The organism is Caballeronia glathei (assembly GCF_000698595.1).
GTDB classification, from domain to species: Bacteria; Pseudomonadota; Gammaproteobacteria; order Burkholderiales; family Burkholderiaceae; genus Caballeronia; species Caballeronia glathei.
The window spans coordinates 1-56,617 of record NZ_JFHC01000051.1 but is presented as its reverse complement, the minus strand read 5'-3'; the positions used below and the strand labels follow the sequence as shown (position 1 = coordinate 56,617).

52 protein-coding genes (1 of these 52 cut by a window edge) are annotated in these 56,617 nt (G+C 65.2%); 27 read left to right on the top strand and 25 right to left on the bottom strand.

The genetic code is table 11. The features are described 5' to 3' along the window. Positions 1 to 196, top strand: partial view of a sensor histidine kinase gene (locus BG61_RS26690; RefSeq protein ID WP_035933844.1) — the final stretch only. 1,328 nt of this gene lie to the left of the window's left edge; 196 of the gene's 1,524 nt are visible here — the last part of the coding sequence; its start codon lies off the left edge, out of view; its stop codon occupies positions 194 to 196. Positions 197 to 282: 86 nt separating this feature from the next. On the opposite strand, the gene BG61_RS26685 is transcribed toward BG61_RS26690, so the two are convergent. From BG61_RS26685 to BG61_RS26645, 9 genes are all read right to left on the bottom strand, one after another. Next, positions 283 to 732, bottom strand: coding sequence for an SET domain-containing protein (locus tag BG61_RS26685; RefSeq protein ID WP_051672800.1), 450 nt, complete (start codon positions 730 to 732; stop codon positions 283 to 285). Positions 733 to 997: 265 nt separating this feature from the next. Then, entirely contained in the window at positions 998 to 2,110 is a 1,113-nt protein-coding gene (locus tag BG61_RS26680; protein WP_035933842.1) for an NADH:flavin oxidoreductase/NADH oxidase, read from the bottom strand. A gap of 98 nt (positions 2,111 to 2,208) precedes the next feature. Continuing rightward, on the bottom strand, positions 2,209 to 2,910 hold the full coding sequence (locus BG61_RS26675) for an MOSC domain-containing protein (protein ID WP_035933840.1): 702 nt from the start codon (positions 2,908 to 2,910) through the stop codon (positions 2,209 to 2,211). Positions 2,911 to 2,934: 24 nt separating this feature from the next. Further along, complete coding sequence (locus tag BG61_RS26670) at positions 2,935 to 3,660, bottom strand: glutamine amidotransferase (RefSeq protein WP_035933837.1); 726 nt, start codon at positions 3,658 to 3,660, stop codon at positions 2,935 to 2,937. Between the two features lie 121 nt (positions 3,661 to 3,781). Further along, positions 3,782 to 4,426, bottom strand: coding sequence for a MarR family winged helix-turn-helix transcriptional regulator (locus tag BG61_RS26665; RefSeq protein WP_035933835.1), 645 nt, complete (start codon positions 4,424 to 4,426; stop codon positions 3,782 to 3,784). A gap of 646 nt (positions 4,427 to 5,072) precedes the next feature. Further along, positions 5,073 to 6,188, bottom strand: coding sequence for a YbdK family carboxylate-amine ligase (locus BG61_RS26660; RefSeq protein WP_035933832.1), 1,116 nt, complete (start codon positions 6,186 to 6,188; stop codon positions 5,073 to 5,075). A gap of 44 nt (positions 6,189 to 6,232) precedes the next feature. After that, on the bottom strand, positions 6,233 to 7,435 hold the full coding sequence (locus BG61_RS26655; RefSeq protein WP_035933830.1) for a cation:proton antiporter: 1,203 nt from the start codon (positions 7,433 to 7,435) through the stop codon (positions 6,233 to 6,235). 822 nt (positions 7,436 to 8,257) lie between these two features. Continuing rightward, positions 8,258 to 10,066, bottom strand: a complete 1,809-nt coding sequence (mnmC1, locus tag BG61_RS26650; protein ID WP_035933828.1) for an FAD-dependent 5-carboxymethylaminomethyl-2-thiouridine(34) oxidoreductase MnmC1 — start codon at positions 10,064 to 10,066, stop codon at positions 8,258 to 8,260. A gap of 106 nt (positions 10,067 to 10,172) precedes the next feature. Further along, entirely contained in the window at positions 10,173 to 11,189 is a 1,017-nt protein-coding gene (locus tag BG61_RS26645; RefSeq protein ID WP_035933825.1) for a DedA family protein/thiosulfate sulfurtransferase GlpE, read from the bottom strand. Positions 11,190 to 11,461: 272 nt separating this feature from the next. Between BG61_RS26645 and BG61_RS26640 the strand changes: the two genes are divergently transcribed. Next, the gene (locus BG61_RS26640; RefSeq protein WP_008352404.1) at positions 11,462 to 11,740 is read left to right on the top strand and encodes an HU family DNA-binding protein; all 279 of its coding nucleotides are present in this window, start codon (positions 11,462 to 11,464) and stop codon (positions 11,738 to 11,740) included. 121 nt (positions 11,741 to 11,861) lie between these two features. Here BG61_RS26640 and BG61_RS26635 read toward each other — a convergent pair whose 3' ends face one another. Both BG61_RS26635 and BG61_RS26630 read right to left on the bottom strand, forming a co-directional pair. Next, entirely contained in the window at positions 11,862 to 13,121 is a 1,260-nt protein-coding gene (locus BG61_RS26635) for a GTP-binding protein (protein ID WP_035933873.1), read from the bottom strand. Positions 13,122 to 13,367: 246 nt separating this feature from the next. Then, a complete protein-coding gene (locus tag BG61_RS26630; protein ID WP_035933824.1) occupies positions 13,368 to 13,811 on the bottom strand; it encodes a lytic transglycosylase domain-containing protein in 444 nt (147 codons plus the stop codon). Between the two features lie 587 nt (positions 13,812 to 14,398). Between BG61_RS26630 and gspD the strand changes: the two genes are divergently transcribed. From gspD to BG61_RS26570, 12 genes are all read left to right on the top strand, one after another. Then, positions 14,399 to 16,768 carry a type II secretion system secretin GspD gene (gspD, locus tag BG61_RS26625; protein ID WP_051672799.1) on the top strand — a complete coding sequence of 790 codons (2,370 nt, stop codon included), beginning with the start codon at positions 14,399 to 14,401 and terminating at the stop codon, positions 16,766 to 16,768. 5 nt (positions 16,769 to 16,773) lie between these two features. After that, the gene (gene gspE, locus BG61_RS26620) at positions 16,774 to 18,288 is read left to right on the top strand and encodes a type II secretion system ATPase GspE (protein WP_051672801.1); all 1,515 of its coding nucleotides are present in this window, start codon (positions 16,774 to 16,776) and stop codon (positions 18,286 to 18,288) included. A 4-nt stretch (positions 18,289 to 18,292) separates the two neighbouring features. Continuing rightward, positions 18,293 to 19,510, top strand: a complete 1,218-nt coding sequence (gspF, locus tag BG61_RS26615; protein WP_035933821.1) for a type II secretion system inner membrane protein GspF — start codon at positions 18,293 to 18,295, stop codon at positions 19,508 to 19,510. Continuing rightward, complete coding sequence (locus tag BG61_RS26610; RefSeq protein WP_035933815.1) at positions 19,510 to 19,923, top strand: hypothetical protein; 414 nt, start codon at positions 19,510 to 19,512, stop codon at positions 19,921 to 19,923. Before gspF ends, BG61_RS26610 begins: the two co-directional genes overlap by 1 nt. A gap of 150 nt (positions 19,924 to 20,073) precedes the next feature. Continuing rightward, positions 20,074 to 20,538, top strand: coding sequence for a type II secretion system major pseudopilin GspG (gspG, locus tag BG61_RS26605; protein WP_035933810.1), 465 nt, complete (start codon positions 20,074 to 20,076; stop codon positions 20,536 to 20,538). A gap of 54 nt (positions 20,539 to 20,592) precedes the next feature. Then, positions 20,593 to 21,078: a GspH/FimT family pseudopilin gene (locus BG61_RS26600; RefSeq protein WP_035933809.1), complete on the top strand. Its 486-nt coding sequence runs from the start codon at positions 20,593 to 20,595 to the stop codon at positions 21,076 to 21,078. Then, entirely contained in the window at positions 21,078 to 21,476 is a 399-nt protein-coding gene (gene gspI / locus BG61_RS26595) for a type II secretion system minor pseudopilin GspI (RefSeq protein WP_035933808.1), read from the top strand. Before BG61_RS26600 ends, gspI begins: the two co-directional genes overlap by 1 nt. Beyond that, positions 21,454 to 22,143, top strand: coding sequence for a prepilin-type N-terminal cleavage/methylation domain-containing protein (locus BG61_RS26590; RefSeq protein WP_075584232.1), 690 nt, complete (start codon positions 21,454 to 21,456; stop codon positions 22,141 to 22,143). The genes gspI and BG61_RS26590 overlap by 23 nt, the downstream gene beginning before the upstream one ends. After that, positions 22,140 to 23,243 (top strand): type II secretion system minor pseudopilin GspK, encoded by a 1,104-nt coding sequence (gene gspK, locus BG61_RS26585; RefSeq protein ID WP_035933807.1) that lies wholly within the window; start codon positions 22,140 to 22,142, stop codon positions 23,241 to 23,243. The genes BG61_RS26590 and gspK overlap by 4 nt, the downstream gene beginning before the upstream one ends. A gap of 26 nt (positions 23,244 to 23,269) precedes the next feature. Further along, positions 23,270 to 24,595 (top strand): type II secretion system protein GspL, encoded by a 1,326-nt coding sequence (gene gspL / locus BG61_RS26580; protein ID WP_035933806.1) that lies wholly within the window; start codon positions 23,270 to 23,272, stop codon positions 24,593 to 24,595. Further along, positions 24,571 to 25,095: a type II secretion system protein GspM gene (gene gspM / locus BG61_RS26575; protein ID WP_370818076.1), complete on the top strand. Its 525-nt coding sequence runs from the start codon at positions 24,571 to 24,573 to the stop codon at positions 25,093 to 25,095. Before gspL ends, gspM begins: the two co-directional genes overlap by 25 nt. Beyond that, positions 25,092 to 25,871 carry a type II secretion system protein N gene (locus BG61_RS26570; protein ID WP_035933803.1) on the top strand — a complete coding sequence of 260 codons (780 nt, stop codon included), beginning with the start codon at positions 25,092 to 25,094 and terminating at the stop codon, positions 25,869 to 25,871. Before gspM ends, BG61_RS26570 begins: the two co-directional genes overlap by 4 nt. 19 nt (positions 25,872 to 25,890) lie before the next feature. Here BG61_RS26570 and BG61_RS26565 read toward each other — a convergent pair whose 3' ends face one another. The 6 genes from BG61_RS26565 to ada form a co-directional block, all read right to left on the bottom strand. Continuing rightward, entirely contained in the window at positions 25,891 to 27,483 is a 1,593-nt protein-coding gene (locus BG61_RS26565; RefSeq protein ID WP_035933802.1) for an efflux transporter outer membrane subunit, read from the bottom strand. Between the two features lie 180 nt (positions 27,484 to 27,663). Further along, entirely contained in the window at positions 27,664 to 27,942 is a 279-nt protein-coding gene (locus BG61_RS26560; protein WP_035933801.1) for a hypothetical protein, read from the bottom strand. 351 nt (positions 27,943 to 28,293) lie between these two features. Further along, the gene (locus tag BG61_RS26555; protein ID WP_035933799.1) at positions 28,294 to 28,866 is read right to left on the bottom strand and encodes a hypothetical protein; all 573 of its coding nucleotides are present in this window, start codon (positions 28,864 to 28,866) and stop codon (positions 28,294 to 28,296) included. Positions 28,867 to 29,058: 192 nt separating this feature from the next. Beyond that, positions 29,059 to 30,678: a glutamate--cysteine ligase gene (gshA, locus tag BG61_RS26550; protein WP_035933797.1), complete on the bottom strand. Its 1,620-nt coding sequence runs from the start codon at positions 30,676 to 30,678 to the stop codon at positions 29,059 to 29,061. Positions 30,679 to 30,962: 284 nt separating this feature from the next. Next, the gene (locus BG61_RS26545; RefSeq protein WP_370818075.1) at positions 30,963 to 31,925 is read right to left on the bottom strand and encodes a DNA-3-methyladenine glycosylase family protein; all 963 of its coding nucleotides are present in this window, start codon (positions 31,923 to 31,925) and stop codon (positions 30,963 to 30,965) included. Between the two features lie 131 nt (positions 31,926 to 32,056). Beyond that, positions 32,057 to 33,163: a bifunctional DNA-binding transcriptional regulator/O6-methylguanine-DNA methyltransferase Ada gene (gene ada / locus BG61_RS26540; protein WP_035933795.1), complete on the bottom strand. Its 1,107-nt coding sequence runs from the start codon at positions 33,161 to 33,163 to the stop codon at positions 32,057 to 32,059. Positions 33,164 to 33,530: 367 nt separating this feature from the next. Between ada and BG61_RS26535 the strand changes: the two genes are divergently transcribed. Then, complete coding sequence (locus tag BG61_RS26535) at positions 33,531 to 33,938, top strand: VOC family protein (protein WP_035933793.1); 408 nt, start codon at positions 33,531 to 33,533, stop codon at positions 33,936 to 33,938. 3 nt (positions 33,939 to 33,941) lie between these two features. Here the strand turns inward: BG61_RS26535 and BG61_RS26530 are convergent, their stop codons facing one another. Next, positions 33,942 to 34,493 (bottom strand): YaeQ family protein, encoded by a 552-nt coding sequence (locus tag BG61_RS26530; protein WP_035933791.1) that lies wholly within the window; start codon positions 34,491 to 34,493, stop codon positions 33,942 to 33,944. 46 nt (positions 34,494 to 34,539) lie between these two features. Next, on the bottom strand, positions 34,540 to 35,514 hold the full coding sequence (locus tag BG61_RS26525; protein ID WP_035933790.1) for a LysR family transcriptional regulator: 975 nt from the start codon (positions 35,512 to 35,514) through the stop codon (positions 34,540 to 34,542). A gap of 140 nt (positions 35,515 to 35,654) precedes the next feature. Between BG61_RS26525 and BG61_RS26520 the strand changes: the two genes are divergently transcribed. The 5 genes from BG61_RS26520 (at position 35,655) to BG61_RS26500 (ending at position 42,568) form a co-directional block, all read left to right on the top strand. Further along, positions 35,655 to 37,109 carry an aldehyde dehydrogenase family protein gene (locus BG61_RS26520; protein ID WP_035933789.1) on the top strand — a complete coding sequence of 485 codons (1,455 nt, stop codon included), beginning with the start codon at positions 35,655 to 35,657 and terminating at the stop codon, positions 37,107 to 37,109. Between the two features lie 80 nt (positions 37,110 to 37,189). After that, positions 37,190 to 38,194 (top strand): arabinose ABC transporter substrate-binding protein, encoded by a 1,005-nt coding sequence (locus BG61_RS26515; protein WP_035933788.1) that lies wholly within the window; start codon positions 37,190 to 37,192, stop codon positions 38,192 to 38,194. A gap of 73 nt (positions 38,195 to 38,267) precedes the next feature. Next, a complete protein-coding gene (araG, locus tag BG61_RS26510) occupies positions 38,268 to 39,776 on the top strand; it encodes an L-arabinose ABC transporter ATP-binding protein AraG (RefSeq protein ID WP_035933786.1) in 1,509 nt (502 codons plus the stop codon). 20 nt (positions 39,777 to 39,796) lie between these two features. After that, entirely contained in the window at positions 39,797 to 40,807 is a 1,011-nt protein-coding gene (araH, locus tag BG61_RS26505) for an L-arabinose ABC transporter permease AraH (RefSeq protein WP_035933783.1), read from the top strand. Positions 40,808 to 40,840: 33 nt separating this feature from the next. Next, positions 40,841 to 42,568 (top strand): IlvD/Edd family dehydratase, encoded by a 1,728-nt coding sequence (locus tag BG61_RS26500; RefSeq protein WP_035933782.1) that lies wholly within the window; start codon positions 40,841 to 40,843, stop codon positions 42,566 to 42,568. 100 nt (positions 42,569 to 42,668) lie between these two features. Here BG61_RS26500 and sap1 read toward each other — a convergent pair whose 3' ends face one another. Next, on the bottom strand, positions 42,669 to 43,010 hold the full coding sequence (gene sap1, locus BG61_RS26495) for a surface attachment protein Sap1 (RefSeq protein ID WP_035933781.1): 342 nt from the start codon (positions 43,008 to 43,010) through the stop codon (positions 42,669 to 42,671). Positions 43,011 to 43,484: 474 nt separating this feature from the next. Here sap1 and BG61_RS26490 point away from each other — a divergent pair, with 474 nt between their 5' ends. Both BG61_RS26490 and BG61_RS26485 read left to right on the top strand, forming a co-directional pair. Then, the gene (locus BG61_RS26490; RefSeq protein ID WP_035933778.1) at positions 43,485 to 44,111 is read left to right on the top strand and encodes a LysE family translocator; all 627 of its coding nucleotides are present in this window, start codon (positions 43,485 to 43,487) and stop codon (positions 44,109 to 44,111) included. Beyond that, positions 44,108 to 44,578 carry an SgcJ/EcaC family oxidoreductase gene (locus BG61_RS26485; RefSeq protein WP_035933776.1) on the top strand — a complete coding sequence of 157 codons (471 nt, stop codon included), beginning with the start codon at positions 44,108 to 44,110 and terminating at the stop codon, positions 44,576 to 44,578. Before BG61_RS26490 ends, BG61_RS26485 begins: the two co-directional genes overlap by 4 nt. Before the next feature lie 57 nt (positions 44,579 to 44,635). On the opposite strand, the gene mnmE is transcribed toward BG61_RS26485, so the two are convergent. Then, the gene (gene mnmE / locus BG61_RS26480; protein ID WP_035933774.1) at positions 44,636 to 46,027 is read right to left on the bottom strand and encodes a tRNA uridine-5-carboxymethylaminomethyl(34) synthesis GTPase MnmE; all 1,392 of its coding nucleotides are present in this window, start codon (positions 46,025 to 46,027) and stop codon (positions 44,636 to 44,638) included. Between the two features lie 315 nt (positions 46,028 to 46,342). Here mnmE and BG61_RS26475 point away from each other — a divergent pair, with 315 nt between their 5' ends. Both BG61_RS26475 and BG61_RS26470 read left to right on the top strand, forming a co-directional pair. After that, the gene (locus BG61_RS26475) at positions 46,343 to 46,759 is read left to right on the top strand and encodes a transcriptional regulator (RefSeq protein WP_035933771.1); all 417 of its coding nucleotides are present in this window, start codon (positions 46,343 to 46,345) and stop codon (positions 46,757 to 46,759) included. 369 nt (positions 46,760 to 47,128) lie between these two features. Next, positions 47,129 to 47,485, top strand: a complete 357-nt coding sequence (locus BG61_RS26470; RefSeq protein WP_129572168.1) for a hypothetical protein — start codon at positions 47,129 to 47,131, stop codon at positions 47,483 to 47,485. Positions 47,486 to 47,522: 37 nt separating this feature from the next. Here BG61_RS26470 and yidC read toward each other — a convergent pair whose 3' ends face one another. The 4 genes from yidC to rpmH are packed head-to-tail and all read right to left on the bottom strand — an operon-like array spanning position 47,523 to position 50,274. Next, complete coding sequence (gene yidC / locus BG61_RS26465; protein ID WP_035933769.1) at positions 47,523 to 49,184, bottom strand: membrane protein insertase YidC; 1,662 nt, start codon at positions 49,182 to 49,184, stop codon at positions 47,523 to 47,525. A gap of 30 nt (positions 49,185 to 49,214) precedes the next feature. Continuing rightward, on the bottom strand, positions 49,215 to 49,529 hold the full coding sequence (gene yidD / locus BG61_RS40385; protein ID WP_075584231.1) for a membrane protein insertion efficiency factor YidD: 315 nt from the start codon (positions 49,527 to 49,529) through the stop codon (positions 49,215 to 49,217). A gap of 56 nt (positions 49,530 to 49,585) precedes the next feature. Then, positions 49,586 to 50,086, bottom strand: coding sequence for a ribonuclease P protein component (rnpA, locus tag BG61_RS26460; RefSeq protein ID WP_035933768.1), 501 nt, complete (start codon positions 50,084 to 50,086; stop codon positions 49,586 to 49,588). 53 nt (positions 50,087 to 50,139) lie between these two features. Next, complete coding sequence (gene rpmH / locus BG61_RS26455; protein WP_006998755.1) at positions 50,140 to 50,274, bottom strand: 50S ribosomal protein L34; 135 nt, start codon at positions 50,272 to 50,274, stop codon at positions 50,140 to 50,142. A gap of 407 nt (positions 50,275 to 50,681) precedes the next feature. Between rpmH and dnaA the strand changes: the two genes are divergently transcribed. The 3 genes from dnaA (at position 50,682) to gyrB (ending at position 56,183) form a co-directional block, all read left to right on the top strand. After that, entirely contained in the window at positions 50,682 to 52,247 is a 1,566-nt protein-coding gene (gene dnaA / locus BG61_RS26450; protein ID WP_035933766.1) for a chromosomal replication initiator protein DnaA, read from the top strand. A gap of 248 nt (positions 52,248 to 52,495) precedes the next feature. Continuing rightward, a complete protein-coding gene (gene dnaN, locus BG61_RS26445; protein WP_035933753.1) occupies positions 52,496 to 53,599 on the top strand; it encodes a DNA polymerase III subunit beta in 1,104 nt (367 codons plus the stop codon). Positions 53,600 to 53,711: 112 nt separating this feature from the next. Continuing rightward, positions 53,712 to 56,183 carry a DNA topoisomerase (ATP-hydrolyzing) subunit B gene (gene gyrB, locus BG61_RS26440; RefSeq protein ID WP_035933748.1) on the top strand — a complete coding sequence of 824 codons (2,472 nt, stop codon included), beginning with the start codon at positions 53,712 to 53,714 and terminating at the stop codon, positions 56,181 to 56,183. Positions 56,184 to 56,617: the final 434 nt, after the last annotated feature.

Genomic DNA, 56,617 nt, shown 5'->3' with positions numbered 1-56,617 from the left:
TCTCTTCAAGCGCTTCTTCCGCGGCGACGGGCAGAACGTGGAGGGCGGCGCGGGGCTCGGCCTTGCGATCGTCCACGACATCATGGTGCTGCACGGCGGCAGTGTGCATTACGAAGACGCGCCGGAAGGCGGCGCACGCTTCATCGTGCGGATTCCGCTGAAGCCACAGGACCCGGGACCGCCCCCTCCGGCATGAAAAAAACGCCACGGCAGCAGCGCTCGCCGTGGCGTTTCTTTCGCGTGGCGCCTGCAAGGCAGGGCCCCTCGCTTTTTGCAGCCGGCCTACTTCTTCAACGCGAGCATGGTGCCCCGGCACTTCTTCGAGCCGCAGCGGCACTCGTATTCCTTCTTGAGCTTCTTCGTGATGCGCCCGTCGATCACGAGACCGTAGTCGTAGTTCAGTTCCTCGTCCGGCTCGATATCGCGGAGTGCGTGGATGAACACGCGGCCTTCCACTTCCTCGGCTTCGCAGTTCGGCGCGCACGAGTGGTTGATGTACTTCGCGCTGTTGCCGTCGATCTTGCCGTCGATCACGTGGCCGTCGTCGAGTGCGAAGTAGAACGTGTGATTCGGTTCTTCCGGATTGTGCGGATGACGGCGCAACGCCTCCTTCCACGTAATGCGTTCGCCCTTGTATTCCATCACCTGCTCGCCCGCCGCAATCCGCCTCGCGGCAAACACGCCCTTGCCATGCACGCCCGAGCGGCGAACGGTGACCCTGCGTGAACTCATCGAATGAATCCTTAAATATCGAACGGTGGGGATGGTTGTCTCGTGCCCGCTTCGATGCGCCGCGCGCGCGTCTAGTCCCGCGAAAAAAGCAGCTGAACGAATCGGAATTAAAAAAACGCGGCGGCCTCGGAGGCGCCGCGTTCTCGTCCTGAACGCATGGCGGCAGGACATCCGGCATCGTACACGTTAGGCGCAGACGAATTCAACCGTCGCAATCAATCCGAAGCACCCTGCGCAACATCCGGTACGCACCGTCGTTCGCGCGCTAGCGCTGGCCGAACGAGATGTCGCCGAACAGCGTCTTCAGCTCGCGCGGCTGCGAACGCCAGTACTGCGGCGGCGCATCGACGCTCGCACCAAGCACGGCCGCGGCGTGCCAGGGCCAGCGGGGATCGTAGAGCATCGCGCGCGCCATCGCGACGAAATCGGCCGTGCCGCTCGCGACGATCTCTTCGGCATGTACAGGGTCGGTAATCAGTCCGACGGCAACGGTGTTCACGCCGGTCGCTTCCTTCACGGCCTTCGCGAAGGGCACCTGATAGCCGGGTTCGAGCGGAATCTTCTGCAGCGGCGACACGCCGCCCGACGACACGTCGACCCAGTCCACGCCACGCTTTTTCAGCTCGTTCGCGAACGCGATGGTGTCTTCGATACCCCAGCCGCCCTCCACCCAGTCCGTCGCCGACACACGCACGCCGACCGGCTTGTCGGCGGGAAACGCCGCGCGCACCGCGTCGAAGATTTCGAGCGGATAGCGCATGCGGTTCTCGAGCGAGCCGCCGTATTCGTCGGTGCGATGGTTGGCGATCGGAGAAAGGAACTGATGCAGCAGGTAGCCGTGCGCGGCGTGCACTTCGATGCCGTCGATGCCGAGCCGCGCCGCCCGCTTCGCCGACGCGACGAACGCCTCGCGAACACGGATGAGACCGGCGGTGTCGAGCGCAAGAGGCGGCGTTTCGTCCGCTTTCTGCGGAACCGCGGAGGGCGCATGCGGCAGCCAGCCGCCTTCGGACACCGGAATCAGCTGACCACCGTCCCAAGGCGCATGACTCGACGCCTTGCGGCCCGCATGGGCAAGCTGCATCGTCACGGCGATCTTCGAATGCTTGCGGATGGCCGCGAGCACTGGCTTGAGCGCGGCTTCGGTGACGTCGTCCCACAGGCCGAGGTCGCCGGGCGTGATGCGGCCCTCGGGCTCCACCGCCGTCGCCTCGATGCACAGCATGGCCGCACCCGAAAGCGCGAGGTGGCCGAGATGGATCATGTGCCATTCGTTGGCTTCGCCACGCTCGGCGGAGTACTGGCACATCGGCGATACGACGATACGATTGGCAAGCTTGACGCTACGCAGCGTGTGCGGTGAAAACAGCGCGCTCATGACGGATTTCCGGTGAGGAAAAGGAGCGGACCAGAATATCACTTCGCTTTTTTTCCTGCAGATCGCGCACGGCTCGCGCGTGATTCGATTCTTCGCGTCTAGCCCGCGGGCATGTCGAGGCGGCCCGTCCACGACTCCACCTGGCCGCTTTCAAGGCGCTTCGCCGCGGTCTTGCGCCATCCCGGACTGAGCGCGTCGAGCGCGGCCATGCCTTCGAGCGATGCGCGATCGTCGCGATCCACGTAGAGCACGCGCAGGAGACGCGCGACGCTCCATTCGGGATGCGGCCGCGCGAGACGCTCGACGCTGTCCCCCGCACCGATCTCGCCCGGCTCCAGCACGCGGTAGTACCAGCCGGTGCGGCGCGTATCCTGGACGCGGCGCGACATGTCATCGCGGGAGAAGCGCAGGTTGAGCTTCCAGCATGGCTGACGCGGCTGCGAAACCTGCACGATCGCCGTGCCGATGCGAAACACGTCGCCCACGCACACATCGTGTTCGCCGACACCGCGCGACGACAGGTTCTCGCCGAACGCGCCGGGCTTCTCGAAACGCGCAAGACCGGCCGTGCCGGCGGGCCATTCCTCGCGCCAGCTCGCGTAGTGATCGAACGAATAGTGAAGAAGCGCCTTTTCCGGGCCGCCGTGGTGCTTGCGCTCGAACTGCTCGTCGCCTTCGAGACCGGTTTCGCCCACCGCCACCCGCTCGGACACGGGCGTCTTGTGGATGGCGCTTTTCTTGCCCAGCGTGCCGAGCGGCGCGACCTTGCCGATCAGTACGGCATCGAGTATGGTCTGCATGAATCTGAACCTCGTGTCGGACGTTTACCGGGCGAGCCCGAACGCGAACCGGTCGAGCCATTCGCCGAACATCGCGCGGGCGGCACGCTCGAGCACCGGGCCGTGGCGCGCGGTGTCCTCGCGCAGCGACCTCACGTCGGTGGCGCTCTGCGCGATATCGCCCGGATACGCGACGAGCCAGCTTTCGAAGCGATCGGCAAGGACTTCCGGATGACATTGCAGCGCGAGCACGTGCTCGCCCCAGGTGAACGCCTGATTGGCGCAAGCGGGCGTCGACGCGAGATGCGTGGCGCCGGCGGGAAGATCGAACGTATCGCCGTGCCAGTGAAAGACGGGTATCGGCTGGCCGTCGGCTTCGAGATGACGAAGCGCCGACGCGCGGCCAGCTTCGGTGAGCGTCAGCGGATGCCAGCCGAGCTCCTTTTGCGCGGCCGGATAGACGCGGGCGCCGAGCGCGCGGGCGATCAGCTGCGAGCCGAGACAGATGCCGATGGTCGGCAGCCCCGCTGCGATGCGCTTTTCCAGCATTGCAAGGAGCGGCGCGAGGTGCGGGTAGCTGGCTTCCTCGTAGGCGCCGATCGGCCCGCCGAGCACGACCATCAGCGACGGATCGAGCGGATTCGGGGCGTCGATGCGGGCGCGGCCGACATCGAGATAGCGCACGAGGTGGCCGCGGTCGCCGAGTACCAGTTCGAGATTGCCCAGATCTTCGAAATAGACGTGGCGGATCGCCAGGACTTCATGTTTCATCGGCAGGATTTCCGTGGCTGCAGACTGCGAATAGATGACGGGCCGCGCCGCCTCAATGGGGGCACGACCCGAAACAGTCTAACCGACTCGCCGCAAGCTCACATCCCGCCGAATGGCGCCTTCAGGCCACCTGGGCGAAAACCTTCCAGCTCTTCTTCTGCGTCGAGACGTCGGCTTCTTCGTATACCGAACAATCGAGCCGCAGATCGGTGTCGGCCATCGAAATCTGCAGCAGCGCGCAGTGATGCGGCGAGCGCTTCGGATTCTTGCTGACCTCGAAGTGCGCACACGAAAGACACATGCGGTGCGCCGGAATCTGTTCCTGCGCTTCCAGCTGACGGATCGTTTTCAGCAGCGTCCGATAGAACGCCGCCTGCTCGTCGTCGCGCAGCGTGCCGACCGCCTTCGCCAGGAAGTCCGGCCATTGCAGCGCGCGCTTCGCCGCCGTGCGGCCCCGCGCCGTCAGACGTACCGCGAGCGCGCGGCCATCGTCGATCGCGCGGCGCTTTTCCACCAGCCCCTTGCCTTCCAGCGTGCTGACGGCATCGCTCGTCGTCGCGGCGGTCAGCGCGGTTTCCCGCGCGATTTCGCCGAGCCGCATCGGACCCTTGCGCTGCATCAGCAAAACGAGAATTTCGCCCTGGGTCGGCGTAAGCCCCGCGCCTTCCGCCCATTCCCAAGCCTGGCTGCGCATCGCCGTGCTCAGCCGCAGCAGGCCGTGCGTTACCCGCCCGGTGGCCTGCTCACCATAAACGCCTTCGCTCATAGTCTTTCGCTTCTTGTTCCGCTCATGTGTTTTGACAGCGGACACCCGCAGACGACACGCGCTTTGCGCCATCGTGCCGCAGGCCTCTTCGCGTTCCTTCCCTGCCCGCGAATTCCGCCATCTCAAAATTCAGGCATTCCAATACACGATCGTCACGCCTGAAGGGACATTGCAACTCTTCGCGCTTGTATGCTGAAGCCAGCGCTTTCTTCCTTTCCCGCCGTGCCTCGCCATTCAGCGCAGCCGGCAAAAACGACATTCTAAGCGACACGGAAGAAACGTACACCTTAGTTATCCCCGCGAATCTGTGGATAACCCGCGGGACAACCTGTCTTTTCGATGTGCGCGGATTCTGGACAACTCTGCGTGCCACGCCGGGTGCTTCCGGGTTGTCCTCGGCTCCGGCGAGCGACGCACGCCAATCGAGTGCACTTATCTCGACGCTAGTCCTTTGACTTTGCTTGGCTTTTTGCAGTTGTCCACAGAATCTTCCAGTCCTTGTTAACTACTATTACGTATGTATACGACTCTATTCAGGTAAACCTTAGAAACATCCTGTCGGAACGCATAGGCGCTGACAAACAAAAAAAATCCAAAAAAAAGCCCGCTCGAAAGCGGGCCGATTCAATCGCGGCGCAATAAGCGATCATTGACGCCATTGCAGACATTGCTGCCGCACCGCTTCGTGCAGCGACTTTTCCTTGGCGAAGACGCCGCGCAGCCACGTCGCATCGTTCACGCCACCGCGCGCGATTTCGCCGACCTGACGAAGCGCTTCCGTCGAGCCGAGCGCCTCGGCATGCGGGGCGATGACATCGAGCGTTTCGAGAATGTCTTCCGCGATGGTCCGCCGCTCGCCCGTCTGCGGATTGACGCAGCTTCCTTCCATGCCGAAGCGGCAAGCTTCGAAACGATTGAAGGTATAGACGAGGTAGTCGTCTTCCTTCAGCGTGAGCGGCTTGTCGAGCAGCAGATAACGCGACAGCGTCTGGATGTAGCAGGCGATCGCCGCCGCCCGGTCCACCGAGAGCGGCGTGTCCATCACCCGCACTTCGATCGTGCCGAAGCCGGGCTTCGGGCGGATGTCCCAGTAGAAGTCCTTCATGCTGTTCACGACGCCCGTGCTCACCATCTTCGAGAAATATTCCTCGAAGCTGTCCCACGTGAGCGCGAACGGCGCGCGGCCCGAGAGCGGAAAGGCGAATACCGAATTCAGCCGGGCCGAGTGAAAGCCGGTGTCGACGCCCTGGATGTAAGGCGAGGAAGCCGAAAGCGCAATGAAATGCGGAATGAACCGCGACATGGAATGCAGCAGAAAGAGCGCGCTGTTCGGATCCGGGCAGCCGATGTGAACGTGCTGCCCGAACACCGTGAACTGCTTCGCAAGATAGCCGTACAGTTCGGAAATGTACTGAAAGCGCGGCGTATCGAAGATCTGCCGCTCGCTCCATTGCTGAAACGCGTGCGTGCCGCCGCCGCACAGGCCGACGTTCAACTGGTCCGCCGCGGAGACAAGCGTGTCGCGGATCGCGCGCAGGTCGGTGACGGCCTGTTCGTGCGTCGTGCAAATGCCGGTCGACAGCTCGATCATGCTTTCCGTGATTTCCGGCGTGATGTTGCCCGGAATCTTTTCGTCCTTGATGAGACGCATCAGATCGGACGCGGCCTTGGTCAGATCGTAGTCGTGCGTGTTGACGACCTGGATTTCCAGTTCGACGCCGAACGTGAACGGTTCAGAGTTGATGAAGGGTTCGAGTGACATGGCGCCTCTTGATTAATCGATGCTTCCGGTTGACTTCAGTGCCCTTACTCGCGCCGCTCGCCGACCGCCGACAGGCTGCGGTACACGAGAAACGGCGCCACGATCTGCAGCACGACGATCGAGCACATGACGATCGCGCGCAGCGTCGGGTCGTAGTCGGGATACAGGACATACATATCGTCCACGAGCAGGTACGCGAGCGCCGACATGGGCGACAACGCGACGCCGAGCGCCGCGCCCTGCTTCCAGTTCAGGCCGCTCGGCTTCGCGAACATCAGCACGCCGACGAGCTTGCCGACAAAGCGCGCCGCGATCAGCGCGAGCGCCGCCACGCCGCCGAGCACGATGTCGCGCCATTCGAACGACGTGAGCGTGAGCGCGAACAGGATCACCGTGAGCAGCCACCCCGCCGAGCCGAAGTGCGTCGGCCAGAGTTGCGGGCGCTCGTCGGCGTTCTTCACGATGATGCCAGCGGCCAGCAGCGCGAGGATCGTCGAAAGCTTGAACACATGCGCAATCGCGATCGCGAGCAGCACGAGCCCGAAGAGCGCGACGAACGAATGCTCGTCGTTCGCGTTGAGCCGCCGGTACAGCAGGTTGCAGGCGCGCGCGAGCAGGAACGCGAGCACGAGCGAGCCGAGCAGCAGATAGAGCGGCTGCACGATCGTCGCGAACGCGTTGCCGTAGATTTCCTGATGCAGTACGCCCGCTGCGAGCTTTTCGATCACCACCGCGTACATGCTGTTCAGCGCGGTCAGCGTCATCAGGCGCTGCGTGACCTGCCCTTCGGCGCGCAGTTCGGTTTTCAGCTGGATGACCATGGCGGGCGACGTCGCCATCGCGATCGCGGCGATCACGATCGACGGCATCGTCTGCACATTGCACATCATGAGTGCGATCAGGACGAGAACGAAGGTCAGCGTCGACTCGGCGATGCTCGACAGAATCAGGTACGGATTGCGGCGAATCCAGCGCAAATCGAGCCGGCTGCCGAGTTCGAACAGGAGCAGGCCGAGCGCGACGTCGAGCAGCGGCCGCGACAGCCCGGCTGCGCTCACGTCGATCACGCCGAAGCCCGCATTGCCCGCGATCAGGCCGATCACCGCGTAGCCGGTGATGCGCGGCAGGCGCCAGGCCCGCCATAGCAATTCGCCGCAGAGCCCCGCGGCGACGAGCGCGAGACCGGCCCAGAAAATGGCGTCGGGTTCGAGCGGCCAGGCGGGTAGAAACGAAAATGCCGAATTCATCGTGATGGCTTCTCCTTCGCAGCGTTCAGCAGATGATGCACGTGAACTGTTACGTGACTCGCGCGTGTACAGCGAAACACCCGCGGACGATTGACCCCGTCCGGCATTTCGATCGTTGGTTCACTCAGGCGAAACGAATTTCGGAACCGAACACGGCGTCACGGACAGGCCGTGCCTTGATTAGACGAAGCGCCGGCCGCGCCACACGGCCGCACGTGCCGCGTCTTGTCGACAGCGGGAACACACGACAACCTGGCTCAATCGCGAGACCGGACACAGCAAACGATGGTTGTCGGCTTTGGTGATTCAGATTCTGACCGCACGACCATCGTTCCGTTGAAAGCGGACGCCGTTTTCAACGGCGTGACGCGGGAAGAAGGGCGATTGTGCCATAGCTCAAAACACAACACAGTCTTTGGCTAACACAATGATTCAATGAGGTAAAAGCAACCGGAAACACTTGGAATAACAGGAAAAAACGACCTCCTTATGATCCGATTTTTGTCGGGAACCTGGCGAATGGCGCTTCCGATGGAGGCCGGTTCAGGTGTTTACAGGTCTACCGTATGTATACGTAGTAGCAGTTAACAAGCCCGCCTCATTTCTGTGGATAACCCGCTTTTCACGTTTGGATTCAGCGGCTTGAAGAGAGTAAAAGCGGCAGGTGAACGTGTGCGCCGAGCGAAGGCAACTCGGAACAACTTTTGCGCGCAACGCGCGGACGCCGAGTTGTCCCGTTTACGCCCACAACGAGTGCACAAGTCTTCAGCCCGCTCTTCGACGCGTTATCCACAGGTCGCGGTGGATAACGCGTCGGCTGTGTCAGGAGAATGCGCCGTGACGCAAGGCGCGCAGGAGGAATCGCGCCGGGTCGACGGCCTCGGCCAGTTCGCGCTCGATCGGCCACGGCTCGCCTTCGATCTGCGACGCGATCAACTCTGCGCCCAGTGCCGACCAGACGAGCCCCCGCGAGCCGAATGCGAACGCGCCGAAAAGCCCCGGCGCGCGCGGAAGATCGAGCGGCCACGCGCCCGAAAGGCGTGCGGCGCTGGCGCGCGAGGCGGCTTCGTCGGCGAGCTGGCCGATCATCGGCATGCGGTCGCTCGTCACGCATCGGAACGCGACGCGGCCTTCGGGCGCGCTGGCTGTCCATCCGTTCAGCGACGGTAGCATGCCGGCAACGCGTTTAACGTTTTCCTCATGGCTCGCGGGACGAATGTCGCGACCCGTGTCGTCGATGTCGTAGGTGGCGCCCGTCAGCGTGCGATGCGTGTGAAGCGGCACCGCATAGCCGTCACCGACGACCGGCACCCGCAGCGCGTCGAGCGGCGTGTTCTCGAGCACGGTCAACTGGCCGCGCACGGAGCGCGTCGGCTGGCCGTACAGTCCGGCGAGCCGTTCCGCGTCGTGCGCGTTCGCCAGCACGACGACCGGTGCCCGGGCGATTTCTTCGCCGTTCGAATCGAATGCGCGCCAGATGCGGCCATCGTGTTCGATACGCGCAACGTGCGTATCGAAGCGGCGCGTGAGCGCGTCGCCGGCCGCCGCGCACTGCGCGGCGCAGACCGCCGCAGGCGAGATCGCTCCGCCATGCTTGAAGAACCAGCCGCCGCGCGCCACCTCGATTCCGGCAATGCGCGACGCTTCGTCTTGCGTCGCCGCGACCGCGTACGATTCCGGAAAGCCGAAGTGCGCGATGGCGTCGGCGAGTGCGCGGGCGTCTGCGGGCGTATCGGCGATCTGGAGCAGGCCGCGGCTGCTGCGCTGCAAATCGTGCCCGGCCTGTTCCAGTTCGGTCCAGTGGCACAGCGCATGGAGAAAGCCCGCGCGCGTGAGGCGGGCGGCGACGCTATCGTCGCGCCAGACGATCGGATGAAACACCCCGGCGGGATTGCCCGATGCGTCGCGGGCGACTTCCGCGTGGCGGTCGATCAGCGTCACGTGCCAGCCGCGCGACGCAAGGCGCGACATCACGGCGCAGCCTGCAAGACCCGCGCCGATCACAATCGCTTCGCGTTCCGAAGCGGATGTGGCAAGCGGCGGTTCGTGACGGCGCACGCGCCAGCGCGGCGCGAAGCGCGCGGTAATCGGCATGTTCAACGTTTGCGATGCCTGATCGACGGCGAAACCAGCCGCTTCGAGCGAGCGCGCGAGTTGCGGATGCGGCCCGGCGTGGACGACGGCACCGTCACCCGCGATGCGCGCGAGCGACTTGCACGTGGCGAGCGCATCGTCGTCGGGATCGATGCGCAGACGAATCGCATCGGCACGCAGCCACAGCTTTTGCAGCACGTGCGGGCCGTCGCCGATGGCGAGTGTGAGCACGACACGCCCCGACTCGAATTCCAGCCGATGCACGCCTGCCACCCGCATCGGCCACACGCGCGCGAGTTGCCGCACGAAGTGCGGGTCGTCCGTGGCGGGCGCGTGTGAAAGCGTGTCGAGCGTTCCCGTCGATACGTAGTGCAGCCGTTCGCAGCGCGCGGGATCGTCGCGCCACGCGGCCCATGCGGCGAGGAAACGGCGGCCGTCGTCGAAATGCGTATCGACGGCCGTAAAGATGCGGCGCTGCGGCCAGTGCGCGGCCCAGGATTCGCCGTCGAAGCGAGCGGGAGATAGCGGATCGGTCATTCGGTCAGTGCAATGCCGTCCGGTTCAACGAACCGCTTCAACGAACCGCGAAAGTCAGTTGAAAGACCGGACGACGGTTCAAATCGGATCGCGCGCGGGCAGGCATTCACGACGATGCCGACTTCGCGACCGCACGCTTCATGTCCTTCGCCGCGGCATCGAGCAAGATGGGTTCGAGCGTGTAGCCGGCTGCGCGCCACGCGTCGAGACCGCCCAGAAGCGGCGCGACGTCCGTGAAGCCATGCTCCTTCATTTGCTGCGCGACGAGTGCCGCCGACACCTCGTTCGGACAGTCGCAGTACAGCACGAGCTTGCGGTCGCGAGGCAGGTCCGCGAGTTGCGGCACGGGGTCGCCGTCGCGCAGCGTGAGCGCACCAGGGATCACGTAAGGGTCGATCATGCGGCCCTGCTCGCGCCGCACGTCGACGACGAGCGGCGGCGGCTCGCCCGCAAGAAGCGCGCGCAATTGCTCGATGTTGATGCGTGTCATGCGCAGGCGCCGCACGAGCGACATGCGATGCCACCAGCGCGCCGCCATGTACAGCACGAGTGCCGCGGCAACGATCACGAGCGCGCCGCGCCCGAGCCAGTCGAGCCAGACGAGCACCGTATCGACCGCGGTCGCGAACAGGCTGCCGATCGCGACGCCGGCCGTTGCCCACAGCGCCGCGCCGATCGCGTCGTAGATCAGGAAGCTGCCGAGCGACACGCCCGTCGCACCGGCCACCGGAATCGCGAGTGTCGAGAGCCCGGGAATGAACTTGGAGATGGTCAGCACGCGCACGCCGAAGCGTCCGAAGAAACCTTCGCTGCGCGAGACGCACGAATCGCGCGACATCGACAGCTTGCACATGAACCTCAGCACGCGGCTGCCGTAGCGCCGCCCGAGCCAGAACCAGACGAGATCGCCGATCAGCGCGGCGGCAATCGCGACACCCGCGATCGCCAGCAAGGTGGATTGGGGAAGCCACGCATCCGGGCTCGAACCGAGGGTCGCGGCGGATGCGATCGCACCCGTGAGAACCAATGTGGGCAAGGCTGGAAGGGGTAAACCGAGCGACTCCAGCAGAACGTTGGCAAAAACCAACGGCAACCCGTATTCGACGATCAGCTCTCGTAGCATGGATCGGACCCAAGGATTGAACGGCCGCAAAATACCACGTGTGCCCAAAATTTAAGGGTAATTCTTTGAAACCCTTATCCTGATTGGGTTTGCGCTGCGTTATGATACCAAGCGCCGCATAGAAAGGCGGCAGGACGGCCATGATGTGGACAGACGCCAGATCACCGGCCGGGGGCGCCGGAATGCCGCCACCACTCGACTGCACGGCCCGCGCACGTATAATCGGCGCGTTCGCGCTGTTCGTGTCAACCTAAACTGATAAAGGAACCTTAATGAACAAACAGGAACTGATCGACGCCGTAGCCGCTCAGACCGGCGCCAGCAAGGCTCAAACCGGCGAAACGCTGGACACGCTGCTCGAGGTGATCAAGAAGGCTGTATCGAAGGGTGACGCAGTGCAGTTGATCGGCTTCGGCAGCTTCGGCTCGGGCAAGCGCGCAGCGCGCACCGGCCGTAACCCGAAGACCGGCGAATCCATCAAGATTCCGGCCGCCAAGACCGTCAAGTTTACGGCTGGCAAGGCATTCAAGGACGCAGTGAACAAGCGGTAAGTTTTTTGCCGATTGTCAGGCTACCCCGGTAGCACGCTGGACACGACCCGCCCGCTGGCGGGTTTTTTTTCGGCCTTGCGAGATGCGTGATCGATGCGTCATCGATGCGTCCGGCACGCGCTCAATGCGCGTGATGTCCGCAATCGCAGTCGTCTCCGTGATCGTGGTCGTGGTCATGCTCGTGGTCATGTTCCTCGATGTCCCACGGCGGAAACGGATCGTTCATCTGGTTCCATGCTTCCGGTCCGGCGGCCCATTCTTCGTCGCTCAGAAGGCACGCGTCGAACTTGCGTTGCCACTCGTTCGCGTCCAGATCGACGCCGATCAGCACCAGTTCCTGACGGCGGTCGCCGATGCTCGTATCGTCCGGGTCGCCATACCAGTCCGCGACAATTTCCGCTTCCAGTTCCGCGTCGCCCGTCGGCCACTCGCTGCGATCCTGCGCCGCCCACCACACGCCGGCCGGCCCGTGTCGGCAGGCGCCGCCCGCCTGCGACAGCGATCCGCCGACATCGCTGCGCGTCGCGAGCCAGAAAAAGCCCTTGCTGCGCAGCACGCCAGGCCACTCCTGATGCAGCAGCGTCCACAGACGCTCCGGATGAAACGGCCGCCGCGCCCGGTAGACGAAATGGCCGACGCCGAATTCATCAGGCGTGCCGTCGGGTTCTTCATCGGCGTTGAGCGTCGCGAGCCAGCCGGGCGCGCTTGCCGTCGCGTCGAAATCGAAGCGGCCCGTGTTCAGCACGTCGGCGGGCGGCACTGCGCCGAAGCGCGCGTCGATCAGCTCCGCACGCGGATTGATGGCGTGCAGGATGCGCCTCAACTGCCCGACCTCCTCCGCGCTCACGAGATCCGTCTTGCTCACGACCATCACGTCGCAGTACTCGATCTGCTCGACGAGTACTTCGACGACCGTACGATCGTCCTCCTCGCTGCCCGCGCTGCCCGCGCTGTCCGCGATTCCGCGCCCGGCAAGCGCCTCTGCCGACGCATAGTCGCGCATGAAGTTCGACGCGTCGACCACGGTCACCATCGTATCGAGGCGCGCGATCTCGGATAGCGACGCGCCTTCGTCGTCGGCGAACGTCAGGGTTTCGGCGATCTGCATCGGGTCGGCCGCGCCCGTCGATTCGATCACGATCACGTCGAAGCGCTGTTGCGCCGCGATACGCTCGATCAGCGCGGACGGATCGCCGGAAAGCGCGAAGCGCGCGCAGCCGTTCGGCATTTCGACGCATTCCTTGCCCGCGTTCGCCTCGGTGCCGGCGATCCCGGCGATCCGGAGGCCATCGCCGTGCGTCAGCAGATGATCGAGGAGCGTGGTCTTGCCCGCGCCCGAGAAGCCCGAAAGCACGGTGACTGGCAGTGGCGGCTGGTTCATCGGCATGGCGCGCATGGCGCGGTGAGAGGTGGCGCAGTGGACGGTCGAGGCGGCCGGCAAAATGCGGCCACGGGCGGCAAAACGCGACGCGATGCGACGAACGCTCCGCTCACGCCCGTCCGACGCGTGAATGAAGTCTGCTGGAGGATGAATTGTGCATCAAAACGCGGCTGCGCCGCCGCGCGATGCCTGGATGCCGAAAGGGCCAGAGCTTGAGGCGGCCGGAGCTTGAGGTGGCCGGAGCCTTCAGCGCGAAGCCTGGAGCAGCTTCCAGCGGCTCAGGATATCGATGATCTGCCGTGAATACTTGTCGCGCAGCGCAGGCGTTTCCGAGTGATAGGCGCCGACCGCCTGCCAGGTATTGCCATACTTGTTCATCTTCTGACGCAGATGCCAGGCCGCGACGTACACGCTCTTGCACGGCTCCATCAGCGTGCCGCTGGAAATGCCGTACTGCGAAAGCGTGTTCAAATGAATGGAGTTGATCTGCATCAGCCCGTAATCGGTGGAGCCGTTGGCATTCTTGTTGATGGCGTCGGGCTTGTTATGAGATTCCTGCCAGGCGATCGCACGCAGGATCAGCGGATTGACCTTCTGGTATTTCGCGGCCTCGTCGAAACAGTCGGCATGTGCCGACGCGGCCGCTATCGAGGCGCAAACGCCGATGTAAACTCGCAGGAATCGCTTCATCTATCTCTACCCACCCGCCCGCATGGAGCGCAACGCCAATCGGACCGCACTGGCGAGCGCCGAAAACGTCGGCTTGCCTGTGCCTCATCGGGAAAACCCGCCCTGGATGCCGGCGTCCCGGAATCCAGAACCGCCCGTATCATACCGGCAGACTATTGCCTCCAGAAGTCGGCCATCGGACATAGGCAAGGAATTCCGCGCCAAACCTGTACCGCCGTGAGCGCCAGCGCACACAAGGCGAAGCGGCATGCCGGAGGATGGTAGATCCGGGGCGCACACGGAGTTTCGCCTTCTGTCGCTAAAAAAATGCGCCGATACGCAACCTTTCATCCGTTTTACGTCCGTATTCCGGAATGCTTTAGACATCATCGCAAAATAGGCCGAAGGAAAAAAGGAAACGCGAATCCTTGTGACAAATCGGTCATTAAAAGCTGGTATGGTTCACGTTTTTAAGATAATTGGCAGTGCCCGTAGAACAGCCTGAGATCGTTGTGGGCAGGCGTTTTCAGCGGGTTTGAATGGCACGACGCAGCCGGTCGCGGGCGGAATGCCCCGGCCTTGAAATGACACTCATGAGAAGAAAATGTATGGCACTGCGTCGCACGGCGACGGCGCTGCTGGTCGCGGGGCTTTTCGCCGCCCAGGTCGCACAGGCACAAGTGACGCTGAATTTCGTCAATGCGGATATCGATCAGGTCGCCCGCGCCATCGGCGCTGCAACCGGCAAGACGATCATCGTCGACCCGCGCGTGAAGGGGCAATTGAATCTCGTGTCGGAGAATTCCGTTCCTGAAGAGCAGGCGCTGAAGATTCTGCAATCCGCGCTGCGGACCCAGGGCTTCGCGCTCGTGCAGGACCACGGCGTGCTGAAGGTCGTACCGGAAGCCGACGCCAAGCTCCAGGGCGTCCCTATTTATGTAGGCAACGAGCCGGTTGCGCGCGGCGATCAGGTGATCACGCAGGTGTTCGTGCTGAAGAACGAGTCGGCGAACAACCTGCTGCCCGTGCTTCGCCCGCTCATTTCACCGAACAACACGATCGCCGCGTACCCGGCCAACAACACGCTCGTCGTGACGGACTACGCGGACAACGTGCGCCGCATCGCGGGCATCATCGCGGGCGTCGATACGGCCGCCGGCCGCCAGGTCGACGTCGTGCAGTTGAAAAACGCCAACGCCATCGACGTCGCCGAGCAGATGAACAAGCTGCTCGACCCGGGCACGATCGGCAGCACCGACGCGACGCTCAAGGTGACCGTCACGCCCGACCCGCGCACCAATTCGCTGATGCTGCGGGCATCGAGCGGCTCGCGGCTCGCCGCGGCCAAGACGCTCGCGCAGAAGCTGGATGCGCCGACGTCGCAGCCGGGCAACATGCACGTGGTCGCGCTGCGCAACGCCGATGCCGTGCGGCTCGCGAAGACGCTGCGCGGCATGCTGGGCAAGGGCGGTGGCGGCGGAGGAGGCGACAGCTCGTCGAGCAGTCAGGGCAACTCGAACCAGTCGGGCGGCTTCGGCCAGAACTACGGCTCGTCCACCTCGACCGGCACGGCCGGCATGCCGCCGCTGCCGGGCGGCTACGGCGGCGGCGGGGGCTCGGGCAGCAATCCGATGGCGGGCGGCTCGCAGAACAAGGACAGCGGCTTTTCCAGCAACAAGGACAGCGACAGCGGCGGCGACCAGCAGGGCGGCATGATCCAGGCCGATGCCGCCACGAATTCGCTCATCATCACCGCGGCGGAGCCGGTCTACCGGAATCTGCGCTCGGTCATCGACCAGCTCGACGCGCGCCGCGCGCAGGTGTACATCGAGGCGCTGATCGTCGAACTCTCGGCGACGACGGGCGCGAACCTCGGCATCCAGTGGCAGGGGCTTTTGCTGTCCAACGGCGGCAACAACGCGATTTACGGCAGTTCCAGCTTCGGGACGGGAAACCAGAACATCGTCGACCTGACGCTCGCCGGCAACGCGGCCGCGCAGAATCCGTCGGCGCTCGCGGGCGCGACGGGCCTTCTCGCGCCGGGCCTGAATGTCGGCCTGCTGCACAAGTTCGGCAACTTTTTCGGGCTGGGCGGCCTGCTCCAGGCGCTTTCGACGTCGTCAGACGCCAACGTTCTCTCCACGCCTAACCTGATCACGCTCGACAACGAGGAAGCGAAGATCATCGTCGGCCAGAACGTGCCGGTGGTGACGGGCTCGTACGCCACGCCGACCGCGAACACGGCGACTTCGGTCACCGCGTTCAACACGTTCGACCGGCGCGATGTCGGCGTGACGCTGCACGTGAAGCCGCAGATCACCGACGGCGGCATCCTCAAGCTTCAGCTGTACCAGGAAGATTCGAGCGTCGATCCGACCACGACGAACAACCCCGGCGGCGTGACGATCAACACGCGCTCGATCCAGTCGACCATCCTCGCCGACGACGGCGAAATCGTCGTGCTGGGCGGCCTGATGCAGGACAAGTACAACGCCGGCAACAGCAAGATTCCGCTGCTCGGCGACATTCCGCTGATCGGCAGCCTCTTTCGCAGCGAGAACAAGACGCGCGAAAAGACCAATCTGATGGTGTTCCTGCGCCCGGTGATCGTGCGCGACCAGGCGACCAGCACGCAGCTCGCGAACGCGCGCTACGACTATCTGCGCCAGCAGCAGTACGGCTCGCAGTCGGACAACCGCCTCATCAAGGACAAGGACGTGCCAGTCCTGCCGCCCGCGCCGATCGGGCCGAGCCAGGGCGGCGTGCCCGCGCAGAATCTCTTCGACTGGAACAACATGACGCGCGGCACGGTGCCGCCCGGCAGCACGACGCTGCCACAGGCGCCGAACGCGCCGCCCGCGCCGTCGGGACCCGTTCCTCCGGGACAGCCGGCCAATAACGGAGCGGTGAACTACGCGGTACCGAACAACGCGCCGCCCGCCGCGCCGCTCATGAGCGACCCGGGAGCGCGGCCGTGAACGCCCTGAGCGCCGTCAACGCGCCGGCCGGCACCGGCGGCACCGCTGGCACCGGCGGCACAGCGAGCGGCGGCGCGCCCTCGCCGCTCGCCGCCCGGCTCGTGCCCTACGGCTTCGCGCGCACCGGGCAGATTCTCGTCGCGCATCAGTACGCGGACAGCATCGAGGTCTGGATCAGCGAGAAGACGAGCGATGCCGCCCTCGCCGAAGTCGCGCGCAACTTCGGCGCGCTGACGGTGGTGCGCATGCCCGCCGCCGAGCTTTCCGCCGCGATCAATTCCGCGTACGCGCGCAACGACGGCAGCGCGGCGCAGGTGGTCGGCGAGGTGGAGGGCGAAGTCGACCTGTCGCGGCTGATGCAGGACATTCCTGAAGTGGAGGACCTGCTCGAATCGGAAGACGACGCGCCGATCATCCGCATGATCAACGCGCTCCTCACGCAGGCGGCGCGCGAGCAGGCGTCGGACATTCACATCGAGCCGTTCGAGAATGCGTCCGTGGTGCGGTTTCGCGTCGACGGCACGCTGCGCGACGTCGTGCGCCCGAAAAAGGCGCTGCACGGCGCGCTGATCTCGCGCATCAAGATCATGGCGCAGCTCGATATCGCGGAAAAGCGGCTGCCGCAGGACGGGCGCATCACGCTGCGCGTGGGCGGCCGGCCGGTGGACGTGCGCGTCTCCACGCTGCCGACCGGGCACGGCGAGCGCGCCGTGCTGCGTCTTCTGGAAAAGGACGCGCAGCGCCTGAATCTCGAAAGGCTCGGCATGGCGAGCGACACGCTCGTGCATTTCGACAAGCTGATCGGCCGCCCGCACGGCATCGTGCTCGTGACCGGCCCGACCGGCTCGGGCAAGACGACCACGCTCTACGCCGCCATGTCGCGGCTCGAAACGACGACCACCAACATCATGACGGTGGAAGATCCGATCGAATACGACCTGTCGGGCATCGGCCAGACGCAGGTGAACGAGCGCATCGGCATGACGTTCGCGCGGGCGCTGCGCTCGATCCTGCGCCAGGACCCGGACATCATCATGATCGGTGAAATCCGCGACCTGGAAACCGCGCAGATCGCGGTGCAGGCGTCGCTCACCGGCCACCTCGTGCTCGCGACGCTGCACACCAACGACGCCGCGTCCGCCGTCACGCGTCTCACCGACATGGGCGTCGAGCCGTATCTGCTCGCCTCGTCGCTGCTCGGCGTGCTCGCGCAGCGGCTCGTGCGCCAGCTGTGCCAGGCGTGCAAGGAAGAGCGCGTCGAGGACGGCGTGAAACACTGGCATCCGGTGGGCTGCGAGCGCTGCGGGCAGTCGGGCTACGCGGGCCGCCGCGGCGTGTACGAGCTGCTTCTCATCGACGACGAGATCCGCCCGCTCATTCACCGCAACGCCGCCGACGCCGAAATTCTCGCCGCCGGCCGCGCGCAGGGCATGCGCACGCTGCGCGAGGACGGCAACCGGTGGCTCGCGACGGGCGTGACGTCGCTCGAGGAAGTGCTGCGCGTGACGGGCGGAGAGTAAGGCGATGCCGGCGTTCCGTTTCGAAGCAATTGACCACGCGGGCAAGACGCAAAAAGGCGTGCTCGATGCCGACAGCGCCCGTGCCGCGCGCAGCCAGCTGCGCACGCAGGGGCTGACGCCGCTCGTCGTCGAGGCGGCGGGCAGCCGCACGCGCGGCGAGCGCCAGCAGCGGCTTTCGCTCGGGCGGCGGCTGTCGCAGCGCGAGCAGGCGATTCTCACGCGCCAGCTTGCGAGCCTCTTGATCGCGGGGCTGCCGCTCGGCGAAACGCTTGCAGTGCTGACCGAGCAGTCGGAGCGCGACTACATCCGCGAACTGATGGCCGCGATCCGCGCCGAAGTGCTCGGCGGCCATTCTTTCGCGAACGCGCTCGCGCAGCATCCGAAGGACTTCCCGGAAATCTACCGCGCGCTGGTCGCGGCGGGCGAGCACACCGGCAAGCTCGGGCTCGTGCTCTCGCGGCTCGCCGACTACATCGAGCAGCGCAACGCGCTCAAGCAGAAAATCGTCCTCGCGTTCACCTATCCGGCGATCGTCACGCTGATCGCGTTCGGCATCGTCACCTTCCTGCTGAGCTACGTCGTGCCGCAGGTCGTGAACGTGTTCGCGAGCACGAAGCAGGCGCTGCCGGTCCTCACCGTGATGATGATGGCGCTCTCCGGCTTCGTGCGCAGCTACTGGTGGGCGGTGCTGGCCGGCGTCGTGATCGTGAGCTGGCTCGTGAAGCGGATTCTCGCGCGGCCCGGCCCGCGCATGGCGTTCGACCGGTGGCTGCTCACCGCGCCGCTCGTCGGCAAGCTCGTGCGCGGCTACAACACGGTGCGCTTCGCGAGCACGCTCGCGATCCTCACGGCCGCGGGCGTGCCGATCCTGCGCGCACTGCAGGCCGCGGGCGAGACGCTCAGCAACACGGCAATGCGCGAGAACGTCGACGACGCGATCGTGCGCGTGCGCGAAGGCACGTCGCTCTCGCGCGCGCTCGGCAACACGAAGACGTTTCCGCCGGTGCTCGTGCACCTGATCCGCTCGGGCGAAGCGACGGGCGACGTCACCACGATGCTCGACCGTGCATCCGAAGGCGAGGCGCGCGAACTCGAGCGCCGCACGATGTTCCTGACGAGCCTGCTCGAACCGCTGCTCATTCTCGCGATGGGCGGCGTCGTGCTGGTGATCGTGCTGGCCGTGATGCTGCCGATCATTGAACTGAACAATCTGGTGCAGTAATGAATGCCCTGCAAACCCGACTTCTGTCGCTCGCCGCGCTCGCGCTCTTCTGCGTCACGCTTACGTACTGGATCGTGACGCTGACCTCGCGCCAGACCGCGCCGCTGCCCGCCGCGGCTGCGATGCGCACGCCCTCGGTCGAACAGGCCGCGACGATCTTCGGCGGGCAGCTGCAGCGGCAGGTGAACCAGGACGTGCATCTGTTCGGCATCCTCGCGCTCTCGCACGGGGCCGCCGCGATCGTCAGCTACGGCGGCGAGCCGGCGCGCGCGATTTCGCTCGGCGGGCCGCTTGCCGAAGGCGTCAGGATTTCCGAAGTGCGCGCCCGCTCGATCATCATCGACCGCAATGGCGTGAAGTCGGAGGTGTTCCTGCCGCAGAACGCGCCCGGGCCGACGATCTATGTGCGCTGAGCCGGCCGCGCATCGGGGCGGTTCCGCAAGGTCTGCGCCGCCGCCCTATAGAATGCATGCCTGCCCGCGCGCGAGCTGTAATCCGCGCGTCGCAAGACGCTTCGGGCACGGCTCGAACAACAACATCTTTATCGAAACGAGGTAGTAGTCATGCAAATGTGGACGAAACGCCGCATGGAACTTTCGACGGCGCAGGCACGCCGCCAACGCGGGTTCACGTTGATCGAAATCATGGTGGTGATCGCGATTCTCGGCATTCTCGCCGCGCTGATCGTGCCGAAGATCATGAGCCGCCCGGACGAGGCGCGCCGCGTCGCGGCCCGGCAGGACATCGGCACGATCATGCAGGCAATGAAGCTGTATCGCCTCGACAACGGCCGCTATCCGACGCAGGAGCAGGGCCTGCGCGCGCTGATCGAAAAGCCCACGACCGAGCCGGTCCCGAACAACTGGAAGGACGGCGGCTATCTGGAACGCCTGCCGAACGACCCGTGGGGCAGCCAGTATCAGTACCTGAATCCGGGCGTGCACGGCGAAATCGACGTGTTCAGCTACGGCGCCGACAACAAGGCGGGCGGCGAAGGCAACGACGCCGACGTCGGCTCCTGGCAGTAAGGCGGACACGCAATTTAGCGAGCGAATGTGAGTGAGCGGCGCAGATTCCACCCCATGACCGTACCCGCGCTCCGGCACGCCGGGGCGCGGACGCAGGCCGGCTTCACGCTGCTGGAAATGCTCGTCGTGCTGGTGATCGCCGGGCTGCTCGTGTCGCTTGCTTCGCTGCAGCTCACGCGCAATCCGCGCACCGACCTCAACGAGGAAGCAGAGCGGCTTGCGCTCCTTTTCGAATCCGCCGGCGACGAAGCGCAGGTGCGTGCGCGGCCGATCGCGTGGCAGCCGCTCGACGGCGGTTTCCGCTTCGACGTCCGCACGTCCGACGGCTGGCGGCCGCTACGCGACGATCTCTTGCGCGCGCGCCGTTGGGAAGGCGGCGTGACCGGCGTGACAATCCGCTTCGCCGGCACGGACAAGAGCGCCGCGCGGCTCGTGTTCGGCACCGAAGCCATCGACAGCGCGATGGAAGTCACCCTGACCTCGCCTGCCGGCAGCGCGACTATCGTCGGCACCGGCAACGGCCGCTATCAGGTGCGCTGATGCGAGCGAGCACCCTTCGCCCCCGCCCGTCCCGCGGCTTCACGATGATCGAAGTGCTCGTCGCGCTCGCGATCATCGCGGTGGCGCTCGCGGCGTCGCTGCGCGCGGTCGGCTCCCTCGCGACAGGCGAAGCGGACCTGCATCGCCGGCTGCTCGCGGGCTGGAGCGCCGACAACGAACTCGCGCAGCTGCGCCTGTCGCATGCGTGGCCCGCCATCGGCGCGCGCACGTTCGATTGCTCGCAGGGCAACGTGCGCCTCGTCTGCACGCAGCGCGTGAGCTCGACGCCGAATCCGATCTTTCGCCGCGTCGAGATGGACGTCTCGATGCCGGGCCGCGCCGGCAATCTCGCGCAAATGGTTACGGTGGTGGCGAATGAAACCAATCGTTCGCTCTGAGCGGCGCGGCATGTTCATGGGGCGCGCACGCGGCTTCACGCTGATCGAGATGCTGATCGCGATCGCGATTCTCGCGGTGATCGCCGTGCTGTCCTGGCGCGGGCTCGACCAGGTGATCCGCGGGCGCACCACCATCACGAACGCGATGGAGGACGAGCGCGTCGTCGCGCAACTTTTCGACCAGATGCGCATCGACGCGCGCCAGGCCACCACCGACGACCAGGCCGGCCAGCCCGCGATCTCGATCGGCGGCAACGGGCTGCAGATCGTGCGTGGCGTCTTCACGCCGGGCGCGGCGCCGCGTCTGCAGGTGGTGCGCTACCGGCTCGTGGACGGGCGCATCGTGCGCTTTGCCTCGCCGCCGCTCGCGAACGTCGGCGAGGTGCGCCGCGCGCTCGCGGGAAGCGGCAGCGGCGACGACGGCTGGAGCGCGCTGCCGCTGATGGGCGGCGTGCGCTCGCTCGTGGCGCGCGTCTACATTCCGGCGTCGGGCTGGACGACGCAGATGCGCGACGTGGCGTCGAAGATCACGGAAAACGACAACAACCTGAAAGTGCCGCAGCTCGGCAATGCGCCGCTGCCGCGCGCCGTCACCGGCATTCAGGTCGCGGTCGGCGCGCCGAATCTGGCCGCGCCGATCACGCGCGTGTTCCTGGTCGGAGAATGACGATGCGCACCCGTCGGTCCTTCGGAAAGCAGCGCGGCGTCGCCATCATCAGCGCGCTCCTCGTGGTCGCGCTCTCGGCGATTCTGGTCTCGGGCATGCTGTGGCGGCAGCAGGTGCAGATCCGCCGCATCGAGAACCAGCGGCTGCTCGCGCAGGCGCAATGGATTTCGCGCAGCGCACTCGACTGGACGCGGCTCATCCTGCGCTCGGAAGCCGACACGTCGCCGAACGTCACGTATCTCGGCGGCGTTTGGGGGGTGCCGATCGCGAAGACGCGGCTCTCGGACTTCCTCGGCCAGATCGGCGAAGTGCGCGCGGAGCAGGGCGCGCAGACGTATCTGTCGGGGTCGATAGAAGACGCGCAGGCCAAGTTCAACCTGCGCAATCTCGTCTCGACGCCGGCGCCCGGCGTGCTCACCATCAACGTCGAGCAGATCGCGTCGTTTCAGCGGCTGCTCGCGCTCCTCGGGCTGAACGGCTCGCTTGCGAAGACCACGGCGCTGCAGATGCGCGCGGGCCTTGCGCAATCGGCCACGCGATTTCAGACGCAGTCGTCGCCGGCGGGCGCCACGCCGCAATCGACGATCGCCGCCATCGCGCAGGGCGGCGGCACGGGCGGCGGCTCGTTCACCGACGACCCGGGCCTGAAGGACGCCGACAGCGACGCGCCGGTCGCGCCGCTGCAGATGATCACCGTCGATTCGCTGCTCGACGTGCCCGGCTTCACGCCGGAGGCGGTCGAGCGCCTGCGCCCGTTCGTCACCGTGCTGCCGACCACGACGCCCGTCAACATGAACACGGCGCCCGCCGAGGTCGTCGCGGCGATCGTGCAGGGCATGAATTTGTCGCAGGCGCAGGCGTTCGTCGCGCGCCGCGAAACGGTGTTCTTCCACGACGCGGGCAACGTGCAGCTCGCGCTCAACGGCGCGGGCGTGAAGGCGGCCTCGGTCGATCCGAACCTGCTCGACGTCACGACACGCTATTTTGTGATTCGCGGAAGCGTGGAGCACGAGCGCGCGCAAGTGGAGCGCACCACCCTGATCTACCGCGATCCGACGACGCATACGACGCGCATCGTCTATGTTCGCGACCAGTTTTGAATGCTTAACGTGAGAGAGAGTGGCCTTTGAGCACCCTGATCGTCCTACTGCCGCCGCGCGATCCGGCGGTGCGCTCCGAGGAGTGGCACCTTCCCGAACTGCCGTTCCTGCTTCTCGACAAGCGCGGCGAGCCGCAGCGCGCCGGCCGCGCCGCGCTCGGCCTGCTGCCGCGGGCGAGCGCGACGGTGCTGATCGTCGCCGCGCGCGACCTGCTCCTGCTCGCCGCGGCTCTGCCGCCGCTCAAGGGGCCGAAGCTCAGGCAGGCGCTGCCTAACGTCGTCGAGGATCAGCTGATCCAGGACCCGCAGACATGCCATATCGCCGTCGATCCGGCCTCGCTCGACGACGGCCGCCGCGTGGTCGCGGTGATCGATCGCGGCTGGTTCCGCTTCGTGCTCGGCGCGTTCGCCGGCGCGGGGCATCGCAACGTCAAGGCCGTGCCGGCGATGCGCTGCCTGCCGGTGAGCGAAGCCGCCCCGCCCGCCGAGGGCGAAGCCGAGGCGCCGGCGCCGTTTATCGCCGCCGTGCTCGGGGAAGTCGTTTCGACGGCGCCCGCGCTGATCGGCGAGGCCGCCGCGCCGCTCACCCCCGCGACGCCTGCTGCGCCGCGCGTCGAGATCGCGATTGCGCGCGGCCAACACGCGGCGCTCGGCGAAGGGCTCGCGCTGCCCGCTGACGCTGTCGCGACGACGCTCGCCGCCCTCTCGGGCGACCACCCGTTCACGCTCTGGTCGCTCGCCGACGTCCCCGGCGACGAGCCGCGCCTTGCCGCCACCCGCAGCCGGTTCGCGGGTGCGCAGCCGCTCGCGTTCGAGGCGCTCGCGCGCAATGCGCTCGCGAGCCGCTTCGACTTGTGCCAGTTCGAGTTCGCCGCGCAGCCGTGGCGCCTCGACCGCGCGACGATGCGCCGCCTGCGCGTGCCGATCGCGCTCGTGGCGGTTTCGGTCGTGGTGTCGATTGTCGGCGTCAACGTGCAGTGGCTGCAGCTCGCCCGCCAGCGCGACGCCATCAACACGCAGATGACCGAACTGCTGCTCAACGCTTTCCCGAAAACGACCGTCGTGCTCGATGCGCCCGATCAGATGGCGCGTCAGCTCGAGCGTCTGCGGGTGGCCTCGGGCGAGCTTTCGCCGTCCGATTTCCTGTCGCTTGCCGACGGCCTCGCGCGCTCGCTCGGGCCCGTGCCGGTGAACGGCATCGCGGGCCTCGACTATCGCGACCGGCGGCTGGAAGTCACCTTCAAGCCTGAAACGAAGGTCGATCCCGACCTGCAGAAGCGCCTGGCGGCCAATGGCCTGAACGGCGCAATCGACAGCAACACCGGCAAATGGACCGTCAGGAGCAGCCAGTGAAAAAACAGCTTGGCGAAACCTGGGCCGAACTCTGGGACGGCCGCACGCAGCGCGAAAAGACGCTCCTGATGTGGGGCGGGCTGGTGGCGGGACTCGCGATCGTGTATCTGCTGCTGTGGGCGCCGGCCTACGACGGCCGCGCGCGCCTTCGGGAGAGCCTGCCGGCCATGCAGCGGCAACTCGCGCAGATGACGGCGCAGGCCAACGAAGCGCGCTCGCTCGCGGGCAGCGCGCAGGGCGTGACGCCGACGGGCGGCGCGCTCAAGGACGCGCTCGCAAAGTCGCTTGCCGACAACGGCATGCAGGCCGCGCAGGTGCAGGTGATCGGTGCAGCCGTGCAGATCCAGATGAAGAATGCGTCGTTTCCGCTCTGGACGATGTGGCTCGACGACGTGCGCAAGCAGTTCAAGGTGCAGGTGTCCGAGGCGCACATTCAGGCGCTCAAGCCTGACGGCCAGGTCGACCTGACGGCGTCGCTGCAACCGGCCGGCGCGAAATGAGCTACTGGACGCGCCGCGCGCGCGCGGCGTTGCCGCCGATCATGGTGGCGGCGGTGTCGGTGGCGGCCACGCTGCTCGTGATGTTCCCCGCCGCGTGGATCGTGCCGCAATTCACGAAGGCGACCGGCGGCCACGTGAATCTCGTCGATCCTTCGGGGTCGCTCTGGCGCGGCTCGGCGACGCTCATGCTCGCCGCCGGCTCCGATGGCGGCGGCGCGACGCTGCTGCCGGGGCGCATCGAATGGAGCACGGCATTCTGGCCGCTTTTCACCGGACGCGTGCGCATGACCATGCGCCAGTCCGACGCGATGCCCGACGCGGTGACGCTCGACGCAGGCGCAGGCGGCGCGACGATGACGTCCGGCGCGATCACGGTGCCGGCGACGCTGCTCGCGGGGCTCGGCGCGCCGTTCAACACGCTCGACCTGGAAGGCAACGTGCGGCTCACGTGGACCGAGTGGCGCGTGCTCGGACGCAACGCGTACGGCCAGCTGATCGTAACGCTCGACGACATGTCGTCGCGGGTGTCGCGGGTGAAGCCGCTCGGGTCGTACCGGGTGGTGTTTCAGGCGCAGGGGGCATCGGGCGCGATCGAGCTTTCAACGTCCCGCGGGCCGTTGCTGATCGAGGGGCACGGAACCGTGTCGCCGCGCTCGACGTCCTTTCAGGGAACCGCGAGCGCCGCGCCCGAGGCCCGGGAGAATCTGGCGGGATTGCTGAACCTGCTCGGCCGGCATACCGGGCCGGACACGGTCGTCCTCGCGTTCTCGCGATGAGGATGAGCGGCGTGGGCCGTTACGAACCCGCCGCCGTGGTTCTGGCGGCGGAGGCGTCCTTCGTCGCCGGCCTCGACGCGGGCGCCGGCGAAACGTCCGCCCCCGACGCCGCTCGCGGCGCTTCCATCGAACCCGTTTCCTGGTTCATCTGCGCGATATCCCAGCCGCCGCCGAGCGCCTTCACGAGCCCCACCGACGACACCATCCGCTGCCCCGCGATGCTCGCGAGCTTCTGCTCGGCGGTGAACGCCGTGGTCTGCGCGATCAGCACGGCCACGTAGGCGGCGGTTCCCGCCTTGTACTGGTTGTTCACGATCGCCAGCGCCTGCTTCGCGGATTCGACCGCCTGCTGCTGAACCACGACCTCCTTTTCGAGAATGCGCAGCGACGCCAGATTGTCCTCGACGTCCTGAAACGCCGTCAGCACCGACAGCCGGTACGCCGCGACGCTCTGGTCGTACGCGGCGCGCGCGGCCTCGGTCTGGGCGCGGCGCAGTCCGCCGTCGAAGATCGTCGCCGCGATGTCCGGCCCGAGCGTCCAGAAGCGCGACGGCGCGCGCAGCAATTGCGACAGCACCGAGCTTTCGAACCCGCCGGTGGCCGAGAGCGTCAGCGTCGGGAAATACGCGGCGATCGCAACGCCGATCTGCTCGTTTGCCGCCGCCGCCTTGCGCTCGGCGGACGCGACGTCCGGACGCCGCTCGAGAATCGACGACGGCATTTCGGCCGGCACCGTTGGCGGCGTGGCGTCGAGCGGCGCCGCGGCCAGCGAGAACGTCGAGGCGGGCTCGCCGATCAGCACGGCGATCGCATGCTCGAACTGCGCGCGCGCGACGCCGTTGTCGATCTGCGCCGCCTGCGCCGATTGCAGCTGCGTCTGCGCCTGGATCACGTCCGAGCGCGCGACGATGCCCTGCGCATACTGGTTCTGCGTGAGTTGCAGCGACTTCTGGAAGGCGACGACGGTGTCGTCGAGCAACTGCTGCTGCGCGTCGAGCGAGCGCAACTGGAAATAGTTCTGCGCGAGCGATGCCTGCGCGGAAAGGCGCGCGTTGGCGAGATCGGCCGCGGCGCCCTGCTCGCCCGCTTTCTGCGCATTCACGGTGCGGCTCACGGTGCCCCAGAGGTCGGGTTCCCACGAGGCATCGAGCGCGGCGCTGAAGTTGTTGCTGATCGCGCTCGATGAGCGGTTTTCCGTGGACGTGCTCCGCGCGCCCGTGCCGAACCCCTGGCGCGTCGCCGACGCCGTGAGCCCCACGACCGGAAAGTACGCCGCGCGTGCCTCGCTCACGAGCGCGCGCGACTGCCGGTACGCCGCAGCGAACTGCGCGATGGTCTGGTTCGACGCGTTCAGGCGGTTTTCCAGCTCGGTCAGCTGCGGATCGTCGTAGATGGTCCACCAGTTGCCCCGGTCGAGCTGGTCGGCGGGCTGCGCGACCTTCCAGCCCTCCGGCGCCTCCTTGTACGACGCTGGAACCGCCGTGGACGGGCGCTGGTAGTCGGGGCCGACCGCGCAGCCGGCGACCAACATCGCGAGCGACGCGGCGAGCGCCATGGCGGTAAAGCGGGGCGTGACGGAACGAATCCGGGAATGAATCGGGCTGAACGGCATCTGCTTTGAAAAATCCTGTCGGAGCCGGCTGGCTTCTTGGCGCACGAGCGCGGTGATCCGGGATGGTAACGGAACGCCCGCAGTAAGCGGACGTCAGGCAGACGTTAGGGTAACGGTTCGACGGGGCAACCGGTGTTACCCGGAACCGTGAATCGGTTACGGGTCGTTACGCGCGGTGCGTCAGCACTTGCCGTGCGTGCAGGGCGTGGGACCGGGAAGGACCTTCGCGGCCGGCGCCTTGGAGGGCTTGGGCGCCCGCGCCGACTTGCGCCGCTGACGGTTCTCGAACCACCCCATGCCGATGACGATGATCGACCCCCCCGGCAGCAGGAAGACGATCAGGTAGAGCGCGATTTTCCACGAGTTCAGGTTCGGGGGAACGATGTGGCGGGAAGCGCTGGCGATCGTGCTGCTGACATCGCCGAAACGTCGGCGGGCGGTGCGGGTGAAGCGGGTCATCGGAATCCTTCGGGGCGTCGTCGCGGGGACGCGTTCAAGCTGTCAAAACATGGTCTCGGGCGGCGCGAATGCGCGTAACTCGTTGTCTAAAATAATATTGACTGTGCAACTAGTTTTCAAGATGCGTGCCAGAACATTTTTGAGACCGTTGGTTTTCGGCACGGCGTGGACGGGCGTCAGTGGCAACGCCGAAATGGATGCGCTCGAGGAGGCGCGAGATTTCCACGCTCAAAGGCAGCGCCGAACGATGCGTGACAACATTTGCGCGCGCTTTGCAGGCAGCCGCCGGGCTTGCCGCTCGCAAAAGGCCGCAACTGCTGCGCCGTATCGCCTGAAAGCGTCCGCTGGCGCCTACTGCGGCGTCAGCGCCTGCCCCGACTGACCCGGCTGGGTTTCGAGGATCGGCGGCATCGGCTGGGCCGGTGGTTTCGACTGCACGCCAGGCGTTGCCGGCGGCGCCGGTGACACCGGCGACACCGCATTGCCGCTCGCTCCCCCGCCCGCTCCCGGCTGCGGCGCCGCGCCGCCGCGCACGAACTGCTTGAAATCCGCGCCCGCCTTCCACGGGTTCGGCTCGCAGCCGAGCATGTTGTCGCAATGCGCGGCGAAGCCGATCGTCGCGGTGCCTTCGTTGCTGGGGGTCTTCGTGATCTGGTAGGCGAGCGCGCGCTTGCCGCCGGACGGCCCGGCCGTCTGGATGATCGAATCGGTGACGGTCTGCAGCTTGTATTCCGAATGATTGGTCACCCAGACCTGGGCGCGGCCCCACCACGCGTCGCATTCAGCCTTGTTCATGCAGGTGAGCGGCGCGGTGGCCTGCTCCATCGTTTCGGCGCTGATCTGCCCCTGCGTCGAGCAGCCCGTGAAAAGTGCGACCGACGCCGCGGCAGCCAGCATCGACGCCGACAACAGCCTCTTTTTCATTTTTATCCTCTCCTCGAAGCGTATCGCGATAGGTCGCTAATTTTTCGACTTGGCCGATAGGCGCGTGTTTCGGCGCGTTGCGCTCTGTTGCAAAAGGAGTAAGCCTTGCCGCTGCATCGATGCGGCGGCAAGGCAAAAGAGGCTGTTTTACCGGTGAAGCGCTATCTCGGACCCGCGCATTGGAGCTGTCTATCAGACGCTCACGCGGTTCAGCGTGTACGCGCGATAGGCGGCGACGAAGGCATCGAAGGAACCCGCCTCGTCGCGCTCGATTGCGGCCTGATCCGCAAGCGACTTGGCGGCGAGTTCCTCCATTTCGCGCGCGCGTGCTTCGTCGAGCGGACGGCTGCGGAAATACTCCGCGTGCTGCCTGCTGATGTCGAGCGCGAAGGCGTCGAAGCCCTGGTTCTTCTCGCGCATGGTCCGGAGCACGCGCGCCGACGGCGTCAGCGATACATCCGCGAGCCGCGCGCGTTGAACCGACAGCGCGCGCATGTGCTCACCGGTGCCGTTGAGGGCATCGAGCGTCTTCGCTACCGGCTCGATCCGGTCGAGCAGTTCCACGCCCCAATCGGCCATCGGCACGTCGCGCCCTTCACGCGCGAGCGTCAGGCCCGGCCTGCGGCCTTCCTTCGAAACGCGGCTGAAGTTGTCGTTCGCTTCGGCGTTCGCGTCGTGCGGCAGGAGCGGGCTGTCTTCCAGCGCGCAATAGAGCAGATACGCGTCGAGAAAGCGCGCCGTTTCGAGCGAAATGCCGGCCGGCTCGAACGGATCGATGTCGAGGCAGCGCACCTCGATGTACTGCACGCCGCGCGAGGCGAGCGCGTGAAGCGGCCGCTCGCCGGAATGCGTGATGCGCTTCGGGCGGATCGTCGAGTAAAACTCGTTTTCGATCTGCAGCACGTTGGTGTTGATCTGGACCCATTCGCCGTTGCGCTGCGTGCCGATCGCCTCGTACGGCGGATACGGCTGGCTGACGGCTTTCGCGAGGACGTCGAGATAGGCGTCGAGGTTGTCGTAGCTCGGCAGCAGCGCGGATTGCGCCGGATTGTTCGTGTAGCCGAGGTCGCTCATGCGCAGGCTCGTGGCGTACGGCAGGTAGAACGTGTCGCTGTCGAACGTTTCGAGCGTGTGCTGCTTGCCGCGCACGAAACGCGCGTCGAGCGCGGGCGACGCGCCGAACAGGTACATCAGGAGCCAGCTCGTGCGGCGGAAGTTGCGGATCAGCGCGAGATAGCGCTCCGACTGGAAATCGACGGGGGAAAGCGAGTGGTCCGCGTCGAGCGCCTGCCAGGCGCGCCAAACGTCCTCGTGCAGCGAGTAGTTGTAGTGAATGCCCGCGATGCACTGCATCGTGCGGCCGTAACGCAGCGCGAGCCCGCGCCGGTACACGTGCTTCAGCATGCCGATATTCGAGGTGCCGTACCAGCCGATCGGGATCTGGTCGTCGGGCGGCAGCTCGCAGGGCATCGAATCGTTCCACAGCAGTTCGTCGCCGAGATGCGCGTAGACGAAGCGATGCAGCACGTCGAGCGCTTCGAGCGTGCGCGCGGCATCGGTTTCGGCGGGCGTGATGAGTTCGACGAGCGCTTCCGAATAGTCGGTCGTGATGAGCGAGTGCGCGAGCGCCGAGCCGAGTGCACGCGGATGCGGCGTCATGGCGAGCTTGCCCGCGCGCGTGACGCGCAGGCTTTCCCTTTCGATGCCGCGCAGGCCCTGGCGCAGCGCGTCGGCATGCCGGCCGGCGCTTAACGCGGAAAGACGGTGCCGAAAGGCATCGGTATTGACGTGAGCGGGATTCGTGTTTGCCATCTAAGCGACAGGTGCGTCGAGCGCCGCCGAAGCGCGCTCAATCTGATTTTTTGGGTAGCGGGCACTTTAACATCTCGGTGTCGGACGTGCTTGAGGCCAATGCTGGTAAGGGTTTGCGGCGTTTTCGGGGGTGTCTTGCCAGGCTCCGGCGGGGTGGTTCGGTGACGCGTTTCGGGCTGAGGAATCGCGGCGTGGCATGCGGAACCGGCTGGCAGGCATCGGGGCGTTCGGCGCGCCTTCGGTTCGCCCGGCGCAACGATACGGCATAAGCGCCCTGTCCGCCCTCATCCACCCTTCGCCCCGCCCGCCCGGTCCGCGATTTCGTTCCACAGATGCAGCGCAGCATACGCGCGATACGGCCGCCACGCTTCGGCCCTCGCGCGCAACGCGGCGGCCTTCGCCATCGACGGATCGCGCGCCGCGAGCGCCTGCATCAGGACGAGATCGGTGCCGGGCCACGCGTCGGCGTCGCGCAGCGCGCGCATCGCGACATACTCGACCGTCCACGGGCCGATGCCCGGCATGGCGAGCAGTGCCGCGCGCAGTTCGGCGCGGTCGGCGTGCGGGTCGTCGAGGGGCAGCGCGCCCGACGCCACCTCGCGCGCAAACCCCTGCAACGCGGCGACGCGCTTGCCCGGCATGCCGATCTTCTCCATGTCGGCGGCGGCGAGCGCGGCGGGCGTCGGAAAGCGCCAGGCCGTGTCGGCGTGCGGATGATCGGTGAGCTGCGTGCCCGCGCGCTCGACGAGCCGCCCGACGATCGTCGAAGCCGCCTTCACGCTGACCTGCTGCCCGACGATCGCCCGCACGACGAGTTCGAAGCCGGACCACGTGCCCGGCACGCGCAGGCCGGGCGCGGCAGCGACGAGCGGCGCGAACCACGGGTCGCGCCCGAGGTGGGCGCGAATCGCGGGTGCGTCGGCGCGAAGGTCGAACATGCGCGCGAGATGCGTGCCGATCGCGCGCGCGTGGCGGCTCACCGCGCCTTCGAGCGTCGCGACGAGGCACGCCTTTTTCGGATGTCGCGCGACGCTCAGCGTGCCCGCGACGTGGATGCCGCCGCCGTCGGGCCACTCGATCGCGCGCCGGTACGCGCCCGCCTCGACCGTTTCGACGCCGCGCGTCGCACGGCCCGCGAAGAAACGCAGCACGCGCGGCCAGTCATAAGGCTCGACGAACGGAAGTTCGATCGTGACGACGTCGGGTGCGGCGCCGTCCGGTTGCGCCGACAGGCGCGGCGGTGCCACACGTGGTTTTGCAGCCGAATCGGGGTTCGATCGCGGCGTCCGGCTCGCTCGCTTCGCACGGGCCGGCGGCGTTTCCGGGGCCTCGACGCCCGGTCTGTCCGCGACCCCGGCCGCCTCGCGACGCCGCCCGCTCATGCGACCTCGTCCGCTACGGCACTGCCCGCTTCGCCGTGTTCGCGCTCGGTCCTGAGCAGCGCGGCTTTGCGCGGCGCGCCCCAGCGGTAGCCCGACAGCGCCCCGCCCTTGTGGACGACGCGATGGCACGGAATCGCGAGTGCCACCGGGTTCGACGCGCACGCGTTCGCCACCGCCCGCGCGGCGCGCGGCGCGCCGAGCGCGTCGGCGATCTCGCTGTAGCTGCGCGTCTCGCCGTACGGGATGCGTTGCAACGCATCCCACACGCGCTGCTGAAATGCCGTCGCGCCGATGTCGAGCGGCAGGTCGAACCGTTCGCGCGTTCCGTTCAGGTAGGCGCGGATCTGCGCGACGAACGGCGCGAGCCGCCCGCTGTCCTCGATGCGCCCGGCCTGAGAAAGCTCCGCCGCCAGTTCGCTTTCGAGGGCGCGCGGATCGTCGCCGAACGCGATCTTGCAGATGCCCCGCTCCGTGGCCGCGACGAGCACGACGCCGAGCGGCGTGTCGGCGCACGCGTAGCGCACCGTGAGCCCGGCGCCCTTTTTCCTGTACACGGACGGCGTCATCCCGAGCTCGGCGGGCGCCGCGTCGTACAGCCGGGACGGCGAGCCGAAACCGGCGTCGTGGGCCGCGCGGGTCACGTTCTCGCCGCGCTGCAGGGCATCGCGCAGCGCCCCGGCGCGGCGCGCGGCCTGATACTGCCGCGGCGACACGCCGACCACCCGCGAAAAGAGCCGCTGCAGATGAAACGGACTGACATGCACGGCTTCGCTCAGCTGCGCGAGCGTGATGCGCTGCTGCGGATCGGCGTCGAGCACCTTGCAGGCGCGCTCGACGATGGCGAGTTCGCGCGGCAGGCTAGTCGGCTGGCAGCGCTTGCATGGGCGATAGCCCGCGCGTTCGGCTGCGTCGGCGGCGGAAAAGAACTCGACGTTCTCCCGGCGCGGCGGCCGCGACGCGCACGACGGACGGCAAAACACGCCGGTCGTGCGCACGGCGAAGAAAAAGGCGCCGTCGGCGTCCTTGTTGCGCTCGACGACCGCCTGCCAGCGGCTTTCGTCAGAGGAAAACACGGTTTCAGGGATCTGGAGTGCGGTGTTCATGACAACCTCGGTGGCTTGGGTACGTGACCACTGTAGTCCGCTGCCATCCAGCGTACGCGCCGCTTCTTGCGCTGTCATTTCCCTATCTGCACGACGAAAGCACCCGGGAAAGTGTGGCCCAGATGCGACATTTTGGCGCCATAGGGGTTTTTACTAAAATTTCTATTGCGTCGCACCAACGTGCTGTGTATTATCGGAACTGTCTCCTCCATGTCTCCTCCTGATATGGATTCAGCCCGCTCCGCAACGAGCGGGCTTTTTTTCGTCTGTGCATCCTGCATCGGTTCTGCAGCGCCGCTGTCGCGCCTGAACGGTCGTCCGCGCCGCAGTACACTCGCTCATGTCGTCTGACTCGCGAGGAAGCACGATGCATTTCACCATCCGCGAAATCGATCATGTCGTGATCCGCTGCGCCGATCTCGACAACATGGTGCGCTTCTACGGCGCCGCGCTGGGATGCCCGGTGGAGAAGGAACAGCGCGATCTCGGCCTCGTGCAATTGCGCGCCGGGCGCTCGCTGATCGATTTGCTGGCCATCGGCGGAAAAATCGACCGTCCCGACAGCGGCGCGCCCGGCGCGGGCCGCAACATGGATCATCTGTGCCTGCGCGTCGAGCCCTTCGATCCGGCCGCCCTGCGCAAGCATCTCGCCGAACATGGCGCGCGTCTCGGCGAGGAAGCCAACCGGTACGGCGCGGAAGGCTTCGGCCCTTCGCTGTACCTGTTCGATCCGGAAGGCAACCTGGTCGAACTCAAAGGCCCGCCCGACGCCTAGACGCTACCTCGCGGCCGCCTTCAGCACGGTCCATTCGATCGCCACCGGATCGGCCGTCGCGCTGCCGAGCGATGCCTCGCCGTCCTGCATCGTCAGTTGCAGGCGCATCGTGCGCTCGGCGAGCGTGCCGAGCGCCTCGGCCACGCCGTCCGCAAGCGACCACACGGTCACGTTCTGCATCCGTTCGACCTTTCCCTTCACGCCCTGCCACCAGATATCGGCGGTTCTTCCCGCGTACGCGATCACGAACACGCGCCCCGCGCGCCCGCTCGCCTTGGCGATGCGCCGCTCGTCGGGCTGGCCGACCTCGATCCACGTCTCGATCTGCCCGGTGAGGTCCTTCTGCCAGAGATCCGGCTCGTCCGTGTCCGACAGCCCCTTGCAGAATTCGAGCCGCTCGCTTGCGAACATCGCGAACGCGGCGACGCGCACCATCATCCGCTCGTCGGTTTCGGATGGATGGCGCGCGATGGTCAGCGAGTGGTCGCCGTAGTAATGCCGATCCATGTCGGCAATCTGGAGTTCCGCTTTGTAAATCGTCGATTTGAGGGCCATGCAACACCGAAATACCGGCCGTCGCGGGCCGGCGTGAGTAAGGGTTCTACGTGATCGAAGTATCGAAGGAGGTGCCGTACACCTCGACGGCCGCGTCGCGCAGAGCGCCGAGCACGACCGTCGCTGCCGGCGACAGCAGTTGCGTTTGCCGCGTGATGATACCGAAAGCGTCCATGCGGCACGGCAATTCGATTGCCAGCCGCTTCAGCACGCCGAATTCCTCGTATTGCCGCGCGACTTCGTCGGGCATCACGGCGAGCATGTCGCTTTGCAGGAGCAGGCTCGAAATTGCCAGGAAATTGTTCGTATTGACGACGTTTTGCGGCGGATTGAGCCCGATCTGCGAAAAAGTCATGTCGAACCGGTGGCGCAGCACGCTGCCCGGCGGATGCAGCACCCAGCTCGAATTCACGATGCCGCGCAGCGTGAGCCCGGTCGCGTTTTCGAGCGGATGGCCGAAACGCGCGACGACGCACAGCGGCTCGTCGGCGAGCGGCTCGTAGCGCACGGCGTCCTTGAACTGGCCCTGCCGCTCGAGCACCCGGCCGATCATGATGTCGAGCTCGCCCTGCGCGACGCGCGGCAGCATGACGTCCGACGTTTCCACCTGCAGCCAGATCTGCAGTTGTGGATAGCGCGCCTTCACCCGCGCAATCGCGACGGGCACCATCGTCGCGGCCGCGGCGGCGATCGCGCCGATCTGCACCTGGCCGACGAGCCCCGAGCGCAGCGCCGAGATCTCGTCGTGCGCCTGGCTCAGGTTCGAGAGCACCATGCGCGCGTGGCGGATCATCACTTCGCCGTAGAGCGTCGCGTGCATGCCGTGCGGCGTGCGGTCGAAGAGGCGCACGTCGAGCACGTCCTCCAGTTCCTTCAAGAGGCGCGATGCCGCCGGCTGCGTCATGCCGAGCACATCGGCGGCGCGGCGCACGTTGCCTTCTTCTTCCATTGCCGCCAGCAGCAGCAACTGGCGCGTCTTGAGCCGCGCCCGCACGAACCAGTTCGAATAGCTTTGCGCCATCTCGTCGACCCGAAGCCTCAGGAAGCGCCCATGATGCCATACCAATCCTGATATCGGTACGGCCCAAAAACTGATTGGAAAGTTATCGGAAGCGTACTTAACATTCGTGGACCGCAACGCTTGGCGCCTGAGCCAGACCGATGAAACGCGAACCCCACGTTCCCACGCTTTTCAAGCACTACCTGAACGGTGGCTGGGAGACGAGCGCGACCGTCGGGCTGTCGGAAAACCCGTCGGACCTCGACGAGCCCGTCGGCGAATACGTGCGCGCCGACGCGCGCCAGACCGACTCCGCCATCGAAGCCGCGAGCGCCGCGTTTCGCGAAGGGTCGCAGTTCAACGTGGCGCGCCGTGCGGAGGCGCTCGACGCGATCGGCAGCGAGATTCTCGCGCGCAAGACCGAACTCGGCCGGTTGCTCGCCCGCGAGGAAGGCAAGGCGCTGCCCGAGGCGATCGCCGAGGCCGCGCGCGCCGGCCAGATCTTCAGGTTCTTTGCGGGCGAGGCGCTGCGCATTCCGGGCGAGCATCGCAGTTCGGTGCGCTCCAATATCGATATCGATATCACGCGCGAGCCGGTCGGCGTGATCGGCGTCGTGACGCCGTGGAATTTTCCGCTCGCGATTCCCGCGTGGAAGATCGCCCCGGCGCTGGCTTACGGCAATTGCGTGGTGTTCAAGCCGGCGGAACTCGTGCCGGGCTGCGCGTGGGCGCTCGCCGACATCATCAGCCGCTCGGGCCTGCCCGCCGGCGCGTTCAACCTCGTGCTCGGCAGCGGCCGCCAGGCGGGCGCGCGGATCGTCGGAAGCCCGCTGGTGCAGGCGGTGAGCTTCACGGGTTCGGTCGCGACCGGAAGCGGCGTGCTGCAGGCGGCCGTGTCGCGCCAGGCGAAGGTGCAGCTTGAGATGGGCGGCAAGAACCCGCTCGTCGTGCTGAACGACGCCGACCTGAATACCGCCGTCGATGCCGCGATCAACGGCGCGTATTTTTCGACCGGCCAGCGCTGTACGGCGTCGTCGCGGCTGATCGTGGAGGCGGGCATCTACGAGCGCTTCGTCGAGGCGATGATGGCGCGGCTCGCGAGTCTCACCGTCGATCACGCGCTGAAAAAGGGCGTGGATATCGGGCCGGTCGTGGACGAGCGGCAGTTGAAGCAGAACCTGGACTACATCGCGATCGGCAGGAAGGAAGGCGCCGAGCTGCTCTGCGGCGGCCGCGGGCTGGAACGCGCGACGCGCGGCCACTTCATGGAACCGGCGCTCTTCGCCGGCGCGCCGGACATGCGCATCGCGCGGGAAGAGATCTTCGGCCCGGTCGCGGTCGTCATGCCCGCCGACGACTACGCGCACGCGCTCCATCTCGCGAACGACACGCCCTTCGGCCTGTGCGCGGGCATCTGCACGCAGTCGCTCAAGCACGCGCGGCATTTCAAGCGCCACAGCCAGACCGGCATGGTGATGGTGAACCTGCCGACGGCGGGCGTCGATTTTCATGTGCCGTTCGGCGGCACGAAGGCATCGAGTTACGGCGCGCGCGAGCAGGGCGCGTATGCCGCGGATTTTTACACCACGATAAAGACCGCCTACGTAGCGAGCTAGAACTTGAGAAAAACAGCGTGCGAACGGGCCGAGCCGCCCGCGCCCGCCACAACAGACTCATTCAACCCGGAGACAAACCCATGAACCGCAAGCTTCGCCGTCTGACCCTGTCCGCGATCGCGGCCGCCGCAATCGCCGCGCCGTTCGCCACGCAAATGCCCGCCCACGCCGACGAGCCGCTCAAGGTCGGCTTTCTCGTGAAGATGCCGGAGCAGGCGTGGTTCATCAACGAACAGAAGGCGGCGACCGCGCTCGGCCAGAAGGAGAGCTTCTCGGTCGTGAACATCGGCACGCCGGACGGCGAGAAAGTGCTCGCCGCCATCGACAACCTCGGCGCGCAAGGCGCGCAGGGCTTCGTGATCTGCGCGCCCGACGTGCGGCTCGGACCGGCCATCCAGCAGCGCGCGAAGCGCTACAACATGAAGTTCGTGACGGTTGACGACCAGCTCGTCGATTCGACCGGCAAGCCGCTCGCGAACGTGCCGCACCTCGGCATGTCCGCGTTCAAGATCGGCAACCAGGTCGGCACGGCGATCTCCGAGGAGATGAAGCGGCGCGGCTGGAAGCCGGAAGAGGTCGGCGCGCTGCGCGTCACGAACTACGAACTGCCCACCGCGAAGCTGCGCACCGACGGCGCGACCGAGTCGCTCCTCGCCGGCGGCTTCAAGAAGGAGAACATCTTCGACGCCCCGCAGAAGACCACGGACGACGAAGGCGGCTTCAACGCGGCGTCGCCGGTGCTGTCGCAGCATCCGAATATCAAGAAGTGGGTGATCTACGCGATCAACGAGGAAACCGTGCTCGGCGCCGTGCGCGCGACCGAGCAACTGAAGATTCCGGGCAAGGACGTGATCGGCGTGGGCATCAACGGCGCGGGCGAAGCCTTCGCCGAATTCCAGAAGAAGGAGCCGACGGGCTTCTACGGCACGATCGCCGTCAGCTCGACGCTGCATGGCAAGGACAGCACGCAGAACCTCGTCGACTGGATCAAGAGCGGCAAGCAGCCGCCCGCCGACACGCAGACCACCGGCAAGCTGATGGTGCGCAGCAACTGGCAGGACGTGCGCAAGGAACTCGGCATCTGAGGCTTTGTTCGCGGGCGTCGCCTGAAGGCGGCGGCGCCCGGCTCCATGTTTGCCGCAACAGAGGTTGTTTCCCATGACGCAAACCGCAGTAGCCACGGCGGATTCCTACCTGGCGCTCGAAGGCATCACCGTGCGCTTTCCCGGCGTGCTCGCGCTCGACTCGGTGTCGCTCGGCGTGCGCACGGGCGAAGTCCACGGCCTGATGGGCGAGAACGGCGCGGGCAAATCGACGCTGCTCAAGGTGCTTTCGGGCGTAAACCAGCCGGCGGGCGGCCATCTGTCGCTCGGCGGTGTCGACCAGCATTTCACGTCGACCAAAGCCGCCATCGACGCCGGCATCGCGATCATCTATCAGGAACTGCATCTCGTGCCGGAACTGACGGTCGCGGAAAACCTGATGCTCGGCGCGATGCCGAACCGCTTCGGCGTGCTCGACGAGAAAGGGCTGGTGAGGCGCGCGATCAGCGAACTCGACCGGCTCGGCGAGAAGATCGATCCGAACATGCAGGTGAAGCATCTGTCGATCGGCCAGCGGCAGATGATCGAAATCGGCAAGGCGCTGATGCGCAACGCGCGCGTGATCGCGTTCGACGAACCGACGAGCTCGCTGTCGTCGCGCGAGACGGAGCAGCTCTTCAAGATCATCCGCACGCTGCGCGCCGAAGGCCGCGCGATCATCTACGTCACGCACCGGATGGACGAGGTCTATGCGCTGTGCGACCGCGTGACGGTGTTTCGCGACGGGCGGCGCATCGAGACCTTCGAGGAAGTCGACGGGCTCGATCGCGACAGGCTGATCAGCTGCATGGTCGGCCGCTCGATTCGCGACGTGTACGGCTACCGCGCGCGCGACATCGGCGACGTTCAGCTTGGCGTGAAAGGGCTGATGGGGCCGGGGCTCGCGGAACCGGCGTCGTTCGACGCGAAGAAGGGCGAGATCGTCGGCTTCTTCGGGCTCGTCGGCGCGGGGCGCTCGGAACTGATGAAGCTCATCTACGGCGCGGTGAAGCCGGCTGCCGGCGAAATCGTGCTGAAGGGCAGGGCGCAGCGGTTCAACACGCCGCGCGACGCGGTGCGCGCGGGCGTCGCGCTCTGCCCCGAGGACCGCAAGCAGGAAGGCATCGTCGCGATCGCGTCGGTGTCGGACAACCTGAACATCAGTTGCCGGCGCCATCACAGCGCGCTGCATATCCTCGACGCCCGCAAGGAAGCCGCCACCACGTCCGATTTCATCGCGAAGCTCGCGATCAAGACGCGCAACGGCAATACGCCGATCGGCACGCTTTCCGGCGGCAACCAGCAGAAGGTGATCCTGTCGCGCTGGCTCGCGGAGGAGATCGACGTGTTCCTGATGGATGAGCCGACACGCGGCATCGACGTCGGCGCGCGCAGCGAAATCTACGGCCTGCTGTACGGACTTGCGGAAGCGGGGCGCACGGTGATCGTCGTATCGAGCGACCTGGCCGAGGTGATCGGCGTCGCGGACCGCGTGATCGTGATGCGCGAAGGCAGGATCGTCGGCAATTTGCCGAAGGCGCAGGCAACGCCGGATCAACTGATCAAGCTCGCGCTCCCCAGCTGAACGAACGGACAAGACACACCATGCAGACCACCAATACACAGCTCTCCAATCAGCCCAATCCGAAGGAAAGCGTCGGCACCCGCGCGCGCGCCGCGCGCACGTGGGATCTCATCAACAAGTCGGGCATCGTGATGGTGTTCGTGATCTTGTTCGTCGCGCTTTCGCTGACGGTGCCGGGCTTTCTCAGCTCGCGCAACATGCAGGGCCTCCTGCTGTCGGTCACGCTGATCGGCTCGATATCGGTCACGATGATGTTCGTGCTCGCGCTCGGCGAAGTGGACCTGTCGGTGGCGTCGATCGTCGCGTTCGCGGGCGTCACGGCGTCCACGCTGATCACCGCGACGCACAGCGTCACGCTCGGCATCGCGGGCGGCGTGCTCGCGGGCGGCGCAGTCGGGCTCGTGAACGGCGTGCTGATCGCGCGCTTCAGGATCAATTCGCTGATCGTCACGCTCGCGATGATGGAGGTCGTGCGCGGACTCGCCTACATCACCTCGCACGGCGACGCCGTGATGATCTCCGAGGAATCGTTCTTCGAACTGGGCGGCGGCTCGTTCCTCGGCATTTCGTATCCGATCTGGTCGAACATCATCGGCTTCCTGTTGTTCGGCTTCCTGCTCAAGAAAACCGTGTTCGGCAAGAACGTGCTCGCGGTCGGCGGTAACGGCGAGGCGGCGCTGCTCGCCGGACTGCCCGTCACGCGCATCAAGATCACCGTGTTCGTGCTGCAGGGGCTCGTCACCGGCTTTGCCGGCGTGATGCTCGCCTCGCGCATGAGCCTCGGCGACCCGAAGACGTCCGTCGGCCTGGAGCTTGGCGTGATTTCCGCGTGCGTGCTCGGCGGCGTGTCGCTGACGGGCGGCGTCGCGACGATATCCGGCGTGCTCGTCGGCGTGCTGATCATGGGTTCCGTGCAGGACGCGATGAGCCTCATGAACGTGCCGACGTTCTACCAATACCTGATCCGCGGCGGCATCCTGCTGCTCGCGGTGCTGTTCGACCAGTTCCGCCGCAGCAAGCGCGTGGCCTGAGCCGGACGCACGAGAACACCTGAAGGAGAAAAGATGACCGATTCGAACAAGAAGCCGCTGCGCAGCCAGGCGTGGTTCGGCTTGCAGGACCGCGACGGGTTCCTCCACCGCTCGTGGATGAAGAACCAGGGCATTCCGCACGACAATTTCGATGGCCGTCCGGTGATCGGGATCTGCAACACGTGGTCGGAACTCACGCCCTGCAACGCGCATTTTCGCGAGCTCGCGGAGTACGTGAAGAAGGGCGTGCGCGAGGCGGGCGGGCTGCCGCTCGAGTTTCCGGTGATGTCGCTCGGCGAGACGAACCTGCGCCCCACCGCAATGCTGTTTCGCAACCTGGCGTCGATGGACGTGGAGGAATCGATTCGCGGCAACCCGATGGACGGCGTGATCCTGCTCGTCGGCTGCGACAAGACGACGCCCGCGCTCCTGATGGGCGCGGCGTCGTGCAATCTGCCGGCGCTCGCCGTCTCGGGCGGGCCGATGCTCAACGGCAAGTTCCGCGGCAAGAACATCGGCTCGGGCACGGGCGTGTGGCAGATGTCGGAGGAAGTGCGCGCCGGCACGATGACGCAGGAGGAATTCACCGAAGCCGAATCGTGCATGAACCGCTCGCGTGGACACTGCATGACGATGGGCACCGCGTCGACGATGGCGTCGATGGTCGAATCGCTCGGCATGGGCCTGCCGCACAACGCGGCGATCCCGGCCGTCGACGCGCGGCGCCAGGTGCTCGCGCACATGGCGGGGCGGCGCATCGTCGACATGGTTCGCGAAGACCTCACGATGGACAAGATCCTCACGCGCGAAGCGTTCGAGAACGCGATCCGCACGAACGCGGCGATCGGCGGCTCGACCAATGCCGTGATCCACCTGATCGCGCTGGCGAAGCGCATTGGCGTCGAGCTCAATCTCGAGGACTGGGAACTGGGGTCGGACGTGCCGTGCCTCGTGAACCTGCAGCCGTCGGGCGAGTATCTGATGGAGGATTTCTACTACGCAGGCGGCCTGCCCGCCGTGCTGAAGCAACTCGGCGAGCAGGGCCTGTTGCACAAAGACGCGCTGACGGTGAATGGCAAGACGATCTGGGACAACGTCAGCCGCGCGCCGAACTACGACGAGAAGGTCATCACGACGTTCGAGGCGCCGTTCAAGCCGAAGGCGGGCATTGCGGTGCTGAAGGGCAATCTTGCGCCGAACGGCGCGGTCATCAAGCCGTCTGCCGCGACGGCGAAGCTGCTGAAGCACCGAGGCCGTGCGGTGGTGTTCGAGAACATCGAGGAACTGCACGAGAAGGTCGACGACGAGTCACTCGATATCGACGAAAACTGCGTGATGGTGCTCAAGGGCGCGGGGCCGAAGGGCTATCCGGGCTTCGCGGAAGTGGGCAACATGCCGCTGCCGAAGAAAGTGCTGCAAAAGGGCATCACCGACATGGTCCGCATCTCGGACGGCCGCATGAGCGGCACGGCCTACGGCGCGGTGGTGCTGCACGTGTCGCCGGAAGCGGCGGCGGGCGGGCCGCTCGCGTTCGTGAAAACGGGCGACATGATCGAACTCGACGTCGAGGCGCGCCGGCTGCATCTCGAAGTATCGGACGACGAGCTCGAGCGGCGGCGCGCGCAATGGCAAAAACCCGAAACGCCGACGCGCGGCTATTACAAGCTTTATGTGGATCACGTGCTGCAGGCGGATCAGGGCGCCGATCTCGACTTTCTGGTCGGATCGAGCGGCGCACCGGTGCCGCGCGATTCACACTGAATACATTTCTGACCGAATGCAGGCGAGGGTGTTTGACCGATGCGATTAATCATCGCATCGGTTTTTTTAATTGCCGGTCGGCAAAACGGTAAAGCGCGCCTTATTGCTCGATAAAGCGAGCCGAGGTCCACAATCCCTGTTTGTCGTTATTGGCCGCATTGACGAATTCCACGTCATGACCCACGACGCGCAGCACGCGGAAATTCGAATCCACGGGGGTCGAAACGCATTCGAAGCCCTCGAAATACTGCTGCATCTTTTGCTGCTCGCCCGCTTGCGCATGCTGGTCGGCGGAATCGAATTTGTCCTTCGACAGGCAGCCGTACGAATTGGGCCTGAATTTGAATGTCTGCTGGGGCTGGATCACATTGTCTGCTTGCGCCGCCGAAATAACGGCGAACAGACCGACCATCGCAACAAAAGCACTGGCGCGTTTCTTCATGTATTGCCTCCATGCGGATCTGTCTCGGGAATTAGCTATGTATTTAATATGGTTAATCCGCAGCATTAATCGTAGACGAGAAAATGCAAGTTACAAGCACAAGCTGTGTGCGCTCGCAACAAGACAGATTGTCGCAGGTGAATTATTAAGAAACATGCGAATAAACGGCGAATGAGAGCGAGTCCGCTGAGCCTGATCGCTGTCGTGCAATCTGCATGGTTTGCGGCTTGTGAACACTGTGCAGCCTGAATGACGCGATGCAACCAAATGCATGGTCTGAAGGCGCACAAATATGCGCGAAAAGGGCGTGAGTCAGGGTGTAAATCGCGCGAAAAGGGCTCGATTCAGCCCTGCATAAAATATGCCGAATCGAATCGCAGCGGCTTTTTGCCGGAAGCGAATCTTGATGCGCGAAGGGCTTGCAGACGCCGCGTCTTCGTGGATAAATCAAAGGATCAATTCCGGAGACTTTCGATGACCCTCGCTCAATGGCTGCCTTTCGCGCTTGCGTCGGCGGTGCTGCTGGCCATTCCCGGGCCGACCGTATTGCTGGTCGTCTCCTACGCGCTCGGACACGGGCGCAAGTACGCGTTCGCGACCACCGCAGGCGTGGCGCTGGGCGACCTGACCGCGATGACGGCGTCGATGCTCGGCCTGGGTGTGCTGCTCGCAGCGTCGGCGGAGTTGTTCATGATGCTCAAGTGGGCGGGCGCCGCCTATCTCGTCTATCTCGGCCTGAAGCTGTGGCGCGCGCCGGTTGCGGACGCGGACGCGATGAAGACGCCCGCCGAGGCGCGCACCGGGCGCATCTTCACGCATGCCTACGCGGTCACGACGCTCAATCCCAAGAGCATCATTTTCTTTGTCGCGTTCCTGCCGCAGTTCATCGACCCGCATGCGGCGAGCGTGACCCAGATCGCCATCTTCGAGGCGACCTTCGTCGGTCTCGGGGCGGCTAACGCGCTTGCGTACGCGCTGCTCGCGTCGAGCGCGCGGCGGGCGATCCGGAAGGCTTCGGTGCAGCGCGCAGTGAACCGCACGGGCGGCGCGCTGCTGATGGGCGCGGGCGTTTTCGCGGCAGCGTGGAAGAAGGCGACATGAACGGACTTGAGGACTGGACAGCGAGCGCGCGTCAGGTGTATTTCGCGCTACTCGACGACTGGAACCGGCAGGACGCGCAGGCGATGGCCGCGCGCTTTGCCGAGCGCGGCAGCATCGTGGGATTCGACGGAAGCGCAGTGGACGGGCGCACGGCCATCGAGGCGCATCTCTTGCCGATTTTCGAGCAGCATCCGACGCCGCTCTTCGCCGCGAAAGTGCGCGAGGTGCGGCGCATGGCGGGCGGGCAGACGCTCCTCTTGCGCGGCGTGGCGGGGATGTGGCCGCGTGACGGCACGGACCTGAATCCCGACCTGAACGCGGTGCAGACGATGGTGCTTTCGCTCTGCGACGGCGTGTACCGGATCGAGATGTTCCAGAACACGCCGGCGGCGTTTCATGGCCGCACGGACGAGCGGGACAGGCTGAGCGCGGAGTTGCGCGAACTGGGGCGGCCGGTGGCGAAGTGAGGCGGCGCGGGGCTCATTTACCGGTCAGTTGCCGGTCACTTGCCGCTTACTTGCCGCTTACTTGCCGATGCAGAACCGGCTGAAGATCACGCCCAGCAGATCATCCGACGTGAATTCGCCGGTGATCGAACTGAGCGCGTCCTGCCCGAGCCGCAACTCTTCCGCGAAGAGATCGAGCGCCTGGGCGTTCTGGTCGGCGTGATCGGCCGCGAGCCCGAGATGTTCGCGCGCCGCGCGCAACGCGATCAAATGCCGCTCGCGCGCCAGATACACGCTTTCCGAGCCCGCCTGCCAGCCGGCGATCTTCAGCAGTTCGTCGCGTAGCAGCGCGATGCCGTCGCCGGTTTTCGCGGACAGAAGAACTTCGCGCACGCTCGCGCCGTCGATTTCCTTCACCGACGCTCCCACGCCCGCCAGATCCGCCTTGTTCAGCACCCGCACGACCGGGACGCGCGGGGGAAAACGTGCCGAAATCGCTTCGTCCCCGGGCGTCACGCCCTCGCGCGCGTCGAGCAGGTGCAGCACCACGTCCGCGCGCCCGATCTCGCCCCAGGTCCGCTCGATGCCGATCCGCTCGACTTCGTCCTCGGTTTCGCGAAGGCCGGCCGTATCGATCACGTGCAGCGGAATGCCTTCCACCTGAATCGTCTGGCTGACCTTGTCGCGCGTCGTGCCGGCGATGGGCGTGACGATCGCCAGTTCCGCGCCGGCGAGCGCGTTCAGGAGCGACGACTTCCCGACGTTCGGCTGCCCCGCCAGCACCACCGACAGCCCCTCGCGCAAGAGCGCGCCCTGACGCGCGTCGGCGAGCACGGCGTCGAGCCGCTCGCGGATGCGCGCGAGCTTGCCGCGGGCATCGGCTGCTTCGAGGAAATCGATCTCCTCCTCGGGGAAGTCGAGCGTCGCCTCGACGAGCATGCGCAACGTGATCACGTCCTCGACCAGCGCGTGGATCTCGCGGGAAAACGCGCCGTCGAGCGACCGCCCGGCCGAACGCGCGGCGGCCTCGGTGCTCGCCTCGATCAGGTCGGCGACGGCTTCCGCCTGTGCCAGATCGAGCTTGTCGTTCAGAAACGCGCGTCGGGTGAATTCGCCGGGCTCGGCGAGCCGCAAGCCGAATTCGCGACCCACCTCGACGGCACGCTGCAACACGAGTTGCAGCACGATCGGGCCGCCGTGGCCCTGCAGTTCGAGCACGTGCTCGCCGGTGTAGGAGTGCGGCGCGGGAAAGTACAGCGCGATGCCGCGATCGAGCGCTTCGCCGGTCGCATCGATGAACGGCACGTAGCTCGCGTGACGCGCATGCAGCAGCTGGCCGCAAAGCGCGTGCATCGCGTGCGAGGCCGCCGCCTCGCCCGCGCGCCCGAACGACAGCCGCACCACGCCGATCCCGCCGCGCCCCGGTGCGGTGGCGATGGCGACGATGGGATCGGAGTCGTTGTTTGACATGGTCGGCGTTTGGTCTGAGGTGACGTTGACAGTGCCCGCATTGTATCCCGGGGGGCTGGCGCCTCCTTTCGGCACCGAGGGCATAAGATGATTCTCGTTTTATCTTATTCGAGATAGCATGGGAATTGAGACTTCCGGCTAATGGTCCAGGTACGGCAAGAGGAGAGGGCTGCAATTGTTGATCAAAAGCCGCTGTTGGCATTCCGTTTATTTATACGAAGAATTTCCCGGCCACGATAAAGAACTTCCGGCGGCCGCCAAATATAGCGAGGATGGTTGACTGGCGGTCAGCGTTTGCCTCGCACAATCGCGACCATGCCAACGCCAAAAGAAAAGGCCGACTTCTCCGAGCGGCTCAAATTCTCAATGACCCGCGCACCCGAAAAAATGCGCGGCGCGACCGATCTCGCCTTGCACTTCAATCTGCGTTATCACGGCGAGCCGGTGTCGCCCCAGACGACGCACAAGTGGCTCACCGGGCGGTCCATTCCCACTGTCGACAAGTTGCAGACCCTGGCCGAATGGTTCAAGGTCGATCAGCACTGGCTGCACTACGGACCGCCGCCGAGCGGAAGCCCGCCGGGCACGCCCAAGCCGCTCGCACGCGACGAACACTATCCGGCTTCGGAGGAGACGCTCGAACTGGCGTCGAAGATCGAGGCGCTTTCGCCGCATCACCGGTATCTGCTCGAAGAACTCGTCGATCAGTTTTATGGGGCGGGGAAGCGGTGAAACGAGAGCGGGGTCTAGCCTGATTGGACAAAATATTACCCAACCAGGATAGTTTGGACTGAGCGCCACTTAGTTACACGAGCGAACGGCACGAACGCACCGTCCACAAGGCCTCGCTTGGATCGCGTTTCTGTTCATGGCGTACGGCAAGCGGGAGGATGCATTCTTCCCAACTTTGCGTGAGGAAAATCGCGGGATCGGTTGGCCTATCGCTTTTGAAGATGCTGCACAATTTTCTTCATGAGCACACACGAAGAAAGAAAGTCGTTCAGCGCGGCTTTACTCACATTGATGGCCGAGAGGGCCCACTTTTTTACTGGTCGCAAAGCGCGTGTTCCGAGGCCTTATAGGTACGGGAGCCCAAGTCACTTGGCAGACGCTTTACGAGAGTTTCGGCCCGACATCTCGTTCAATGACGAGACAATTCGCAAGTGGCTTAAAGAAATGGCAATACCCGAAGGGCCTCGCCTTGGCGCGCTCGCAGACCTCTTTAATGTCGATGCGGGCGCACTTAAACAAGGGCGCATCGTCTGGAGGAGGGATTCGGCCGAATATGAGAAACTTGGGCGCGAAGAAAGCGAACCCTTGGAACTCTCGGACGGCTCCCGTGCAACAGCGAGCCGCGAGAGAATGATTCTTGAAAATTATGATGCGTTAGAGCCGAAGGTACAGGAGAGCATCAACTTAATCATTGAAAAGCTCGCAAAACAAAAACGCCCGGACTAACCCGGGCGTTTTTTCGAAGCGCAAAGAACCAGCCCGCTCAGGCGGCCTTCTTCTTCGCCCCCATCATGCGCGTGATGTAATACTGCTGCGCGATCGACAGCACGTTGTTCACCACGTAATACAACACGAGACCGGCCGGGAAGAAGAAGAACATGACCGAGAACGCGATCGGCATGAACATCATCATCTTCGCCTGAATCGGGTCCGGCGGCGTCGGGTTGAGCTTCGTCTGCAGGAACATCGATACGGCCATCAGCACCGGCAGGATGAAGTACGGGTCTTGCTGCGACAGATCGTGAATCCAGCCGATCCACGGCGCACCGCGCATTTCCACCGACGACAGCAGCACCCAATACAGCGAGATGAACACCGGAATCTGAACCACCACCGGCAGACAGCCACCGAACGGATTCACCTTCTCGGTCTTGTAAAGCTCCATCAGCGCGGCGTTCATCTTCTGCGGATCGCTCTTGAAGCGCTCGCGCAACGACTGCATGCGCGGCGTGATTTCCTTCATGCGCGCCATCGACTTGTAGCTCGCCGCCGACAGCGGGAAAAACACCGCCTTGATGAGGAGCGTCAGGAGCACGATCGACCAGCCCCAGTTGCCGACATAGGTGTGGATCTTTTCGAGCAGCCAGAAAAGCGGCTTGGCGATGATCGTCACCATGCCGTAGTCCTTCACCAGTTCGAGCCCCGGCGCAATGCCTTCCAGCATGCGTTCTTCTTCCGGACCGGCGAAGAGACGCGCCTTCACGTCCACCGTCTGTCCTGGCGCGATCGTCTGGAGCGGCTGCTGCACGCCCACGCGATACAGCTGCGGGTCGATCTTCTGCACGTAGATGTCGCGCTTCACGCCCTGCTGCGGAATCCACGCCGACGCGAAGTAGTGCTGGACCATCGCGATCCAGCCGTTGTCGGCGGACGGCACGAAGTCGGCCTTGTTCTTGTCGATATCGCTGAAATCGATCTTCTGGAAGTGATGCTGATCGGTGTAGACAGCCGGCCCGATGAACGTGTGCGAGAAGCGCGGCGTTTCCACCGGCGTGTTGTCGCGCACCAGTTCCATGTAGAGCTTCGGCGTGACCGGCGCCGTGCCCACGTTCTCGATCTTCGTGTCGACGTTGATCACGTAGCTGCCGCGCGTGAACGTGTAGGTCTTTACGACCTTGACGCCGCCCTTCACCGGCGATTCGAACGCGATCGAAAGCGTCTTGGCGTCGCCCGAAAGCGCTGTCTGGCCGGGAATCTGCGTAAAGACGTCGTTGTGATTCGGGAAATCGCCGCCGAGCAGGCCCGTGCGCGCGAGATACGTGTGCGTCGGGGTGTGGTCGAAGAGCGTGATGTACAGGTCGGGCTGCTTGCCGTCGCCTTCCTTCACCAGCGAGAGCTTCGACAGCGTGCCGCCGCGCGTATCGATTTCGCCGGAATAAACGTCCGTCGAGAACTTGACGAGCTGCGCGGCAGCGGCGGCCGGCGTGGTCGTGCCCGGTGCGGCGGGGCTGCCGCTCGCGGCCGGCAGGTCGGCGGACTGTGTGCCCGGCGTCGTGGTTCCCGGTGCGGCGGTCCCGGCCGTCTTGGTCGGGGCGGTGTTCGGGAAGAACATCGACGGGCGCCCATGGTCACGTTGCCAGTTGTCGAACAGCATGACAGCCGACATGAAGAAGATGACCCATAGGACGGTACGTTTGATATCCATGCGTTGTCTCAGTGGCGATCGAAAAGCGCTTTAGCGCCGTTTGGTAGTAAGTTCTTCTGGAGCGGATTCGACAGCCGGTCCGCAAACCGGATCTGAATCTGGTCGTGAAGCGAATCCGGAGGCGGGCGGCGACGGCGGCGGGACCAGGTCGATGCCGCCAGCCGAAAACGGATGACAGCGGCACAGACGCCTTGCTGCGAGATATGTGCCGTGCGCGGCGCCATGATACTGGATTGCCTCGCGGGCGTAGTCGGAACAGGACGGGAAAAAGCGGCACCGGTTGCCGAGCAGAGGGCTCACAGCAACCTTGTAAAAGCGCAACAAAGCGATCAGTGCCGTTTGCATAAGCTTCGCGTTGTCTTCGCCCGGCCCGCGAGGGCGAACCGGACACCGCACGCGCATCATGGCCCGGTGGGCTTCAGTGAATCGTCGGCGGCGGGCGCGGGCTTCGGAGCCACCGCATCCGCCGGTCCGGCCACGCGGCGCGCCGCCTCGCGCACCGCCCGGTCGAGCAGCATGTCGATTTCGTCGCGGCACAGCGTCCTGAGCGGCGGCGACTTCGCGCTCGGCATCGCCTTGCGGTCGATCTTCGCGTGCAGCCGCAGCAGGATATCCCACCCGCCGAGCTCCGCGCGACGCAACCGGAACGCTTCGCGCGCGAGGCGCTTGATCAGGTTGCGCGTGACCGCCCGCGGCGCCTGTTTCTTGCCGATCACGAGACCGAGCCGCGCTTCGTTTCCCGTCGGCTTGCCGTACAGGACGAAATGCGGCGAGCGTCGCCAGGGGCGCAAACGAAAAACGGATGAGTATTCATCCGTTTTCAGTAGCCTTGCGGCCTTGGGGAACGCGGCCTGCGCTCGCAACTGAATGGTGTCCTCTTCGGAGCCTTCCGCGCGGCGCATGTCGCCTTCGCACGCATGCGGGCGTGTGCCTGTGCGTGCCGACAAAAGCAACCTTAGACTGCCAGGCGCTTGCGGCCCTTCGCGCGACGTGCGTTGATCACTTTGCGGCCGCCAGCCGTCTTCATGCGCACGCGAAAGCCATGGGTGCGCTTGCGGCGGGTCACGGAAGGTTGGTAAGTACGTTTCATGGTGCTCTCACTTGGGTGTTACTTCGGTGTTAATCGACCGCGCGGGCATCCGCAGAAAGCGCAATGGCCGGTGGTTCTGGAATTCGGTTTTCGCGGAACCCGCTATTTAAACCCTTTTCCTATTGACCGTCAATAGGTTAGCGCGATCGTCAGCGGTATCCGGTGCGTTCGGGGGCGCCTTCGCGGCGTTGATGTGGCCCTGTGGATAACTCGCGCGGACCCCGGGTTTGGCGTTAGAATCTCGCCTTAATCTCAAGAATCTGCCCGCTGCTTCGGCTCGCCATTCGCCCGCAATCGCTTGCGGCGCAAGCCTCCGGAGCATCCCTGCATGGCCGTATCGGGCCTTGTCGCGAGTCCTGCGGCAAGAGCGGCGACAGGCTGCGGTGCAACCATAACGACTGCATTCGATGAACGATTTCTGGCAACACTGTTCCGCATTGCTGGAGCGCGAACTCACGCCGCAGCAGTACGTCACGTGGATCAAGCCGTTGGCCCTGGTCGACTTCGATGCCGATGCGAGCACCTTGCGTATCGCCGCGCCCAACCGCTTCAAGCTCGACTGGGTGAAGAGCCAGTTTTCCGGCCGGATCTCCGATCTGGCACGCGAGTTCTGGCACGCGCCCATCGACGTCCAGTTCGTCCTCGATCCGAAGGCGACCGCGCGCAACGCGCTCTCCGGCGGCGCGTCGTCGGTGCCGATGCCGCGCCAGCCGGCGCCCCAAGCCCAGCCCCGGCCGGGCGGGCAGGCGGCCGCGCCGGCGAATCACGCGAACGCGAGCGCCCACGTGAACGCGCTTGCCGCAGAAGCCGCGCAGCACGCGCAGGCGATGCAGGACGACCACGCCGATCTCGATCTTCCGAGCCTCGACGCCAACGAGGCCGCCGCGGCGCGGCGTACGTGGCGGCCGGGCGGCAACGCTTCGTCCGCCGGTGAAAACGATTCCGCCTATGAGCGCTCGAAGCTCAACCCGGTGCTCACGTTCGACAACTTCGTGACCGGCAAGGCGAACCAGCTCGCGCGCGCGGCGGCGATCCAGGTGGCCGACAATCCGGGCATCTCGTACAACCCCCTGTTTCTGTACGGCGGCGTCGGGCTGGGCAAGACGCACCTGATCCACGCGATCGGCAACCAGTTGCTGATGGACAAGGCCGGCGCGCGCATCCGCTACATCCACGCGGAGCAGTACGTGTCGGACGTGGTGAAGGCGTACCAGCGCAAGGCCTTCGACGACTTCAAGCGCTACTACCACTCGCTCGACCTCCTGCTGATCGACGACATCCAGTTCTTCTCCGGCAAGTCGCGCACTCAGGAGGAGTTCTTCTACGCGTTCGAGGCGCTCGTCGCGAACAAGGCGCAGGTGATCATCACGAGCGACACGTATCCGAAGGAGATTTCGGGTATCGACGACCGGCTGATCTCGCGCTTCGACTCCGGGCTCACGGTCGCGATCGAGCCGCCCGAGCTGGAAATGCGCGTCGCGATCCTGATGCGCAAGGCGCAGTCGGAGGGCGCGAGCCTGTCGGAGGACGTGGCGTTCTTCGTCGCGAAGCATTTGCGCTCGAACGTGCGCGAACTCGAGGGCGCGCTGCGCAAGATCCTGGCTTACTCGAAGTTCCACGGCCGCGAAATTTCGATCGAACTGACGAAGGAAGCGCTGAAGGACCTGCTGACGGTGCAGAACCGCCAGATTTCGGTAGAGAACATCCAGAAGACGGTGGCGGACTTCTACAACATCAAGGTCGCCGACATGTACTCGAAGAAGCGTCCGGCAAACATCGCGCGGCCGCGTCAGATCGCGATGTACCTGGCGAAGGAACTCACGCAGAAGAGCTTGCCGGAAATTGGCGAACTTTTCGGCGGACGCGATCACACGACCGTGCTGCACGCCGTGCGCAAGATCGCGGCCGAACGCGGCACGGATGCGCAGCTGAACCACGAATTGCACGTGCTCGAACAGACACTGAAGGGCTGAAGCAGACGCGCCTCAAAAGCGGGGCTGCACGCCCCTGTTTATTGACGAAAATGCCCCCATTTCTAGGGAGCGGTTCTGTTTTGAGGCACAATACGGGTTTGACCGCCCGCGGGCCTTGGGCGGCATCAGGCGCCAAGCTTTCGCGCGAAACCGGCGCGGGGGGCCGGCAACGCGTGTTACGAGGCTGTCCGGGGGCGAAGACGGTGGCAGGACCGTCGGACAGGCCGTCACATCAACGAAGGAACTCTATGCAACTGGTCAAGACCGAACGAGATAATCTTCTAAGGCCGCTGCAAACCGTGAGCGGTATCGTCGAACGCCGCCATACGCTGCCGATCCTCGCCAACTTGCTCATCACCAAGAATGGCGCCGACGTGTCGTTCCTCTCGACCGACCTCGAACTTCAGATCACCACGCGCGCCGATTTCGGCGTCGGCGGTGATCAGGTTGCCACCACCGTTGCGGCCCGCAAGCTGCTCGACATCCTGCGCGCCATGCCGCCCGGCGAAGTCGCGCTCGACCTGTCGGACAAGCGTCTGACCGTGCGCTCCGGCAAAAGCCGCTTTGCGCTGCAGACGCTCGCCGCCGACGAGTTCCCGACCGTCAACCAGGCTACAGACTTCGGCGCGAGCCTTTCGGTTCCGCAAAAAACTTTCCGGCAACTGCTCGGCATGGTCCATTTCGCCATGGCGCAGCAGGACATCCGTTATTACCTGAACGGCATGCTGCTCGTCGTTGACGGCGAACAGCTGATGGCGGTGGCGACAGACGGCCACCGCCTCGCGTTCTCGTCGATGAAGATCGAGGGTTCCTTTCCGCGCCAGGAAGTCATCATTCCGCGCAAGACGATCCTGGAACTGCAGCGCCTGCTGGAAGATATCGACGACAACCTGAAGATCGACATCGCCGCCACGCAGGTGAAATTCACCTTCGGCCAGGTCGAACTGGTGTCGAAGCTTGTCGAGGGCAAGTTCCCGGACTTCCAGCGCGTGATTCCGAAGTCGCACAAGAACTCCTTCCTCATCGGCCGCGAGGAACTGCAGCGCTCGCTGCAGCGCGCGGCCATCCTCACCTCCGACAAGTTCAAGGGCGTGCGCTGCCTCGTCGAGCCGGGCCAGCTGAAGATCATGTCCACCAACGCTGACCAGGAAGAAGCGCAGGAAGAACTGGAAATCGCTTATCAGGGCGACACCGTCGATATCGGGTTCAACGTCACGTATCTGCTCGACGTGCTCGCGAACCTGAAGATCGACAACCTCCAGGTGAGCCTCGGCGACGCCAATTCCAGCGCGCTCATCACGATTCCCGAGAACGAGGAATTCAAATACGTGGTGATGCCGATGCGCATCTGACGCGGCCAATACCAAAAACATTCCAAGGGGCGGCGCGCCCCTTTGGCGTTTTTAAGGTGTTTCGAAAAGTATCGAGCAGCAACCCAGCAGTGACGCAGAACCGGAAAATTCCATGACTGAAAACATCAATTCGCAACCCGACAATAGCTATGGCGCCTCGTCCATTCAGATCCTCGAAGGTCTGGAGGCAGTACGCAAGCGTCCGGGCATGTATATCGGCGATACGTCGGATGGCACCGGTTTGCATCACCTCGTTTTCGAAGTGCTCGACAACTCCATCGACGAAGCGCTCGCGGGCTATTGCGACGACATCCACGTCACGATTCACGCCGACAACTCCATTTCCGTCACCGACAACGGCCGCGGCGTGCCGACCGGCCTGAAGCGCGACGACAAGCACGACCCGAAGCGCAGCGCCGCCGAAATCGTGATGACGGAGCTGCACGCCGGCGGCAAGTTCGACCAGAACAGCTACAAGGTGTCGGGCGGGTTGCACGGCGTGGGCGTGTCGTGCGTGAACGCGCTCTCCGCGTGGCTGCGCCTCACCGTGCGCCGCGACGGCAAGAAGCACTTCATGGAATTTCACCGCGGCGTCGTGCAGAACCGCGAGATCATCGAGGAAGACGGCATTCAGTATTCACCGATGCCGGTTGTCGGCGACACCGAAAATCGCGGCACGGAAGTCCATTTCATGGCCGACGTGACGATTTTCGGCAACGTCGAGTTCCACTACGACATTCTCGCGAAGCGCATGCGCGAACTGTCGTTCCTGAATAACGGCGTGCGCATCCGCCTGACCGACCAGCGCACCGGCAAGGAAGACGATTTCGCGTTCATTGGTGGCGTGAAGGGCTTTGTCGACTACATCAACAAGACGAAGCAGGTTCTCCATCCCACCGTGTTCCACGCGACGGGCGAGAAGGACAACGTGACCGTCGAAGTGGCGATGCAGTGGAACGACAGCTACAACGAAAACGTGCTGTGCTTCACGAACAACATTCCGCAGCGCGACGGCGGCACGCACCTGACCGGCCTGCGCGCGGCGATGACGCGCGTGATGAACAAGTACATCGTCGATAACGAGATCGCCAAGAAGGCGAAGGTCGAGACGACCGGCGACGACATGCGCGAAGGCCTGTCGTGCGTGCTTTCGGTGAAGGTGCCTGAGCCGAAGTTCAGCTCGCAGACGAAGGACAAGCTGGTGTCGTCGGAAGTGCGGGCGCCGGTGGAAGAGGTCGTTGCGAAGGCGCTCGAGACGTTTCTGCTCGAAACGCCGAACGACGCGAAGATCATCACCGGCAAGATCGTCGATGCGGCACGGGCGCGCGACGCCGCGCGCAAGGCGCGCGAGATGACGCGGCGCAAGGGCGTGCTCGACGGCATCGGGCTGCCCGGCAAGCTCGCGGACTGCCAGGAGAAGGACCCGGCGAAGTCGGAGATTTACATCGTCGAGGGCGACTCGGCGGGCGGGTCGGCCAAGCAGGGGCGCGACCGCAAGTTCCAGGCGATTCTGCCGCTGCGCGGGAAGGTGCTGAACGTGGAGAAGGCGCGCTTCGACAAGCTGATTTCGTCGGAGCAGATCGTCACGCTCGTCACGGCCCTTGGTTGCGGCATCGGCAAGGACGATTACAACCTCGACAAGCTGCGCTATCACCGCATCATCATCATGACCGACGCGGACGTCGACGGCGCGCACATCCGCACGCTGCTGCTGACGTTCTTCTACCGGCAGATGCCGGAGATCGTCGAGCGCGGGTACATCTATATCGCGCAGCCGCCGCTCTACAAGATCAAGGCGGGCAAGGACGAGCGCTATCTGAAGGACACCCACGAGCTCAATCAGCACATGCTGAAACTCGCGCTGCAGGGTTCCGAACTCGTGCCGGCCGATGGTGCTGATCCGATTTCCGGCGACGCGCTGGGCGAACTGGCGCGGGCGTATCTGCTTGCGCAGGCGGTGGTGGACCGCCTGAGCCGCATCTACGATTCCAGCGCGCTGGAGGCGGTGATGGACGGCATCGTGATCGATCTTTCGTCGCAGGAGGCCGCCGCGGCTTCGGCGCTGGCGCTGGAAGCGGCATTGCGGGCCGATCCGCTGAAGCCGGAGGTCACGGTCGAGCCGGCCTACGACGCGGTGCGCGAGGTGCGATCGCTCCATATCAAGCGCCGGCATCACGGGAACGTGAAGGTTTCCGTCATCGACGAGGATTTCCAGCTCACCGCTGATTACAAGCAACTCGTTTCCACCTCCGATACGTTCAAGGGGCTGATCGGACAGGGCGCGCTGATCAAGCGCGGCGAGCGGTCGATGGCAGTCAGCGATTTCAAGAGCGCAATGAAGTGGCTGATCGCGGACGCGGAGCGCAATGTCAGCAAGCAGCGCTACAAGGGGCTGGGTGAAATGAACCCGTCGCAGCTGTGGGAAACGACGATGGATCCGGGCGTGCGGCGGCTGCTGCGCGTGCAGATCGAGGATGCGATCGCCGCGGATGGGATCTTTACGACGCTGATGGGCGATGATGTCGAGCCGCGCAGGGCGTTCATCGAGTCCAACGCGTTGCGGGCGGGGAATATTGATGTTTGATTGTTGCCGCCGCCAATAAAACGAAACAAAAACCCGCTTCGGCGGGTTTTTTATTTGAATGTCCCCCTGCCGTGATGCACGAGGAGGTTCTAATGGAAAATCGCCAAACCGCCCATGACGATTTTCATTGAAAAAAAAACCCGCCGGGGATGGCGGGCCAAAAATCCAAACCGCGGGGGACATGACGGGCGGCTTGGAGGGAGAAGATCTGTTTGGCGGCCTCAATCGCTGGGCCTCCATACCCCGTGTTCTCCGTGTTCCGAGTTCGTTGAATTAATCGTGGAAACTGGTGCTGCACATTAATTTTTGAGGGGCGCCCGCCTGCGAGCGCCGCGGAGTGCACAAGGGATTGGTCTCGATCCCTGTCAGTGGGACTCCGTGTTGCGTCGACTTACGCCTTGGCGAGTTGGAAGCCGCCGAAGTTCTGGATCGTC

What these genes read in the sequence shown, in the direction of transcription:
- BG61_RS26685 (WP_051672800.1), bottom strand. Translation starts at nt 732, where the DNA reads ATGAGTTCACGCAGGGTCACCGTTCGCCGCTCGGGCGTGCATGGCAAG.
- BG61_RS26680 (WP_035933842.1), bottom strand. Translation starts at nt 2,110, where the DNA reads ATGAGCGCGCTGTTTTCACCGCACACGCTGCGTAGCGTCAAGCTTGCC.
- BG61_RS26675 (WP_035933840.1), bottom strand. Translation starts at nt 2,910, where the DNA reads ATGCAGACCATACTCGATGCCGTACTGATCGGCAAGGTCGCGCCGCTC.
- BG61_RS26670 (WP_035933837.1), bottom strand. Translation starts at nt 3,660, where the DNA reads ATGAAACATGAAGTCCTGGCGATCCGCCACGTCTATTTCGAAGATCTG.
- BG61_RS26665 (WP_035933835.1), bottom strand. Translation starts at nt 4,426, where the DNA reads ATGAGCGAAGGCGTTTATGGTGAGCAGGCCACCGGGCGGGTAACGCAC.
- BG61_RS26660 (WP_035933832.1), bottom strand. Translation starts at nt 6,188, where the DNA reads ATGTCACTCGAACCCTTCATCAACTCTGAACCGTTCACGTTCGGCGTC.
- BG61_RS26655 (WP_035933830.1), bottom strand. Translation starts at nt 7,435, where the DNA reads ATGAATTCGGCATTTTCGTTTCTACCCGCCTGGCCGCTCGAACCCGAC.
- mnmC1 (WP_035933828.1), bottom strand. Translation starts at nt 10,066, where the DNA reads ATGACCGATCCGCTATCTCCCGCTCGCTTCGACGGCGAATCCTGGGCC.
- BG61_RS26645 (WP_035933825.1), bottom strand. Translation starts at nt 11,189, where the DNA reads ATGCTACGAGAGCTGATCGTCGAATACGGGTTGCCGTTGGTTTTTGCC.
- BG61_RS26640 (WP_008352404.1), top strand. Translation starts at nt 11,462, where the DNA reads ATGAACAAACAGGAACTGATCGACGCCGTAGCCGCTCAGACCGGCGCC.
- BG61_RS26635 (WP_035933873.1), bottom strand. Translation starts at nt 13,121, where the DNA reads ATGAACCAGCCGCCACTGCCAGTCACCGTGCTTTCGGGCTTCTCGGGC.
- BG61_RS26630 (WP_035933824.1), bottom strand. Translation starts at nt 13,811, where the DNA reads ATGAAGCGATTCCTGCGAGTTTACATCGGCGTTTGCGCCTCGATAGCG.
- gspD (WP_051672799.1), top strand. Translation starts at nt 14,399, where the DNA reads ATGGCACTGCGTCGCACGGCGACGGCGCTGCTGGTCGCGGGGCTTTTC.
- gspF (WP_035933821.1), top strand. Translation starts at nt 18,293, where the DNA reads ATGCCGGCGTTCCGTTTCGAAGCAATTGACCACGCGGGCAAGACGCAA.
- BG61_RS26610 (WP_035933815.1), top strand. Translation starts at nt 19,510, where the DNA reads ATGAATGCCCTGCAAACCCGACTTCTGTCGCTCGCCGCGCTCGCGCTC.
- gspG (WP_035933810.1), top strand. Translation starts at nt 20,074, where the DNA reads ATGCAAATGTGGACGAAACGCCGCATGGAACTTTCGACGGCGCAGGCA.
- BG61_RS26600 (WP_035933809.1), top strand. Translation starts at nt 20,593, where the DNA reads ATGACCGTACCCGCGCTCCGGCACGCCGGGGCGCGGACGCAGGCCGGC.
- gspI (WP_035933808.1), top strand. Translation starts at nt 21,078, where the DNA reads ATGCGAGCGAGCACCCTTCGCCCCCGCCCGTCCCGCGGCTTCACGATG.
- BG61_RS26590 (WP_075584232.1), top strand. Translation starts at nt 21,454, where the DNA reads ATGAAACCAATCGTTCGCTCTGAGCGGCGCGGCATGTTCATGGGGCGC.
- gspK (WP_035933807.1), top strand. Translation starts at nt 22,140, where the DNA reads ATGACGATGCGCACCCGTCGGTCCTTCGGAAAGCAGCGCGGCGTCGCC.
- gspM (WP_370818076.1), top strand. Translation starts at nt 24,571, where the DNA reads ATGGACCGTCAGGAGCAGCCAGTGAAAAAACAGCTTGGCGAAACCTGG.
- BG61_RS26570 (WP_035933803.1), top strand. Translation starts at nt 25,092, where the DNA reads ATGAGCTACTGGACGCGCCGCGCGCGCGCGGCGTTGCCGCCGATCATG.
- BG61_RS26565 (WP_035933802.1), bottom strand. Translation starts at nt 27,483, where the DNA reads ATGCCGTTCAGCCCGATTCATTCCCGGATTCGTTCCGTCACGCCCCGC.
- BG61_RS26560 (WP_035933801.1), bottom strand. Translation starts at nt 27,942, where the DNA reads ATGACCCGCTTCACCCGCACCGCCCGCCGACGTTTCGGCGATGTCAGC.
- BG61_RS26555 (WP_035933799.1), bottom strand. Translation starts at nt 28,866, where the DNA reads ATGAAAAAGAGGCTGTTGTCGGCGTCGATGCTGGCTGCCGCGGCGTCG.
- gshA (WP_035933797.1), bottom strand. Translation starts at nt 30,678, where the DNA reads ATGGCAAACACGAATCCCGCTCACGTCAATACCGATGCCTTTCGGCAC.
- ada (WP_035933795.1), bottom strand. Translation starts at nt 33,163, where the DNA reads ATGAACACCGCACTCCAGATCCCTGAAACCGTGTTTTCCTCTGACGAA.
- BG61_RS26535 (WP_035933793.1), top strand. Translation starts at nt 33,531, where the DNA reads ATGCATTTCACCATCCGCGAAATCGATCATGTCGTGATCCGCTGCGCC.
- BG61_RS26530 (WP_035933791.1), bottom strand. Translation starts at nt 34,493, where the DNA reads ATGGCCCTCAAATCGACGATTTACAAAGCGGAACTCCAGATTGCCGAC.
- BG61_RS26525 (WP_035933790.1), bottom strand. Translation starts at nt 35,514, where the DNA reads ATGGCGCAAAGCTATTCGAACTGGTTCGTGCGGGCGCGGCTCAAGACG.
- BG61_RS26520 (WP_035933789.1), top strand. Translation starts at nt 35,655, where the DNA reads ATGAAACGCGAACCCCACGTTCCCACGCTTTTCAAGCACTACCTGAAC.
- BG61_RS26515 (WP_035933788.1), top strand. Translation starts at nt 37,190, where the DNA reads ATGAACCGCAAGCTTCGCCGTCTGACCCTGTCCGCGATCGCGGCCGCC.
- araG (WP_035933786.1), top strand. Translation starts at nt 38,268, where the DNA reads ATGACGCAAACCGCAGTAGCCACGGCGGATTCCTACCTGGCGCTCGAA.
- araH (WP_035933783.1), top strand. Translation starts at nt 39,797, where the DNA reads ATGCAGACCACCAATACACAGCTCTCCAATCAGCCCAATCCGAAGGAA.
- BG61_RS26500 (WP_035933782.1), top strand. Translation starts at nt 40,841, where the DNA reads ATGACCGATTCGAACAAGAAGCCGCTGCGCAGCCAGGCGTGGTTCGGC.
- sap1 (WP_035933781.1), bottom strand. Translation starts at nt 43,010, where the DNA reads ATGAAGAAACGCGCCAGTGCTTTTGTTGCGATGGTCGGTCTGTTCGCC.
- BG61_RS26490 (WP_035933778.1), top strand. Translation starts at nt 43,485, where the DNA reads ATGACCCTCGCTCAATGGCTGCCTTTCGCGCTTGCGTCGGCGGTGCTG.
- BG61_RS26485 (WP_035933776.1), top strand. Translation starts at nt 44,108, where the DNA reads ATGAACGGACTTGAGGACTGGACAGCGAGCGCGCGTCAGGTGTATTTC.
- mnmE (WP_035933774.1), bottom strand. Translation starts at nt 46,027, where the DNA reads ATGTCAAACAACGACTCCGATCCCATCGTCGCCATCGCCACCGCACCG.
- BG61_RS26475 (WP_035933771.1), top strand. Translation starts at nt 46,343, where the DNA reads ATGCCAACGCCAAAAGAAAAGGCCGACTTCTCCGAGCGGCTCAAATTC.
- yidC (WP_035933769.1), bottom strand. Translation starts at nt 49,184, where the DNA reads ATGGATATCAAACGTACCGTCCTATGGGTCATCTTCTTCATGTCGGCT.
- yidD (WP_075584231.1), bottom strand. Translation starts at nt 49,529, where the DNA reads ATGCAAACGGCACTGATCGCTTTGTTGCGCTTTTACAAGGTTGCTGTG.
- rnpA (WP_035933768.1), bottom strand. Translation starts at nt 50,086, where the DNA reads ATGCGCCGCGCGGAAGGCTCCGAAGAGGACACCATTCAGTTGCGAGCG.
- rpmH (WP_006998755.1), bottom strand. Translation starts at nt 50,274, where the DNA reads ATGAAACGTACTTACCAACCTTCCGTGACCCGCCGCAAGCGCACCCAT.
- dnaA (WP_035933766.1), top strand. Translation starts at nt 50,682, where the DNA reads ATGAACGATTTCTGGCAACACTGTTCCGCATTGCTGGAGCGCGAACTC.
- dnaN (WP_035933753.1), top strand. Translation starts at nt 52,496, where the DNA reads ATGCAACTGGTCAAGACCGAACGAGATAATCTTCTAAGGCCGCTGCAA.
- gyrB (WP_035933748.1), top strand. Translation starts at nt 53,712, where the DNA reads ATGACTGAAAACATCAATTCGCAACCCGACAATAGCTATGGCGCCTCG.